The sequence below is a fragment of the Pseudomonas sp. genome, assembly GCF_028293835.1.
GTDB lineage: Bacteria > Pseudomonadota > Gammaproteobacteria > Pseudomonadales > Pseudomonadaceae > Aquipseudomonas.
Window position 1 is genome coordinate 57,412 of the sequence record NZ_JAQGNX010000179.1, and the last position, 56,278, is coordinate 113,689.

The window sequence follows — 56,278 nt, forward strand, 5'->3', positions numbered from 1 at the left end:
AAAAACCGGCTTACCGCAATGGGCAGTACGTGCTCTATGACTTGACCAAGGGTGTTTACTCCAATGGCTCGCTCATGGCTGCGCCGAAAATGACCGGCTTCTACAAGGTCGATGCCTACCCGGGCAGCTACTTCTCGCCGGGCTCGCTGGCCGGTTCCGGAGTACGTTGACCCCTAAGTCATTGAGCATTTGGGGGGTGTGATGCCCCCTGTTTCACGCTCACTGCGTCGAACTCCCATGAACCGTACTGCTGAGAGGATGAAATGACGACTGTGGGTTGTAGGTTACTGTTGGCCGCGCTCTGTGCCATGGCCCTGTCGGCTCGGGCTGATGCGCAAACGGGTTTCATGGACCCTCTGGATCGCCCCGCATCGTCTATCAGTCAGTTGACGAGGGCGCACCTGAACAGTGTGACCACGGCAGGCAAGCGGCTGGTCGCAGTGGGTGCCAGAGGCTTGATCATGTTCTCCGATGATGCGGGGGCCAACTGGTCCCAGGCGCCTTCTCCCGTTTCGTCGGACTTGCTCGGCGTAAATTTTCCGACACCGGAACAAGGTTGGGCTGTGGGTCACGAAGGCGTGATCCTGCACACCGCCGATGGCGGCCTAAGCTGGAGCAAACAACTGGATGGTCACGCCGCGAGCGCGTTGCTGACCGAACATTTTGACGCATTGGCGGCGGCCGGTGATCCCACCGCCGCAGTGTTCCAGGAGGCGGTCAAGCTCAATTATCAAGACGGCCCTGAACAAGCCCTGATGGATGTCTGGTTCTCCGATGAGAACAATGGGGTGGCGGTGGGCACCTTCGGTACGCTGTTCGCGACCCACGATGGCGGCCGGCATTGGGAGTCCTGGATGGAGCGGGCGGACAACCCGGATCTTCTGCATTACATGGCAATTTCCGGCAGCGGCAGTGAGATGTACATCGCCGCAGAGCGCGGTGTGGTGTTCAAACTTGATCCCCGCACCCAGCGCTTCATACGACTGGAAACTGGCTACCTGGGTAGTTTTTTCAGCATCAAGGCCACTTCACGGATGATTGTTGCCGCTGGCTTGCGGGGCAGCGCCTACAAATCCTCGGATGGGGGCGTCACTTGGCAAACCTTGCCTACCGGCATCAACGTCGCGATCAGTGATGTCCAGAGCTTGCCCGATGGTCGGTTTTTACTGGCGGGCGTCGATGGCAAGGTGGTGATCAGCGATGCCGCTGTACGCGGCTTCTCCCCCATGGCGGTTTCTCGCTTTGGACGATTTACCAGTCTGGTATGGCTCAATGACGGCAAAGCCGTCAGCGTCGGATTCTCCGGGGTGCGAGAAGTCTCTGCGCAATAGCTACCGGACGCTCCCGTCATTTTCAGAGGCAACTATGGTTTTATTGAAAGCGCTCGACATGCCGGTCATTGCGGACCCTGCCGACTTTGACAAAAACAGCGGCAACTGGCTCGAAAGGCTAGTGTTCAATCACCGCATCAGTGTGATCTTGCTCTGTGGGGTGTTGACGTTATTCTTCGGCTGGAACGCACTGAAGTTACCGGTCAATACCAGCTTCGAGAAAATGATTCCGCAGTCCCATCCCTATATAAAAAATTACCTCGAACACCGTGATGCGCTCCGTGGCATGGGTAACGCAACGCGAGTCGTGGTGGAAAATACTAAGGGTGACATCTTCGATAAAGACTATTTGCTGACGCTGCAAAAGGTCAACGACGCCGTTTACCTGCTACCCGGCATAGACCAGGGTTGGATGCGCGGGCTGTGGACCAGCAGCTTGCGTTGGACCGAAGTCACCGAGGAAGGTTATCGGGGCGGCCCCGTCATCCCGGATCGCTGGGACGGTAGCCCAACCTCCATGGACCGCCTGCGTGAAAACATCAATCGAGCAGGCATCGTTGGCAGTTACGTGGCCAACAATCTGAAGTCGTCGATGATTTTTGTGCCATTGCTCGATCTTAATCCTGAGACCAGGAAGCCACTGGATTACGCGGTTTTTTCGAGGCAATTAGAGGACAAGGTGCGGTCGCTGGAGACCGACACCATCAAGATCCACATCATTGGGTTTGCCAAGATCGTTGGCGATTTGATTGATGGCATGTATTCGGTGATGGCGTATTTCGGTTTCTCGGTGCTAATCGCCACTGCGCTGGTGCTGGCCTACACCCGCTGCCTGCGCAGTACGCTATTGCTGGTGTTCTGCGCCTTACTCGGCGTGGTCTGGTTGCTGGGCTTGCTCAGTGTGCTCGGCTACGTGCTTGATCCGTATTCAATCCTGGTACCTTTTCTGATTTTCGCCATCGGTCTGTCCCACGGTGCGCAGAAGATGAACGGGATCATGCAAGACGTGGGGCGAGGCACCCATAAATACGTGGCTGCTCGCTACACCTTCCGCCGATTGTTCATGGCGGGGCTGACTGCGCTGCTGGTGAATATCGTTGGTTTTGCAGTGCTGATGATCATTGATATCCCTGTGATTCGCGACATGGCCCTGACCACCAGCCTGGGCGTCGCTATCCTGATTTTCACCAAGCTGTTTTTGATACCGGTGCTGCTGTCCTATTTCGGCGTGAGCGCTGACGCGGCGCGGCGCAGTGTGCAAACGACGAATCAGATAACGGCCGGACGGAGTCCGATGCAGGCCATCCGCAGTGGCCTGATCCGACTTACTGAACGGCGTCGTGCCACGATTACCGTTGCGCTCGCCGCCGTGCTGGCCTGCGCAGGGCTTCTGATCGGTCACCACGTGCAGTTTGGGGACCTTAATCCGGGCGCGCCGGAGTTGCGGCCGGAATCGCGCTATAACCGCGACGTAGCCTTCGTGACCCAGAATTACGGGCTGTCAACGGACCAGTTTGTGGTCATGCTCAAAACACCGGCTGGGGAATGCACCCAGTTCTCATCGCTGACCGAAGCGGACCGTTTGAGTGCCCGCCTGCGCGAATTGCCCGGTGTACAGACCACCTTTTCGCCCGCGGACGGCATTCGTCTAGCCACATCGGGGATGTTTGAGGGCAACCCCAAATGGATGACAATCCCGGTCAATACCAGCACCCGCACCCAAGCCTTCAACATGTTCGCCACGGACCGGCCGGAACTGGTCGATAGGTTCTGCGTCATCACACCGGTGATTGCTTATCTGGCAGACCACAAGGCGGCGACGCTGGACCGCGTAGTGAAAGAGGTCGAAGCCTATGGTGCGGAGTTCAACACCGAATCACGCACGTTCCTGTTGGCCGCCGGCAGCGCTGGTATTGAAGCGACCACCAATATTGTGGTCAAACGCAGCTTCTGGACCTTGCATCTGGTGCTCTATGGCGCAGTGGCGTTGCTGTGTTTCATTACCTTCCGCAGCTGGCGTGCGGTGGTGGTAGCGATTATTCCGTTAATCATCACCTCGATCCTGTGTGAGGCGCTAATGGTGATGCTGAACATCGGGATTAAGGTCGCCACGTTGCCAGTCATCGCGGTGGGTGTTGGTGTCGGTGTCGATTACGCGCTGTATTTGCTCAGCGTGCAGTTAGGCATGCAGCGGCACGGCATGACCCTGGCCAAGTCTTATGAAGGCTCGCTTGATTTTGTCGGCCGAATCGTCGGTCTGGTCGGATTGACCATGGCCGCAGGGGTTATTCCGTGGATATGGTCACCCATCAAATTCCAGGCGGACATGGGCATTCTGCTGAGCTTCATGTTCCTGTGGAACATGGTCGGTGCGTTGGTACTAATCCCTGCGCTGTCTTACTTTCTGCTGCGTACACCGGCCGATGATGCACCGCCTGAGCAGCGGGACATGGACGCAACCTCAGCGACGAGCCCATCTGAGGAGCCGTTGGGCGAACCTGGCAAAGAAACCATCAAGCAACGAATTACTGCCTGAGGTCCTTGACGCCCGAGACAGAGAATTCTGTCTTGTGGCTTTCTGCACTCGTTTATTAACCTGACGCCGGAGACATCGTGTGGATAAGCGTGGAATTCTGGACGGACTGACGATCATTGACTTGGGCACCGGACACGCCGGTTGCGTAGCCGCACTGCTGCTTGCTGAGGCCGGTGCCGATGTGCTGCGTATTCAACCTCGGCAATGGCAGTGCCCTTTACAACCCGGCCAAGCGGCGCTGTGGAATCGTTCGAAGCGTTTGCTGGAATTGGATCTGGACCAGATTGAAGGGCGCGATCAGCTGAATAAACAGCTGGACAATGCACACCTGCTGATCAGCGATCTGTTACCCCTTCAAGCCAGCCAGCTTGGCCTGAGCAACGAATACCTGCGTCGGGGCCGCGAGCAGTTGGTGCTAGTAAACATCTGCGGAGCACCCGGATCGGACCTGCCGGTGGATGATCTTTTAGTGATGGCCCACGCCGGCATCCTTGATGAGCAAGCGGCCGTGGGCCGCGAGGGGCCGGTGTATTTACGTTTCCCACTGGGCAGTTGGCACGCGGCATTTCTCGCCGCCATAGGTGGGTTGTTGCGCCTGCGCCAGGGTCACGGCGGGGTGGTCCAGACCAGCTTGTTACAGGGGGCGTTGATCCCGCTGATGATGCATTGGCACGAGACTGAAAACACCTCGCCTGCCTTGCAACTGGGGATGCCAAAATCCGTGCCTCCAACCTTGTTTCAATGCGCTGACGGAAAATGGCTGCACGTCATGCCTGACCCTAATCGGGCTCCGGAAGTTCGCCAGGCACTGGATGCCCTTGACCCCCAACAGCGCAGTGCTGCAAACGCTGAATTTGCCCATCAGCCCATTACCTGGTTTAAGGATCGCGGCGCGATGGCGCTGGTATTTCGCACACGGCCACGGGATGAATGGTTGGCGTTGTTGCAAGTCGCCGACGTACCGGCGGACAAAGTGGCGGCCATGGGTGAGTTGTACCTGGATGAACAGGCCTGTGCCAATGGCTACGTAAAGGAAATCGATACTGCCCATGGTTTGACCTTGCAGCCAGCGATTCCGTTAGTGGCTGAAGCGTTGGACGCCATCTCGCGGTGGCATCCGCCAGCGAGGAGTGCACACCAGGACTTCTCGAAGCCGTTGCTCGGATTGAACGTGGTGGATTTAGGGGCGTTTGTTGCCGGACCACTGGCGCCAATGTTGCTGGCTGATCTTGGCGCTGAGGTCATTAAGGTTGAACCGCTCAATGGCGATCCGATGCGAGTGGCGGAGTGGCCGTTTAATGCCTGCCAGCGCGGTAAGCGCTCATTGGCATTGAACCTCAAGTCTCCCTCTGCACAGGTCATCACGCAGCGTTTGGTGGAATGGGCAGATGTCATTCATCACAATCAACGCATGCCGGCTATAGAACGCCTGGGCTTGGGGGGCGAGGCACTTCTGGCCTGCAAGCCGGACCTGATTTACTGCCATGTCAGTGCGTACGGCGCCAAAGGGCCACGGCGTGATTGGCCAGGTTACGATCAGCTGTTCCAGGCCGCCTCCGGTTGGGAAAGCGAGAGCGCAGGGCAGGGCAACGAACCGACCTGGCTGCGTTTTGGCATGATGGATCACCTGGCGGGGCTCGCTTCTGTTCTCGCAGTGACGCTGGCGCTGTTTGAACGCGACCGTTGCGGCAAGGGCCAAGCCGTGTCCAGCTCACTGCTTGCGGCCAGTCTGTTTACCATGGAAAGTCCCGCCGACCCCGAGGGGCGTTTGCAGGACTTCGCTCATCTGGACTCGGGTCAGTTAGGTGTGGCGCCCTTGCGTCGACTCTACCCGTGTCGGCACGGTTGGATTGCGGTGGCCCAGCGGCCTGGCGATGAACACGGATTGGCAAGGGTATTGACCCTCGCGGGTGTGAGCAACGTCCAGCAATTGACCGCCACAATGGCCGGCTTATCAGTACCTGAGGCCCTGTTGCTGTTCGACGATGCCGACGTTCCAGCGGTAGAAGCGCGGACCGATCAGAAGCAAGCGTTTCTCGATAATCCGGGCAATCGCCGAAGCGGTCTGGTGGTGGACTTCCCACACTCACGCTATGGCCGACTGACCCTGCCAGGGGGCTTCTGGCATTTCGATGACCAACCGTCGACCGTCGGGCCATTGCCACCGCCTCTTTTGGGGGAGCACTCACGGATTATTTTGGAAGAACTAGGGTTTGACGAATTGCAGATAAATCAGTGGGTCGCGCAAGCGTTAGTTTACGACCCCGGCTCGTTAGGTTCAGCGGAGTTAAACCGATGAATCTGGGATTGACTGGCAAAGTCGCCTTGGTCTCAGGTGGCAGTAAAGGTATCGGTCGTAGCTGTTGCGAATTACTGGCCGATGAAGGCTGCAAGGTCATGGTAGTTGCGCGCGGGGCCGATGCCGTAGAGCAGACCGTGGCCGAGCTGCGTGCGGCGGGCGGCATTGCCAGCGGTGTGTGTGCCGACCTGACTCAGCCTGCCGAGGTGCAACGCGCCGTTTCAGCGACCTGCCAGCTTTATGGATCGCCCGACATCGTGATCACCAATGTCCACGGCGGTGAGCCCAGTGACTTTTTCACAGGCGATACCGACGTGTTTTTACATGCATTCCAGGCGCAGGTGATGAGTGTGGTGCACTTGGCCAGAGCGACGGTGCCGCACATGCGCGAACGGCGTTGGGGGCGCCTGCTGACCATCGGCACTGCGGCGGCGAAGGAGCCAGTTTCTGGCCTGAAGTTGATGGCCGCAACCACCGCCCGCGCGGCAGTGGTGACCTTGAACAAGTCACTGGCGGATGAGTTTGCCAGCGACGGAATCACCGTCAACACCTTGGCGACGGGCTGGATAGCCACGGCAACCATGCTTGAAGAAGTAGCGCGCATGGGCGCTGCCCGTGGCCTGTCTGCTGAGGCAATGATGCAGCGATTGACTAAGGCAATTCCCGTGGGACATGCGGGCGATCCGCAGCAAATCGCATCAATGGCGGTCTACCTATGCTCTGATTTAGCCGGGTATATCACGGGCTGCTTGATTCCGGTCGATGGCGGCGCCCATCGCAGTGCCTGGTAATCGCCTGGGGTGGAAATGACGCACGCACTGATAAAAGCGACGACGCTCTGGCAACTGTTGTTACGTCGGGCTCTCCTGACGCCGACCGCGATCATGGTGATAGAAGGCCGAACACAGATGCGGATAACCTTTGCCCAGGCGCTGGACATCGCCGAACGCTTGGCTGCCGGATTCTACGAGCGTGGTATCAGGTCCGGAACGACGGTGACCTGGATGTTGCCCACCGGCTTGCGGGCTGTCATTACGTCGCTGGCCCTGGCGCGCCTCGGCGCACTGCAGAATCCGATTATCTCCTTGTATGGCGAGCGTGAAGTTCGGGCCATTCTGGAACGCAACCGGTCTGCTTATCTATTGATCGCCGACAATGACGGCCGTGATTATTCGGGCATGGCGAGGCTTCTCTGTGAGCAGTTGGCGCATCCCCCCCACGTGATCGTCATGGGCGAGGACCTGCCTCAGGGTCGGCCTTCCAGCTTGCCGCCGCCGCCCGTTGAAGGACAATCAGTGCGTTGGGTCTATTACACCTCCGGCACTACCTCGGAACCCAAGGGCGCGTGTCATACCGATGAAACCTTAATGATCGGTGGACGTAATCTCGCACGGGCCATGGGCGGCTGCGCTGCAGATATTGGCAGCATCGCGTTCCCTATCGCGCACATTGGCGGGGCCATGTACACCTGCATGGTGTTGGCCTCTGGCATGAGTATGGTCTTGCTTGATCGTTTTCAAGCCCAGGAGGCTGCCACGGTCTTTCGCCGTTATAACGTCACTTTGACCGGCGGAAGCACTGCGCACTATCAGGCACTGTTGGCCGAGCAACGCCGTTGCCCGCATAAGTCTCTGTTGCCAGCGCTACGCCTGCTTAGCGGCGGGGGGGCGCCAAAACCCCCAGAGCTCTATTACCAGATCCGTCGCGAAATGGGCTGCAGCCTGACCCACAATTACGGGATGACCGAGGTGCCGCTGATTTGTGCCGGGGTAGTTACTGACACCGACGAGCAGTTAGCGAACACCGAAGGCGTCCCCGTCGATGACGTCGAGTTGCGTATTGTGGGCGCTGATGGCCGTCTGGCCGGGGACGACGAATCGGGTGAGGTGCGCCTACGTGGCAAGGGCGTCTTCAAGGGCTATACCGACCCGGCCCTGACGACCGCCGCGTTCGATAACGAAGGATTTTTTCGCACCGGGGATTTGGCGTTGCGTCGCCCGGATGGCCGCATCGTGATCACCGGACGGCTCAAAGATGTGATTATTCGCAAAGGAGAGAATATTTCTGCAAAGGAAATAGAAGACCTGCTGTTCACCCATCCCAAAGTGGCCGGTGTTGCGGTCATCGGCTTGCCCGATGAGTTTCGCGGCGAACGCGTCTGTGCGGTGATTGAACTCAAGCGCGGGGTGTCTGCATTGCCGTTCGAAGAAATGGTTGCCTTCTTCGAGACAGCGCAGGTCATGCGACAAAAAATTCCGGAGCAACTGGAGATTGTCGAACAACTGCCGCGTAACGACACCCTGAACAAAGTTCTCAAACATGTGCTGCGTGAACGTTTCAGTCGTTGAGTGCTGCGATCACTGAGTCGCTGTCGCTCAACGTGCTGTAGAGCGGCAGCAGGTTAGTCACGATGAAGTCATGACTTTGCGCGGTAGCGCCAGCGATGCAGTCTTCGGGCACCACCACCTGATAGCCAAGGTCGGAGCCGCACAACGCCAGACCAGAAATTGCCACGTTGGTCGAGACGCCGACGGGCACGAGCGTATGGACGCCCATATGACGCAATAGCGTATCCAGGTCAGTGCCATGAAAACCCACCAGACTAAAGGTGCGGGCATGCACGATGTCCTGGCCCTGTGGCGCTACTTCAGGCACCGACAGAACCTCGTCAGAACCGGCAATCATTCGGTTTTCTTTGGTCGAGCGGGCAATGATTACGCTGGTCCGAGGCAGGTCGACATAACCGGGTCTATGTGCGACGTGCAGGTGCAACACCGGCAATCCAGCCTGGCGAAAGGCCGTTGCCAGACGGGCAATGCGTACCAGGATGTCCCGTCGGCCCACCTGCTCCGCGAGACCTGGAAAGCCCGATAACTCGGGATCGATCACGCCCCGTTGGCACTCACTGATCAGCAGTGCCGGACGTTGTCCCTTTTCGAATCCTCTCAGCATAAATCCTCCCGCATAGGTTCGCCGTGATACGGCATCGTTTAAATAGAGGTTGACGGGCGGCAGTATAAATTGAAAACTGACATATAGTTAGTTAATTTAATAAAAACTGCCTGGAGGGTTCGATGGGGGAAAATGCTGATGAGTCGCTATCGGTCATGCTTCGCAAGTCAGTCAATGATTTTCTGACAGGAACACACAGTCCCTCTCGATTGCGCGGTTGGATCGGTCAACCCCGTCCAGTGGATGCCTCTTTGTGGCGCGATATTGCTGCGCTGGGCTGGACAGGGTTGCTGCTCCCCGAGTCATTGGGAGGCAGCGGGCTGACGTTGGGCGAGGCCACGGTAATCTGCGAGGTTATGGGCGAACGTTTGTTTAGCGAACCCTTTGTGGCGTGTTGTGTCATGCCCTCCGTGTTGCTGGCCGCCGCTGAAAATAGCCCTGCCGTCGAACAGTTGGCCAACTGGCTCAGCAGCGGTGAGCGGCTACTGGCCGTGGCTTCTCAGGAACACGCAGGACAGTTGGAGCCGGGCATATACGGTTGCACCGTGGTGAATGGTCGGCTCAGCGGGCGCAAGGTCTTCGTGGTCGGTTGCGAAAGCCGTTCAGTGTTGCTGGTGTCAGCACTGGAGCATGGTCAGCCGGTTATTGTAGCCGTTGAGGCAACTGCCCGGGGTGTACACGTTGAGTCGTTCAGCGCTGGCAATGGTGCTCAATACCATGTCGATTTTGACCAGGCACCGTTGCTGTTTGCCGAACCCATCCTGAGGGGCTCAGCCGCGCTGGACGCCCTGCATCGAAGCGTGGCGGCTGGCCGTATTGCCTTGGCGGCCGAGTTGGCAGGCCAGGCTGCCGGTTGCTTGCAACAGACCCTCGACTTTGTGACCCAGCGCATTCAGTTCGAACGGCCACTGGGTTCATTTCAAACTGTCCAGCATCGCTGTGTCGACCTCAGTATCGAGCAAACGCTGGCCCAGGCGAGTTGGCAACACGCCTTGGCCTGCTACGAGCAGCAACCGCTGGCGCAAGTCAGTCTGGCTGCGATCAGTGCGTCCAAAGCCCGGTGCGCCCAAGCAGCAGTCACTACAGCAAGGCAGGCGGTGCAGTTGCATGGGGCGATGGGTTTCGCCGAGGAAGTCGACATTGGGCTGTATTTGCGTGCGGCGATGTTTGGTGCTGCCTGGCTCGGATCGATCTGGGACCATCGTCGGCACTTCGCTGCGCTCGACACTGGCGATCGAGACAGCCGAGTAAGTGTGGCTATCGAAGGACTGGAATCGAGCGATCCGCGTGACTGGACGGATGAAGTCTTCAGAACACGTTTGCGCGAATGGTTGACCGAGCATTATCCCGCCGAGCTTCGCCAGAATGACCGGCGGCCATTTCTGAGGCTGCGCGGCAGTGATCTGACCCATTGGCTTAGATTGCTTAATGACCATGGTTGGCGAGCGCCTGCCTGGCCCCGCGAACACGGGGGCATGGGCGTATCGTTTCGCAAGCAATTGATCTACCAGGAGGAGATGGAGCGCGCCGGCGTAGGCCGAATCATTGATAACGGCGAAACCCAACTGGGCCCGACCCTGATCAAGTGGGGCAGTGACGAGCAACGCGCTCGATATCTCCCGAGAATACTTTCCTGTGAGGACCTGTGGTGTCAGGGCTATTCCGAGCCCGGCGCCGGTTCCGACCTTGCCAGCCTGCGTACCCGCGCCGATCTGGACGCAGATGTGTTTATCGTCAACGGTCAAAAAATATGGACCACCCATGCCGCCGAATGCACGCATATCTACGCACTGGTGCGCACCGGAAAATTTGACAAAAAACAGCAGGGCATCAGTTTTTTGCTCATTGACCTGAGCTTGCCGGGCGTAAGCATCCGCCCCATTGCCAACATCGCGGGGGAGGACGAGTTCTGCGAAGTGTTTTTTGAGAACGTGCGGGTGCCTGTCGAGAATCTGCTCGGCGAGCTGCATCAGGGCTGGACCCTGGCCAAGGCGTTGTTGGGGCATGAGCGTATCTGGCTCGGCAACGCAGCCATGGCTGGCAGCGCATTGGCGTTGGCCAAAAAACTGGTCGCTGAGCTGGAATTGACTGATGACCGTGGCGTGCTGGATCGGCTGGCGGTCCTGCAAGCGGACCTGCACGACTATCGATTGTTCTATGCGCAGATTTGCGACCGGATTGCTAAAGGCGATGGAGAGCCCGGTCCGCAGGTATCGATGCTGAAAGTCTACGTTTCTGAGTTGCTGCAACGGATCACTGAGTTCTGTACCGACATCGCGGGCGATCATGCCGGAGTGGTGGGCGATGTGCGTATTGGCGAGCTGCTTACCGACTTGCATTGGCCTTTGATGATGGCGCGGCCGGTGTCGATTTATGCCGGTGCCAACGAAGTTCAGCGCGACATCCTGGCGAAAGCTGTCCTGAAACTTCCCGGTGCACCACGCACCTGACGAGTGAACAAGTCTATGAACATCCGGAGAATCCTATGAGAGAAGCGGTCATCGTTTCCACCGCTCGCACCCCGATCGGGAAAGCCCATCGCGGCGCTCTGAACGCGATCAAGTCACCCACGCTCACCGCTCATGCGCTGTTGCATAGTGTGTTGCGCGCCGGCATTGAACCGGCCGAGGTCGAAGACGTGATTATTGGCGCCGCGATGGGCGCCGGAACTGCAGGACGAAACCTTGCGCGGGCAGCCGCCTTGCGAGCGGGCTTTGGCGTTGGGGTGGCGGGCTCTACCGTAGATCGACAATGTGCTTCCGGCCTGATGGCGATTTCTATTGCGGCCAAACAAATCATTGTCGACGGCATGGACATTGTGATTGGCGGTGGGTCGGAAAACGTCAGTGCGTTGGCACCCGGTTATCTTGAATGGGCGGTCCGTGACAAGGACCCGGCGCTGGTCGAGCGCGTACCTGGCGCTTATATGCCGATGATCGAAACGGCGGAGTACGTCGCCAGGCACTACGGGATCTCTCGCCAGGCTCAGGATGACTACGCATTGTTGGCCATGCAGCGAGCGGTCGCGGCGCAGTCTCGAGGCGTGTTCGCTGAGGAAATAGCGCCGTTGGATGTGTCACAGAAAATCGTCGACAAACACACTGACAAGATCAGTTACAAGAACTACCTGTTTTCTGAAGACGAATGTTTGCGCGCCGGCACCACCGCCGAGGGGTTGGCTGCGCTCAAGCCCGTTATGGAGGGCGGTAGTATTACGGCGGGTAACGCCAGCCAGTTATCCGACGGAGCTTCGGCGTGCGTACTGATGGAGGCCAGGGCTGCAGAGCGACGCGGATTACAACCCTTGGGCGTATACCGGGGGTTTATTACCACGGGATGTGCCCCTGAGGAGATGGGCATAGGTCCGCTGTCAGCCGTACCGAAATTACTCGGTAAACACGGGCTGACCATTGATGATGTTGGCCTCTGGGAGCTGAATGAAGCCTTTGCCTGTCAGGCATTGTATTGTCGCGATCAGTTGGGCATTGACCCTGATCGATTCAACGTCAACGGTGGCGGCATTGGACTTGGCCACCCTTTTGGAATGACCGGCTCACGACTGGTAGGCAGTGCCTTGCTGGAAGGGAAGAGGCGCGGTGTACGGTACGTCGTGGTCACCATGTGTATTGGTGGCGGGATGGGCGCGGCGGGGTTGTTCGAGGTTTACGTGTGAAACTTCTTTGAGCAGCGAGCCCGGCAAAGACCGGGCTCAATCCTTTAACGCTGGCGGTTATGCAGCTCTTTCCGCGGCCGCCAGTTGTTCGTAGTGATGCATGCTGCTGCCTAATGCGACGTTGATCAATGTCATGCGTTTGAAGTAATGACCTATAACGTACTCCTCAGTGACGCCAATCCCGCCGTGCAACTGAATGGCTTGCCCGCAGACAAACTGTCCGCTTCTGCCGATATGCGCTTTGACCGCAGACAGCGCATGGTCACGCTCAGCCTCTCCCAGTTCAAGACTGGCCAGCCCCAGATGCAACAGGCTGCGGGACAGTTCCAGTTCAATCAACATTTCGCTCATGCGGTGTTGCAAACTCTGAAAGCTGCCCAGAACCTGACCAAATTGTTTACGAATCTTGAGGTAGTCCCGGGTAATCCACAGTGATTGCTCCATGATGCCGACCGCCTCTGCCACCAATCCCACAAGCGCGTGGGCATTGCCTTGGCTAAGGGCTGCAAACCCGTTGCCTACCACGCCCAAAACGTGCGTTGCGGTCACTTCAACATTGCACAGGGTCAAGTGGCTGCCCCAACGATTGTCGATCAGACGAACGTTACGCTTGCCGACTCCGTGGGTCTTGGCGTCGATAAGAAACAGCGTAATACCTTCGCGATCACTGGCCTCGCCAGAGGTACGTGCCGAAACGATGAATAACTCGGCGACGTTGCCGCCGACCACGGCGATTTTTTCCCCATTCAACCGCCAGCGGTTTTCTCCTGTCGACACGGCTGAAGTGCGGACCGACGCCAGATCTCCTCGGGCAGTGGCTTCGTCGTGGGCGAGTATGGGCAGTAACAAGCCTTCACCCAGCGATTGCAAAACCGTGCGCGCTTTGGGGTCATTGATAGCCAGTAGCGTTTGTGCTGCCAGCACCGCAACGGCCCAGTACGGCTCGACGCACAACACGCGGCCTATCTCTTCCATCACCAAAGCGCTCTCGACAGCCGAGCAATTCATTCCGCCCAGTTCTTCGGGTAACCCCAAGGCGAGCAACCCCAGTTCTGCCATGTGTTGCCAGTGGCCTGTGTCGAACGCGCCGTTATCAACGGTGGCGCCGCGCCGCTCGAAGGGACAGGTCTCTTGCATAAACCGACGGACACTGTCTTTGAGCATGGTTTGCTCTTCGTTTAATTGAAAATCCATGCTCAAAGCTCCAGAAACGAACGGGCAATAATGGTGCGTTGTACTTCGTTGGCTCCGCCGTAAATTGTCGTGGCCCGACGGTAGAAATAATCGGCCATGATCCCAGGTGCGGTGGCGGGGCCTGGCGGCCAATCCTGTTGCCGCCGAACGTTTCCCAGGGGATCGGTGAAGACGTAACAGGCATGGCTGCCAAGTGCTTCGACTTGTAATTCGCCTATTTTTTGTAATAACTCGGAACCACGGATCTTCAGCACGGACCCCACCGGCAGGCGCGATTGGCCGCCGGCTTTTTCATGCAAAGCGCGCAGGCTTAGCCAGCGCAAGGCCAGTAAATCGGTATCCAGTGTCGCGAGGCGGCTCGCAAAACCCGGTTGGTCAATCAGTCGTCGGCCATCGCTCTGCACTTTATTGAGCAATGTGCGCAGACGTGAAAGATGAGCGTTGTTACGCGGCCATTCGGCACTGAAGGCGCGCTCGTTTTCCAACAAGAATTTAGCGTAGGTCCAGCCCATGCCTTCCTCGCCAACCAGGTTAGAGACCGGCACCCGTACATTGTCGAAAAACACCTCATTGAGGCTGTGGCTTTCGCCAATGTCATAAATCGGGCGGATGGTGACGCCTGGTGCCTGACGGTCCACCAGAATCATCGATATACCGCGCTGGCGCGCTTGTGGGTCGGTTTTGGCGAGGATAAAAATCATGTCCGCGGTTTCGACGAATGAGGTCCATATCTTCTGCCCGTTGATTACATAGTCATCACCGTCGCGCTCGGCACGGGTGCTCAGTGAACCCAGGTCCGAGCCCGCATTTGGTTCGGAAAAACCCTGCCCCCAGAAAACGTCACCGCTGAGAATCCGCGGGCCGTACTGACGCTTCATGGTTTCACTGGCGAACGTCATGATCACCGGGCCGATCATCTTGAAACCCGCCGTGTCCACTGCTGGAGCACCCGCCAGAAATGTCTCTTCGTCGAAAATAAACTGGCGCACCGGCGACCATCCAGTACCGCCCCAGGACGCAGGCCAATTGGCGCCCGACCAGCCTTGGCTGTGAAGTATTTTGGTCCATTGACGGGTGTCTTCGCGCAAGGGATGGTAGCCGCGCCGGTTACGCTCAGCCAAGTCTTGTGGAAGTTTCGCCTTGAGAAAAGCACGGACTTCCTCACGGAAGTGCTCGTCCTCCTGATCGGGTTTGAAATGCATGAACGAGGTCCTTCGGTGATAAGTGGAGTCGGGCAGGGCCGCAGGGTTGATTAATTAGGTGGCGTATTGAAAGGTTGGCCCTTGTCCGGTCGATAGTCCTGAGGCAGCCCCAACACCCTCTCAGCCAGTGTGTTGAGAAGTAGCTCATCGGTGCCCCCCGCAATGCGCAAACTGGGGTCCAGCCACGCGCTGGCGAAGTCGCTTCTGGGGTGGGCGTCCGGCCCCAGGATTGCACCGCTGGCCCCCAACAAATTCAGAGCAGTCCGACTCAAGGACTGGCGCGTCCGGCCCAATAACAGTTTCCGAATCGCGCCCTCCGGGCCTGGCGCCTGGCCGTTGGCAAAGGCATCCAGCGCACGACGGTGTATCGCCCGAAGGCCTTGGCGTTCCACGAAAATATCGGCGATGGTGGCGCGAATTTCGCCGTCCTCCAGGGCCGAATGACCGTTAATGTTGGTGTGGGCTGCCAGCTCGACGAAACGCTCCAGCGTGGGTCCATAGCCTGATTCATCGGTTACCGCGTAACGCTCGATCATCAGCGTCTCAACGGCAACCTTGAAACCGCCGTTGACTTGCCCAAGGCGCTGGTCATCGGGGACAAAGACATCATCAAAAAAGACTTCATTGAGGTCTTTTTCCCCACCCAGTCGGCGGATCGGCACGACCGAAACGCCCGGCGACTTCATGTCGAGGAAGAAATAGGTCAAGCCGGCATGCTTGGGCAGGTTGGGATCGGTTCGCGCGACAATCACGCCCCAGTCGGCAATTTGCGCCCAACTGGTCCAGACTTTTTGTCCGCTCAGGCGCCAGCCGCCTTCAGTCGGAACAGCCTTTAGGCGCAACGACGCCAGGTCAGAACCCGCCGACGGCTCCGAGAACAATTGGCACCAGATCAACTCACCGCGAACGGTGGGACGGGCCAGACGCTCTGTCCAAAGCGGCGAGGCGTAGCGCAGAAAAATTGGCAATGGGTTGTTCAGGCTGATACTGAAATAGGCCAGCGGCAGGTCGTAGTGCATCTCCTCTTCACTGAAGACCACTTTTTCCAATTCACTGCCTCCGGCGCCTCCGACTTCGGTGGGCAAAGTAATGCAGGCATAGCCGTGATCGGCCTTAAGGGCTTGCCAGGCGCGGCCAAGGGCCAAATCGGCTTCCAAGCTCAACTGCTGCCGTGCTGTACCCGAGTACGGCGGTGCGTTTTCAGCCAGCCAGCATCTGGCGCACTCACGGTATTCTTTGAGAGCGTCGTTCATTATTGATCCGCCATTATTGTGAGTGTGCCGTTTTCAATCCGATGTCGCTTAACAGGCGCTCGCGCCAATAGGGAAGGCTGCCCAATTCCAGGGCCAGCGTCCGCGAGCGACGGTAATGGTGGTGAGGCATGGCCTCCCAGGTCACACCCATCCCGCCATGGATGTGCAGGCATTCTTGTGCGGCGTAGTCATAGGCTTTGGTTGCCGCGATCCGCGCTGCGGATGCCAGTTGTCGTTTTTCCGGCAGGTCTTGGTCCCAGGCATCCAAGGCATCGCTGACGCAACCTCGGGCAACCTCAAGCAGGCAATAGATCTCCGCGAGTTTGTGCTTGATCCCCTGGAAGCTGCCGATCAACTGGCCGAACGCGCGGCGTTCGCGAGCGTATTTGCACGCCAGATCAAGACTGGCCTGGGCGCCGCCGACCTGTTCGCAGGCGCATGCCAGGGCGGCGAGGCTGGTGACATTCAAGACCTCATTGACGCTGCCAAGCAGCCTCCCGGGGACGTGTTTAAAGCACAGCACTGCTGCCGCCCGGGCGTTATCGAAACTGTTGTGCGGCATACGCTGAACCCCCGGTTGGTGCAGATCGACCAGAAAGAGGGCAATACCCTGTTCGCTGTGAGCTTGAACCAGTGCCACATCAGCAACGTCGGCAAACGCCGCCAATGCTTTTTCGCCGTCTAGAAACCCGTGGGTACTGACCAGCGATGGGCTGGTGGACAGGCCTGAGTCAGTAGGGTCAGCAAGCGCCAGGCAGGCAATCTTGCTGCCAAGGGTGAGCGCTTCTATCAGCGGCAGCCATTGTTCTGTGGCGCTCTGTTGCAACGCATCCGCGACCACCGCGTTAGCCATCAGCGGCAAGGAAGCGGTGACACGCCCGGTTTCTTCGCAGAGCACCCCGAGGCCGCTCCACCCCAGACCCAAACCGCCGGCCTGTTCAGTCATGCCCACGCTGGGCCAGCCCTGCTCGACGGCATGTCCCCATAAAACATGATCAAAGCTGGCGGGCGCTTCAAGCAACGACTTCAGGTGCTCAGGCGTGGCTTGATCGTTAAGCAGGCGTTTGGCCTGATCACGAATCGAAGCAAGGATTTCGGCATGCTCTTCTTGCATTCAGGAGTTCTCAGGCAGGCGTGAATAGGGGGAGGTAGATCTCTTCAATCGCTTCGAACACCACACGAACTCGCTGTCCGATGTGAGTTGAATCGATCGGACAACCAACGATATTGGTGGTCAGGTGTAGGCCTTGTTGTTCATCGAGCGACACGACGGCAATGGCGTAAGGCACGGGCTGACCTGGCGCCCATGGCTGGTGATTAATGGTCAGTGCTTCGATGGTGCCCCGGCCCGAAACCACCTGTGGTGCAATATTTCGGCTCAGGCATTTCGGGCAAATGATCCCCGGCGGATGCAACCAGTGCTGGCAATCGGAGCACTGCAAAATCCGCAGTTGTCCGTCATGGCCACTGGTCCAGAAAAATGTGTTGAGGTCGTCCAGTGCAGGTAAAGCGCGTTGAAAATCGGTGCTCATAGGGGTCTCCAGCGATGACGGGCGTAACGAGCATGATGCTTCAGCTCATGAAGTGTGTTCCATCATTGTTCGTGCTCGGCAAATAACTAACATGTTGTTATTTTTAGAGCATCCTTGAGCAAGATGCAATACCCCTGTGTCGAGTTGACGTGAGGATTAACTTCAGCCAGTCATGGACGGTTGTCGATGTAGGTCATTTTGCTGTATAAGCTGACACAAGGTCAGTTATTAACCGCTATACAGGAGAATGTCGATGTCGAACTCACTGGTCGTTGTCACGGGGGCCGCTGGCGCGCTGGGTCGTGTCGTTGCTCAGGCTTTCTTGCAGCAGGGGCGCCCGGTTTTGTTAATCGATTGCAGTGAGCAGGCCCTGCATTCGGTTTATGAGGGGATTGCAGGCGATACGCATTTTCTGGCTGTCGATTTGACGGACGCGGCGGCGACGCAGGCTTCGCTGGCCAACGTATTTCAGGTTAAAGGGCCGGCAGGTGTGCTGTGCAACATCGCCGGTGGCTTTGCCATGGGCAGCGAGGTGCACGACCCCGATGGTTCGGTCTGGCAGCAAATGATGGACCTGAACGTGGCGACGGTCCTAAACACCTGCCGCGCCACGGTGCCGGGGATGTTGGCTGCGGGCACCGGTAAAATTATCAATGTTTCGGCCGCCTCGGCTATCAGTGGCAAGGGGACCATGGGCGCCTATTGCGCTTCGAAAAGTGCTGTGGCGCGACTCACTGAATCCATGGCTCAGGAGTTGCGAGGCCGCGGCATCAATGTCAATGCAGTAGCCCCTAGCATTATCGACAGCCCGGCAAATCGGGCAGCCATGCCTGAGGTGGATCCGGCACTCTGGGTCTCGCCTCAGCAACTGGCCGACGTCATCGGCTTCCTGGCCAGCGATGCGGCCAGCGCGTTGCAGGGTGCAGTTATTCCGGTGGTGGGGTTGTCCTGACATAGGTCCAGTCCCGTCAGGGCGCTTGGTAAAGCGCCCTGACCTCGGCGTTGAGCTTTCAATGTGGACCTGGAGCGATTATCGTCCTTTCCACTCCGGGGTACGCTTTTCTTGAAAGGCCCGTAGCCCAATGATTATGTCTTCTGAGGTCGCAAGGCGCTGACAGGCGACGTCTGTGGCCATGCGTAAATCATCCTCTCCCAACGCCAATGCCTGGCGGGCGATCAACAGGGTTTCCTGGACGGCAAGCGGTGCGTTAGCGGCGATCTGTCTGGCCAGTTGCAGCGCTGACGCCAGCACTTCGTCATCCTCTACTTGCCGATTGATCAGCCCCAGCGCCGCTGCACGTTCCGCATCTAGTCCGTTGCCAGTCAACAACAACTCCATGGCCAGGGCCGGAGATATCCGGCGCATCAGCCGATAGACACCGCCTGCACCGGCGATCAGCCCCCGCTTCACCTCGGGCAAGGTGAAGCGGGCGTTCTTCCCTGCGATGATCATGTCGCAGGCGAGCGCCAATTCGGTACCCCCTCCATGCGCAGCTCCACGTACCGCTGCGATCCAGGGTTTACGACGGCGGGCATGGATCAGCCCACCCATGCCAGCGCCATTGACCATGAGTTGTTCGCCGGCACCGGCCGCGATGTCATCCAAATCAGCCCCGGCACAGAAGGCTACCGGGCCTTCCCCCGTCAAAATCACGACGCGTATGTCGCGAGTCGCCTCGGTGCGTTCGACCAGCATGGCCAGCGTTCGTGACGCGCTCACATTGATGGCATTGCGTTTATCCGGCCGGTTCAAGGTAATCACGGCGATGCCGGGCTCTGGTTCCTGGTAAAGCACATCCTCGGTCATATCTACCTTCCGCGTTCAAGTCTGAATAACTGATGCTATGACAGTTACTGCATCCTTGGACAGCGATAGCTCGCCCGCTCCGACAGAGTAACAATGAATTTCAGGAAGGCTCTGCTCTGTAAAGCTTTGGCATCACCGACAGTCGGGTATTGGCGGACGTCACGAGCCCGTTGTTAAAAAGCGACGAGGTTTTGCTGGATGTACATGCGGCAGGCGCAGGCATGTCAGAAAGGGTAATTGGGTCATGGTCCTGACGGACTGGGGCGGTTTGCCGGCCGGGACTCTCAACGCGCTGAGAGTTGATGGTGCTCAAACCATCAGCAGAAGTTTGCCCGTGGTCGCCCGACTCTCCAAATCCGAATGCATGGAGCATTTGCCGATCCGATTTCCGGTGGTCGCGGACGTGTTCGCGAATGAAGCGATGCGGTACCCAGACAAACCGCAAATGAGTGGCAAAGAAGGTTGAGTCGTAGTTCTTAAACGCTACTGTTGACTCGCTCGGTCGCGACACGCTCTGGATGTTTTGCAAGTCACCTTTTCGGCGTCAGCCGAATAAGCCGTGCCTTACCCGCGTCTTCAATGAGCCAAAGGGCTCCATCCGGCGCGAGAGCGACATCGCGGATACGCTGCCCCATGTCCCAGCGATCTGCTTCACGTGCGTTTCCATTGGCGTCGATAACCACACGCACAAGTGCTTGTGATCGTAAGCTGCCGATAAACGCTGAACCTTTCCAGTCGGGAAAGAGTTTCCCGGTATAAAAGGTCAAACCTGCAGGTGCTATCACAGGTGTCCAATAAAGGACCGGAGGTTCAAATTCAGGGTGCGTGTCGTGGCGTGGGATTGGCGTGCCGTCATAGTTGTCGCCATTTGATACGACTGGCCAACCATAATTACGGCCAGGCTTCAGAAGATTGAGTTCATCTCCTCCCATTGGTCCCATTTCATCCAACCAAAGCTTTCCGTCCGGGGCGAACGCCAGTCCATAGGGATTGCGGTGTCCTGTCGTCCATGTTTGGGCTCTTACTCCGCCTTGACTCGCCATCGGATTGTCGTTGGGCGTCGTGCCATCGAGATTAAGCCGAAGTACCTTGCCGAGAGCCTGATCAGGATCCTGTGCGGTCTCGGGGCGCATTCTGTCTCCTGAGGTGAGAAACAGATGCTTACCGTCTGGCGAAAAAGCAACAATGCCCCCCGGTTGGCCACCGTGGCCTTTGGGCATCTGCCGCCAAATGACGTGCAGATTGCCAAGCGTCAGGTGGTTTTCAGTTCCGCTCAGTTGAGCGCGTGCCAATGCCAGACTGCTGCCGTTTGGACCGGGTTCGGAGTAGGTCAGGTAGATCGAATGATCACGGTCAAAGTGAGGCGAGATGGCGACGTCAAGCAAACCGTTTTGTCCGCTGTATTCGACTTTAGGCACACCGCCGATCTGCTGTTTGTTGCCGTCCTGAGTCACCAGAAACAGGCGGCCGGCCTTTTCGGTAACCAGCATTCTGCCGTCCTGGAAAAAAGCGAGCGCCCACGGAACGTCGAACGTGGTTACTGTGGTTTCCTGAAATGGCTTTGAGGGATTTGGTGTATTTAAACCTGCATTCACCTGCGCAGTTGCAGGCAGCACGATGCCGAGGCTCAGGAAAACGGCTAGAGCCAGTGCAGATATTCGGCGACTAAGAAAAAAGGGCGAACGCATGGTAATCCCCACGCTATTTAGGTTTTCCTATCATGCTGTCCATGCCCTTACATTGGCCAGCGCAAAATTACTGTACAGCCCGTACGTCATAAATCCTGTAGCACTCCAGCCAGGTGTTCCGATTCTCACTCCTGAAATTGCTCCGGGTAAGGAATACCTCGGTTTTTTTATCGACGTGGAGTTGCGGGATACGTCACCTCGGGAGCCTATTGCCCCTCCGGTAGTGCTGCATCGCAACCAGCCACTTGAGGGAGAAAATTCGAACTCAAGGGATTTTCATTGACCTGCTCATCCAGGGCTTGCTCCTGCCGCAGCTTGAGTCAGCCGTATGCTGGCCCAGTTCTGGCGTGGTGAAGTCAGGCCGGCTGGGGTCACGCAGGAAGCGGATCGGGCTGTGCAGGTGCTTGCCGCCTTCGGTATCGGTGCCAATCAGGCCGCGACTGGCAGTATGTGGATGGGCCAGGGCTTCAGCGTAGTTGAGCACGGGGGCGACGCCGCCTGCCAGTCCCAACCGATGCATCCAATCGGCCAGCGACGCCTCGGCAAAAATCGACGTCAGCGTGGCGGATAACGCAGCCTGTGCTGGTGGATCGGCGTCGAGCGCGCCAGGTAGCAGGTCCGGCCGCGACAAGGCTTCCAGTAATGTTGTGGCGGCGCGACGGTCGCGAGCATCCACACGCAGCCAGCGACCTTCAGCGGTACGGTAGCTGGCGTTCAATGCATAAACGGCTGGGCCGGCGAAGTGGCTCGGCGTTTCCAGCGTGGCCAGCGCCGCTGCGGTAGCGCCGCCGCGCACGGCCAGTGCGGCATCATGCATGGAGATGTCGATATGATCGCCGCCCTGGCCGGCGCGTGCCGCGAGCAGCGCCATAAGGGTCGCCGACAGCGCGAAGTGTGCGGCAGCAACGCCGGCCAGGGACACGGTTGGTTCCACCGGCCGCCCATCGGCGTCGATCGCGAGCGCGCCGGCCAGTGCTTGCACCATCGTGTCGTGGGCGGCGACGTCTTTCAGCAGGCCGATTTGCCCGAATGCCGAAATCGAGCAGTAGACAATGTTCGGGTTGAGGGCGTTGGCATCGGCGTAGCCAATGCCCAGCCGGTCGGCCACGCCGGGACGGAAGGATTCAAGCACCACATCGGCATCGCGGATCAAGGCGCGTGCGGTTTCTAGATGGGTGGGTTCTTTGAGATCGAGGACGAGGCTGTGCTTGCCTCGATTGAGCACGCGAAAAGTGTCACCGTCGTTTTGGCCGGCAAGGCTACGTGGGCCCTGTCGAGTGGGGTCGCCTTGGGGGGGCTCGACTTTGATGACGTTGGCGCCGTGGTCGGCCATGATCGCCGAGACCATCGGTCCGGTCATGAACTGAGTAAAATCCAGGACAGTGATGCCGGTGAGTTTCATGGGGAAGACCTGCGAATAAGAAATCTGGAATTAGAAAGAAGAAAGGAGAGCTTAGAAACAAGAGCGGCGGGCCGCTGAAGCCTGAGACGTGGCGCTCATAAAAAAAGCCTCCCTGACAGGTCTGTCGGGGAGGGCGTCGGTCGGTATTAATGCCCGGTGAAGTTTGGCTTGCGCTTCTCTAAAAACGATTTCACACCTTCGGTAGAATCGCTTGAGCCAACGAGCGAGGACTGAGCCAGACGCTCGAACACGCGTCCGGTTTCGGTGTCCATGTTCTGGCAGGCATTGGTGACGTGCTTGCCGATACCCACTGCCAGCGGCGCTCCCTTCATCAGCAGGCGCGCGTAGTCCATTACGTCGTTCATCAACTGGTCAGGCTCGCTGACTTTGCGCACGAAGCGCATGTCGCGGATTTCCTGGGCATCGACGGTGCGCCCGGTCATTACTAGATCCTTGACGTTCTCGATGCCGATCATCTGAATCATGCGCGAGCAGGCACCGGATGCCGGGATTACGCCGATGAAGATTTCCGGCAGCAGGAAGGTGGCGGTGCTAGAGGCGAAGCGGAAGTCGCAGGACGCTGCCAGCTCGATGCCACCGCCAGCGCAGATCCCGTTGACCGCAGCGATGACCGGCTTTTCGATGGACTCCAAGTCATTGAGCATGTCGTGGTTGGCGCGCACATAAGCGCGGTACTGTGGCAGCGGCATGCCGCGCTCGCCACGCAGTTCCTCGACGTCGCGACCGGCACAGAAGCCACGGCCAGTACCGGTGATCACGATCACTCGCACGCTGTCGTCGAAGCTCATTCGCCACATCGCGGCACGGATCTCACCGATCATTTCGGTGTTGAACGCGTTGAGCTTCTGTGGCCGATTCAGCGTAATGAGCGCCACGCCGTCTTCGGGCATGGTGATGTCCAGGGTCTTGAATCCATCAGGCTCAACCATGTATCCACGTGGCCCTTTCTTGTTATCGGGTATCCACTGCTGCATAAGTAACCTCTTTCCTGGCGTTTTTATCGAATGCTTCGTTTTATTCGAGCAATAAGGCGACAGCGATCAGGCCGTAGCCGGGGCGAAGCGTTTGCGCAGTTCGCGCTTGAGAATCTTGCCTGCGGCGTTCATCGGGAAGCTGTCGATGAACTTGATCGCTTTAGGTGTTTTGTAGCTGGCCAGGCGTAGGCGTGCGAAGCCGATCAGTTCAGCCTCGGCGACGGTGGCGCCGTCGCGCAGGACCACGGCGGCGGTAACCGCTTCACCCCAATCGTCGTCGGGCAGGCCGAAGACAGCGGCGAACTCAACTGCGGGGTGTTCTATCAGCACTGATTCCACTTCAGCGGAGGAGACGTTCATTCCCCCCGTGATCACCATGTCCTTGACCCGGTCGATCACGTGCAACAGGCCTTCCTCATCGATAAAACCGACGTCGCCGGTGTAGACCCACTCCCCGCGCAAGGTGTGTGCGGTTTCTTCTGGCAGGTTGTGATAACCGGCAAAATTGCTGGGCGAACGCACGCTGATTTCACCCGCCTCGCCGGTCGGTAGCGGGGTGCCGTCTTGCAGGCTACGGATGACCAGTTCGGCGTACTTGGCCGGTCGACCTGCAGTGCGCAGCCGTTCGTCAAGGCCATCGCCGGCGGTACTGCCACGGGGATGGTCTTCGGGTTTCAGATACGACACCAACCCGCCCATCTCGCCGCCGCCGAAGCCCTGATAGAAATCCCACGGCAGCAATGCCAACGCTTTGCGGATCATCGCTGCCGGCATTGGCGAGCCGGTGTAACCGAACAGCTTCAGCGAACTTATGTCGTATTTGGCTGGATCGTATTCCTCGCACATCCTGCTGAGCATGGTCGGCACGCCACACGCATGACCCACACCGTGTTCTGCAATAGCCTGCAAGGCATCGGCGGGCTTGAACGTTTCCGGTACGACATTGGCCACGCCATGATAGGCGGCGGCAAACGCCATCCAGATGCCAGCACCGGAAAAGAGCGGCAGCAGTTGCAGAAACGGAGCGTCAGTGGGTACGTCGAGTTCGCGGAAAAAGTTCTCGATACTCGACAGAATCTGTCGATGTGTTCCCAGGCAGCCTTTCGGTGCGGCGGTGGTGCCGCTGGTGTAGCGGATGGTGCGGATATCGTCGGGCGAGACTGCTGCCTCATCGAACGCTACGGCGGCAGTCTTGATTGCATCGTAATCATGCCAGCCGCTGTTCAACGTCGCGCCGCCATGCACGACAACGATGGCACCGGCCTGTTCGATCTGGGCACGGAAGGGCTCGACGAAATCGGCATCGGTCAGGATTGCCTTCGGTTCGGAGTCCTGAAAGATCACCTCAACCTCTGCAGCGGTCAGGCCGTAGTTGATTGGCACGCCTACAAACCCCGCACGGGCAAGGGCAAACAGCGCTTCGATTGCGTCTGGGCCGTTGCGCACGATGGTTGCGATGCGGTCGCCTCGTGTCAGGCCAAGGCTGGTCAATCCACCGGCCAGCGCGAGGGTGTGGGTGTCCAGTTCAGCCCAGGTATGGGTGAGTCCCTGTGGTCCGATCAAGGCCGGTGCAAGCGGTCTGGAGGCGACGTTGTGGGCCAACAGGTCACCTATCCGCAGCCTGCGGTTGTTATTGCTGGGATCAATAGACATCTGCGCTCTCTCCTGTTTTCTTGTTGTTGGGCGGTGCCGGAGCGGCAGACCGCATTGATTTCTCTTGCATCATGACGTAGATGCCTGGAGGCAGACCCTTGCCGGCGCGGTTCGGTTATGGGATCCGAACACGCTGGCAAGAGGATCATCAGTCCAGTAGCAGTCCCTTGCGGCGACTCCAGTCGATCACGGTGTCGATACAACGCGCCAGCAGTTCCGGCTGGCCCAAATAGTAATGGGTGGCGCCATGCAGGCTGACGAATTCCTTATCCGGCGTGGCCAATGCGGCATGGATCAACGGATTGTGCGTAGCCGGTACGGCATCGTCGGCCTGGTTTTCGATTTGCAGCACCGGTGTGGTGTGGATGCGCGCGGCGTTGGCCGGACCCTTGGCGTTGGACAGGTCATAGGACCATTGCGACAGCCACGAGCGCAGCGTAGAGAAGCGCGCGAGTCCTACTGGACCGACGTTTACCGTGCGCGGATTCCCCATGTAACACCAGTCCGGCTTACGTCCGCTCGGGTCGATACTCGGGTCCAGCCAACGTACATCGCACATGGTGCGGTGGGTGACGAAAGCCCGCTCGACTTCACCGTCGCTGCGGGTGCGCAGTTTTTCCAGCAGTTCCTGGGCCCATGCGGTGATACGACGGTTGCGCGCGCGCTGTTCCTCACGGAAGGCCAGCACGAAGTCGGCGGAGAACGGCGCCTGGTTGGGGCAGCGCGGATCGTAAATATCAAATTCGCGGTTGCGCTGGTCCGGGTCCAGTTCGTTGACGACTGATGGGTCCAGCCATTCAGTCAACGTTTCGGCGCGGCTTAGGTGAGCGGCAATGAACACCACGCCATCGGCGCGACTGAGTTTGGCTGCGGTCAGGTCGTAAGGGTCGCCGGCCGGAGTATGGGTGATCGTCGGGTTCTCGGCCTGAGCCTGATAGAAGAGCGACAGCGAACCACCGCCGGACCATCCCACCAGAACCACCTTTTCATAACCCAGCACTTCACGGGCGTGACGGATATAGGCACCCAGGTCGTAGACGACCTTCTCCATGATCAGCGCGCTGTCGTTACGCGCATAACGGCTGCCGGCGCATAACACGTGCATGCCGGCTTCGGCCATTGCCGCAGGCATTGGCAGCAGTTGCAGCGTCGAGGTCGGGTGCATGAACAGGAACACCGTGTTCGACGGTCGCCCGCGAGGCACCAGGCGTTGGCCTTCCAGGGACGTGATGCCCTGGCTGCCGTTGAAGCCATAGGTTTCGGTCAGCGCCAGGGATTCGGAAAACTGCAGCACGACCGGGATACGGTCCCATTCGGCTTTGGTAAAAGTAGTCAATGTGGTTTCCATCAAACGGTGACTCCGGTCAGTTGGTGCTTGCGCCGCGTCCACTCGGCCAAGGCGGCGTGCGCCTCGCGTTCGGCCTCCTCAATGAAACCGGGCGCTTCGGTGCGTGTGGTGATCTCCAGGCGCAGGCCGTTGGGATCGAAAAAATAAATTGATTTGATGAAGTCATGGTCGACGATACCGCGCACTTCCACGCCAGCGGCCTCCAGGCGCGCTTTGTGTGCAAGGACCTGGTCGATACTCCCCACCTCCATTGCGAAGTGCTGGACCCAGTCGGGGGTGTTGGGCGAGGGCAATGGTGCTTCGTTATTACCCAAATCGAAAAAGGCGATGTAGGAGTTGTCGCCCATGCGAAAGAACACATGGGCATACGGGCCTTTGCTGCCAGAGCTGGGCACCGCGTCGGCGGTCATGCAATGCACCAGCGGCAGACCCAGCAGATCTTCGTAAAACGCGCGAGTTTGCTCGGCGTCCCGGCAGGGGAAGGCGAAATGGTAGAGACCATTCACAGCGGATGGAACGGGCATCTTTGCGCTCCTTCAGGTGAGGGATAACACGGGAAGTGACGGTGCGACAGGCGCCCGACTGTTTGAGAATTCAATAAGGCAACGGTTCATGTCAGCTCTGCCTCTAGCGGAACGCGTGTGGCGTCGTAGCGGAACAACCAGTCGTAGCGCTCTTCGACACGACGCTCCTGCCACTCGGTCGTTACGTAGATTTCAGCTTCTTCGGCGTTGGAAAGCACGTTGCTGTGGAAGCGTCGGCCGTTCTCCGCCGAGCCATGCACTACGCGGCTGGTGCGTTCTATGCGGGCGGCTTCATAGCGTCTGAGCGCGGTGGGCACGTTATCGGCGTAGGTTTCCAGGCAGCGCGCAAGCACGTAGCCGTCCTCGATTGCCATGCCCGCCCCCTGAGCCAGGAACGGCAGGGTCGGATGGCAGGCGTCGCCCAATAGAGTGGCGCGTCCGATCGACCAACGCTGCATGGGTTCACGGCCCAGCAGTGCCCATTTGTATGGCGAATCCAGTTTGCTGATCATGCTTTGCACGTCTTCGTGCCAGCCAGCGAAGTCAGCGGCGCATTCTTTTGCCGAACCGCGCTCGGTCCACGATTCCACTTTCCAGTCACTGCGCTCGACGACTGCCACAAAGTTAAAAATCTCTCCGCGACGCAGGAAATAGTGAACGATATGGCCACCGGGGCCGACCCAGTTAGTCCCGACCGGATTGAGCAGATGCTCGGGCAGCTCTCGTGCCGGAACCAGTCCACGCCACGCCACGCAGCCGGTAAAGACCGGGACACTGGCGCCAAATAGGGCCTGACGCAATGCTGAATGCACGCCATCCGCGCCGACCAGCGCATCGCCCTGGGCGCTACTGCCGTCGGCGAAGCGCAGCGTCGCGCAATGCTCGTCCTGTTCGCAGCCTACCGCGCGTTTGCCCAAATGGATTGCATCGGGCTTCAGCGCGCGTATTGCGTCAACCAGAATCTGATGGATGTCGGCGCGATGGATCATGAAATAAGGAAAGCCGTAGCGCTCGACTGAGGTTTCGCCCAAGTCAAACAGTTTCCAGGTCTGTCCGGTGTTCCACAGCCGTACTTCCTTACCCGACGGAATCGAGTAGACCTCACGCAGTTTTGGCTCCAGGCCCAACGCGAACAATACCCGCGCACCATTGGCGCCGATCTGGAAGCCTGCGCCGATCTCGCCCAGTTCGGTGGATTGTTCGTAAACGTCCACATCAATTCCGCGCTGGAGAAGGCTGAGCGCAGCAGTCAGGCCGCCGATGCCGCCGCCGGCGATGAGTACGTGCAAGGGTTTCGCCATGAGTTGGTCGCTCCTCTGGGGTGATGCTTATGGTCGTACGTCTTGCCCGTGGCAACCGTCGGCCGTTTGTGTTTATGGTGTTATTTCTAAATAGTTGACTTAAGTTTGTCAATAACGAATTTGATTTTACGAAAATAAGACGGTTTTAGCGTCTGCTTGTTGTGTTGGATTTGCTTATTTCCGCTGACGAGGTATAGGTTTCGCTATTCAGAGCGCATCACCGGAAAGGAAAAACCATGGCAAGAAAAATAAGTGCCCAGGACATTGTTCAGGAAGAAGAGGGCACACCGGCACGCGAGGATTCGCAACGGTCGATACAATCAGTGGAACTCGGCTTTCGTCTGATCCGTTGCCTGGAAGAGGCGTCGGGCCCGTTAACGCTGAAGGAGCTCTCGGCGCGCGCGAGCATGACTGCGAGCAAGGCGCACCTCTATCTGGTCAGTTTTCGTCGCGTCGGGCTGGTGCAGCAGGAGGCTGACTCTGGCCGCTACACGCTAGGGACGTATGCGTTACTCCTGGGTCTGTCGGCTCTGCGCAAGCTTGACGTAGCGCGACTGGCCCGCGAGCCGCTGCGGCAGTTGAGCGAGGAGACCGGTGAGAGTGCGTACCTGGCGGTCTGGGGCAATCGCGGCCCGTGCATTGTTTTGTGCGTCAACGGTCCACGACCGATGCCGATGTCGCTGCAGGTCGGTTACGTCCTACCGACGATCACCTCGGCAACCGGGCGTATCTTTTTTTCCTACCTGCCCCGCGCGGATACCGCCGAGATCGTCAAGCTGGAGCAAGTCGAGTACCTGGCACGAGATGCCGATTACGGCGAGCCGGCACTGTTGCGTATTGCGGAGGAAACTCGCGCACGTTCGCTGTCGCGTACCGATAGTCTGCTCAACATTGGCTTCACTGCATTGTCGGCGCCGGTGTTCGCTTACGACGGCTCGCTGGCGGCCGCAATCACGGTGATCGGTCCAAGCTCAGGTATCGACGCTTCGCTGAGCGGGCGCGCGGCCAAGCGCCTGCTGGCCATTGCCCGGGGACTCAGCACGCAGATGGGTTGGAGTACCCCGGAGTGAATGTCAGCCCTAAGTCCATTGACAAGGTTAAAAAATGAGGCTAAAAATTAAATCGAATTTAACAATAACAAAATAAGGCCGCCAAGCGGCCAGTTCCCTGGAGGAAGTAATGGTCGCAGTTAGTGCTGCCCATGCGTGCAATGTCGAAGCCTACCGGCTTGGGCATTTCATTGATTCATTGGGTCCGGATGAGGTTGAAATCGTCGAGGAGCCGGTTGACCTGGCCGATATCGCGGCACGTCTGGAGGGTAATCCACGGGCCGTGCTGTTTCGCCAGGTCGGACCTGAGCGTGTGCCTCTGGTGGGTAACCTCACTGGCAGTCGGGCACGTCTGGCACGGGCATTCGATGTAGACCCGGCGCAGTTGCTGCCTGAGCTACTGAAGCGGCTGTCACGGCCGCCGCGGAGTGTCGAGCTGAGCCGCGAGGCAGCGCCCGTACAACAAGTGGTGCTGACAGGTGAAGACGCAGACTTCACTGCACTGCCAGTGCATTTGCAACACGGTCTGGATGGCGGTCCCTATCTTTCAGCTTCTATCGATTATGTACGGGATGCGCGTACCGGCCATACCAACGTGGGTGTGCGCCGGTTGATGCTGCGTGGTCGTCGCGAGGCGGGGATCGACCTGATTTCGCCCAGTGACCTGCGGGCCATTTATGAAGGTGCGTTGGCGCGCGGCGAACGCTTGCCGGTGAGTTTCGTGGTCGGTTGCCATCCGCTTGATCATGTTGCTGCGACGATGAGGCTGCCGGTCGATGAGCTTGGTCTGGTCGCTTCGCTGCGTAACGAGCCGCTGCCAGTTGTCAAGTGCATCACCAATGACATCATGGTGCCGGCCGACGCCGAATACGTGCTTGAAGGCTATCTGGACGAGCGTGGTTACAGCGAGGCAGAAGGTCCATACGGCGAGTTTCTTGGCTATTACGGCGGGGTCAAGCGCAACCCGGTATTTCATTTGACGGCCGTCACCCATCGCCGCGACCCGATATTCCAGACCATGACTATCAGTGGTCCGACAATGGGCTACACGGACAGCTCGCCGCTGATCGCGTTGCGTACCGAGGCGATGCTGTGGCGCGCGCTGCAAGGGGCGGTGCGTGAGCCGGTCGCGGTCTATGCGACGGGGGCCAGCGGCGGCATGTTCAACGTGCGTATCGCGATTCGTCAGCGTGTGCCGGGCGAGGCACGCAATGCAATTGCTGCGGCCTTCGCCAGCCTGGCCAACGTGAAGAACGTGTTCGTTGTCGATCCGGATGTGGATATCTTCTCCGATCAACAGATGGACTGGGCGCTGGCAACGCGCTTCCAGGCCGCGCGTGATCTGGTGATTGCCGAGGGGATGCGCGCATTGCCGCTGGATCCTTCGTTGGGGCCGGATCGACTGGGATCCAAGGCAGGTTTCGACTTGACCTGGCCATTTGGTACCGGCAACGCATTTGATCGTCAGGTGCCGGCACCGCCGCGACATGACGGCGCGCGCTTCGATTCGGTCGAGGCGGCGCTTGAGCATGGGCCGAAATACTTCGTTGAGCTGATGGATGCTGTCGGTAGCCGCGACGGCCGGGAAATTGTCCGCACGCTTGAAGCGCTGCGCGCTAACCCGGGGCTGGAACGCGATAACGACGGTCGCTATCTGTTTTCAGATCGCTGACGCCAGCCAGCAATGCCCGCCCAACAGCCATAGGCGCCTGTTGCAGGTTTTTAAAGGTGATCGAGCGACGGAATGAGTCCGTCTGTTCGTTCGTCCGCGGCGCGGTGCGCCGCTTTCAGTTAAACGGGATACTCATTTCATGAAAGGTGAATTCATCGATCTGACCATGATCGACGGGCAAACCCTCCACGCCTATCGCGCGTTGCCCCCGTCGGGCCACGGTCCTGCGGTTGTGGTGTTGCAGGAGATTTTCGGGGTCAACGAGGCGATGCGCTCGGTGGCGGATGATCTGGCCGAGCAGGGCTATGTTGCGCTGGTACCGGATGTGTTCTGGCGTTTGCAACCAGGCGTGGAGCTTGGTTACGGCGAAGAAGACAGTCGCACGGCGTTCGGGTTGTGGCAGCGTTTCGACCTGGCCCAGGGTGTGGATGATGTGGTGAAAGTGATTCAAGCCGTGCGCGCACGCGATGAGGTCCAAGGTGGGGTCGGGCTGCTCGGCTTTTGTTTGGGGGGCCAACTGACGGTCAAAGTCGCAGCGAAGGTCAAGGTGGACGCCGCGGTTTGTTTCTACGGCACCCGACTTGGGGATTCGCTGGAGGAGATTGCCGCCATTGATGCGCCGACGCTGTTCCATTTCGGCAGTGCCGATCCTCACGTACCGGCAGAAGTGCGTGAAGCTGTCTCCCGTGTCGCGCAGACACAGCCGCATATGCGGGTAAACGTATACCCGCAAGCGGTGCATGGTTTCTTCAATGCGTTCCGCGAATCTTCGTTCCATGTGGAAGCGCACCGGCAGGCATGGCTGGATAGTTTGAACTTGCTGCGCGAAGCGCTGTTCGATTTTCCGCAGACATCTGCTGTCGGCCACTAGCCGGCTCCGTTTTCGCATACCTGACGACGAGCCTGTAAGGGCTGAATCAACAAAGGGTGAACGTCATGCATACCAAGAACAAGAAAGTGCTGGATGTGACGAAATTGATTGAAGATCCGCGCATGGGAGCAAGGCGCTGGGGGTTGGTTGTTTTGTGTCTGATTGTCGTCATCTTTGACGGCTTTGATGCACAAGTCATCGGCTATGCCGCACCAGCGTTGATCCGTAGCTGGCATGTGGGCCGTGACGTGCTTGGGCCGGTTATCAGTGCCGGGCTGTTTGGCTTGATGCTGGGTGCGCTGGTATTGGGGACGTTAGGTGATCGCATCGGGCGCAAGTCGATCATATTGATTTCGGTAACGGTGTTTGGGATTGGCTCGTTGCTGACCGTGTTCGCCGAGAACGCCCAACAGATGATGATACTGCGCTTCCTTACAGGCATTGGCCTGGGTGGAGCAATGCCAGGTGCAATTGCGCTGGTGTCCGAATACGTACCCACTCGGCTACGTGTCAGCCTGGTGACAATAACCGTGTGTGGCTTTGCCATCGGCCCGGCGCTCGGCGGATTCGTTGCCGGGCCTCTGATTAATCTCTACGGGTGGCCGTCGCTCTTCGTGCTGGGCAGTGTCCTGCCATTGCTGCTGTTGCCGGTCTTGTGGCGGATGCTGCCGGAATCCTCGCGTTTTCTGATTGCTCGTGGGGATTCGCCGGAAAAGATTACTCGTAACCTCCAGCGGCTGTTCCCGGAGCATCGGTTGTCTGCAGACGAGGAATATGGACAGCCCGAAGGACGAGTGCCAAGGGCGTCGGTGCGTGAGGTTTTTGCCGAGGGCAGGGGGTTGGGCACGGTACTTCTTTGGAGCGCTATTTTCTTCAATCTGATTGGCATCAACCTGCAAACCAGCTGGCTGCCGACGATGATCAGTGAGCTTGGCTATCCCATCGAGCAGGCCGTCACCGCGACCGCAATGCTGCATGTCGGCGGTGCGCTCGGTGGGCTGGTATTGAGTCGACTGCTTGACCGCGTCGATCCTTTGCGTGCGGTGGCAGTCATTGGCATGATTTCGGGCCTGTTTGTGATATTGATTGGCTTCAGCGGCGGGTCATTAATGATGCTGCGCTTTTCGATATTCTTCGCCGGCTTGTTCGTGGTGGGGGGGCAGTCGGCACTGAATGCAATGAGCGGCATGTTCTACCCGAGCCACATTCGTTCGACCGGTGCCGGCTGGGCGCTGGGTATAGGGCGTCTGGGAGCCGCGGCAGGACCTATAGTCGGCTCTGCGCTTGCCGCCTTGCACATGGATATCCGCATGCTCTATTACGTGGAAGCTGTGCCGTTCTTTCTGATGGGCGCTGCGGTCTTCGGTATCGGCCTTACCCGTCGTCGGGGTCTGCGTTCCCAGGCCGTTGACACTGAAGAGGTCGGGTCAGCGTTACCGATGACGGCAATGGGAGGCTTTGCCGGGCGACCCGATGCCGGCAGCGCAGCGGAAGAGCAGCGATGAGCGTTGCGCGACGTATGGTGGTCGGCATCTCCGGTGCCTCCGGGGCCATATACGGTGTGCGGGCACTGATATTGCTGCGCTATGCGGGGGTGGAAACACATCTGGTGATGAGTCGGGCTGCCAAGCTTACCCTGACCTATGAGACTGACATGAAGGTTGCCGAGGTGGAGGCGCTTGCTGATGTTGTGCATCGCGCCGACAACATCGGCGCTTCAATCTCCAGCGGCTCGTTCTCTAATCTGGGCATGCTGATTGCGCCTTGTTCGATCCGTACCTTGTCCGAGATCGCCAGTGGTGTAACCAGCAGCTTGATGTCGCGTGCCGCCGACGTCGCACTGAAGGAGCGTCGACGTGTGGTGCTGATGGTGCGTGAGGCGCCATTACATGCCGGACATCTGCGCAGCATGCTGGCGGTCACCGAGATGGGGGCGATAGTTTCGCCGCCGGTCCCGGCATTCTATGCACGTCCGACTTCCATCGAAGCGTTGGTCGATCACAGCGTCGGGCGGGCACTGGACCTGTTTGGCCTGGACGTAGGTGTCGAGCAGCGTTGGGACGGGATCGGCTGATACGGTCTTCGTCTTGCCGATCCCTCATGTTCTGCGCGCTCAGAAGACGAGAACACCAAACCCGCCTCCGAGGCGGGTTTGGTGTTTGTTAACGCGCGGTGATGATTGCCGGAATTTGCCGGACGCGGGGCTAAAACAACACCCCGTAGCGCGACATGCGTACCACGGGGTGGTTGCTTAGTTACGTCCCGGTAGTTCGGACGGCAATCCGAACATGTCGCCCAGATTGAGCGACAGGCGTAAGCCAACTATCCATGAGTCATCCGGAGCGAAAGTGGCATCGGGGCGCTGGCTGGTATCAGGATGAATGATGTATTCAATATTCGGTGAGAGCGTGACGCCCGGCCACAATTGATAACCATAGTTTGCCTCGATCATGTCGCTGCGGTTGTCTACAAAGGAGGTACTGCCATTCTTGGCCAGTAACTGATTCATGTAACTGGTTTGTTTCTGACTGAACACTGCGTGGGTCTCCATCAGGCCAACGCTGTCGTTCGGCCGACTGGCAAACGGGCCGCTGAAGACTACGCCCAGCGTGCTCTGGGAATCGAAAATCTGGTTGTCGTCGTGCGGCGCTGCCCAGGACGCAAACACGGCGAGATTGCGCTTTGTCTCATCGGGCCGATACACCACTTGGTCGAATAGGGCGTAGACACCGGTGTGGTTGCCGTCATGGCTCAGTGGAGGGCCTGGAACCAGCGCGCGTGACTGACCGTTGGCATTGAGTTGAGGATCAATTTGGGGGGCGTCGTTGCGCCACCAGCCGATTTTATAGTGTCTCGGATATTTGTCATTGCTGAAGTTGGTTTCATATCCTGCTTCGACGGGGACCACATTGCCGGTACTTTCATGGAAGCTCATATTGAGGCCGTGGTTCAAACGCCGGTTTGGGTCGACCTGATAGATACCTGCTTGCATATAGAGTTTTGGGGTGGGATTGACCTTGATACGGCCTCCCCAGGTGACGTACGGGAAACCGCTGAAGCCGCCAGTAAACAGGGGCAGATAGTACGGACACTGCGAGCCGCTGATGAACTTGCAACCATAGGTCGGTCTTGCAAATGCCGCCGTTGCGTTGGTGCGTCCGGCGTAGATATTGACCTTGCCGTCAGCCAGCACCTGCTCCCAGGCAAATTGCGCCAGCTGGGTGGTCTGGTAAGGGTAGTACCAGCCCTGTGACTTGATGTAGTTACCAACCTTGTTCTGCACCGTTTCGCCATAGTTCTTGGCAAACAGTACATGCAGCTGTCCGCCTGGTACCCCGAGTAGCTTTTCGAAATTGAAATCGGCTCCCAGCGTCGTGGTGCCAGCATTTGCGCTGCCCCGTTCGAGGCCGCCGCTGACATTGCTTTGAAAGTCATTGTTCAGCGTTGCCCGTACCAGAACCCCCTCGTCATATAGCTGTTGAAGCACATTTTTCAATGCAGGGTCTACGGTTTGCTCCGCCTTGGCTGAGTTCAGCCAAGACATGCCGGTCAGCAAGGTCAATCCGGCTACGATCGTCGCACTCGAATAGAGTCGTGCCATATCCTTCTCCTCTCTTATTGTTGACGGCAACAGATGCGCCATCTTTATTGTTTGACACTATACAATAGCATTTTACATTGATGGTCAATCCCAAGGTTCGAATCTATAGCAACATTCATGAAATCGTTCTTGGCGAGAGGGGACGGGGCAGGGCAGGACCGGACCGGAACACCGCAATGGGCGCCAGCGATGGGGTTGTCTTGGAGACGTGTCTGGGTTGCGTCGATATGGTTTTTACAGTGGAAGCCGCTGCTATTCGCCCTGACCGGCGGGGTATGGTTCCTCTGGCTGCCGGGATTCAACCTCTCGGTCGCTACCGGAGTAGGCTTTATGGCACTGGCTGACCCTACCAACCGTAAAGGAAAGTCGTATGAAAATGACCTCTATTGCAGTTGCTCCCACCGCTCCTGCGTTGGGCCTTTCTGTCCGCGCAAAGGCGGGCGCAGCAGCAATGGTAGAGTGCAACCCTTCAGGTTTTGAGGAATACCCATGCCCCTTATAAAACTACCGTGTCTGGCGCTTGCCTTTGCCCTACCGTTTATGGCCTTGGTCGCGCCTTTCGCGCAGGCCGCGAGTTATGGCCAAGAGCTTCAAGGCTTCCGATACCCTTACCCCGTGCAGCTGTTCGAACTCGAATCCCAAGGGCAGACCTTGAAGATGGGCTATATGGACGTCGCACCCACAGGTGTCGCCAACGGTCGCACCGCCGTGCTGATGCACGGCAAGAATTTTTGCGGCGCGACGTGGGAGGACAGTATCAAGGCCCTCAGCGCTTCCGGTTATCGGGTTGTAGTACCGGACCAGATCGGTTTTTGCACCTCGACCAAGCCTGAGCACTACCAATACAGCTTTCAGCAATTATCGGCCAACACCCACGCACTGTTGGCCAGTCTCGATGTAACCAAAGCCACCGTCATTGGCCACTCCACGGGCGGCATGCTGGGTACTCGGTATGCTTTGTTGTATCCGGAGCAAACCGAGCAGTTGGTGCTGGTCAATCCGATTGGCCTGGAAGACTGGAAAGCCTTGGGCGTGCCGTGGCGCAGTGTCGATCAATGGTATGAACGAGAGCTTAAGCTAAGCGCGGAAGGCACTCGCCAGTACGAGCAAAGCACTTATTACGCTGGGCACTGGAAGCCCGAGTACGATCGTTGGGTGGACATGTTGGCCGGCCTGAACAGCGGACCAGGGCACAAGGTGGTGGCTTGGAACTCAGCATTGATTTACGACATGATTTTCACCCAGCCGGTATTTTACGAACTACCGAATCTCAAGGTGCCGACCTTGTTGATGATCGGTGACGCCGACACCACGGCCATCGGCAGTGACATTGCATCGCCGCAGGTGAAGGCCAGGATCGGCCATTACGATGTCCTCGGCAAGCAGGCCGCCAAGCTGATTCCGGGGGCCAGGCTGATCGAATTTCCCGGCAAAGGCCATGCGCCGCAGATGGAAGACCCTGCCGGGTTCAATAAGATACTGGTTGAAGCGTTGAGCCGGGGCTGAACGACCTGGCCATTTAATCGCCGTCTTTGGCAACGCCAGCACCAATGATGTGATGGCGTGCCAGAGATGCCGCGACGAACCCCGAGGTTTTCATCTCTTCCACAAAGCTCGACAGGTAGGCCGCAACCGCCTCGCCTTTGGCCTTCGGAACGCCCATTGCTTGGCGGATAACCATGAAGTGCGGCTCCACAATCCTCAGGCCGCCGACCCTTGTGGCGTCTTTTTCAAGTTGCTGGCGGATTCCGGAAGCCACGTCCAGGTGCTGATCCAGAAAGCCCTGAACGACCCCCTGAGAGGTGGCCACGCGCACGATCGTCGCGTTGTGCAGTTCACGGGTCAGGAACAAATCATAAGCACTGCCTTTGCTTGTTGCCACGGTAATGCCGGGCTGGTCGACCTGTTCCAGGGTGTTGATCGGTGAATCGGCCCGTACCGCATAAACACCTTCAATCAACACGTAGGGTTTGGTGAACTGGATGGCCTGTCCACGTTTGGGGTCGATAGCAAAAAACCCGACGTCGGCCTTGTCCTGCTCAACATTTTCGACTGATAGATTGGCAGAGGGGACCACCACCAGTTGTAAACCAACGCCGAGCCGTTTTGCCAATTCTGTCGCAAGGTCAATGGAGACACCCACTGGCTTGCCGGTTTCCGGGTCCTGATTGGCCAGAATAGCGTTACCCAGATTGATTGATACGCGGAGCGTCCCGCTCGGGGCGAAGGTTGATGCGAGGGCGGGCGACAGCTGATTAGACGCCGAGCCAGCCCCATGACTGGCATCGGCTGCAATGAACGTTGCGGCAGTGAGGAACACGCGGAGTAACCGGTTGCGGTTGAGCATGTGATGGGCCTTTTGCTGGGACGTAGACGGGGTTTCGCAGCATAACCGCGAAACACCGCGTTGCGGCACCGGATCGATTCCGTAAATCGCACAACCCACTGCGTAGAGCCGGCCCCAAGCGTGACTGATTATGCCAGACATATCTTGAGGCATTTCATCACATGTGAGCGATTGCGTCGTCCAGCACTCAAGCGTAGGGTGCTGACTTGTCACATGTGATGTCTCGGAGGGCACTCAATGGCTCGCAAAACTTCAACCGACTATATGCGTGAAATGCGCGCACGGCTGACGGCTGCGGGGTACGTCAAAAGGGAGCTTTACGTGCTTCCTGAAAACGCTGAGGCCTTGAGAAGTATCGAAAAATGTTTACGCCAGCCCTACTTGGGTAACCGAATAAAACTGGAGGAATTCATGACCGAAAATATCAATTGGACGATCGATTCGCTGCACTCGGCGTTGGTGGAACTGGACGCGGTGAAAAGCAGTGAAATCGAGTTGAGCCTTGTCCAGGGTACCGAGCAGAGCTTGAGTCTGGTGATGAATAACTTCGGCGGCTTGCCGATCATCATCGCTATTGCCGGTGACCAGATTTTGGTGGATTCCGTGCTGGTCTATGCGTCTCAGGTAAAGGACGTCGCAGGGTTCAACGATACGGTTCTGCGCAGCCGGGACATTTTCCCGCTGTCATCGATCGGTATCGAAACGTTGCCTAACGGCGAAACCGTTTACAACATGTTCGGCGCACTGAGCGCTGCCTCTTCGCTGACGGTCATCGTCCATGAAGTATTGACCTTGGCAGATAACGTGATTCGCGCCGCTGATGCCTACGAAGACTTTCTAACCGCTGATCCACAGTAACCGGGAGACACATTAATGAGCCTTTGGAAGAAAATGGTGACCGCTCTACGTGGTGGTGCCTCCGAGGTTGGCGAAGCAATCGTCGACGCTCAAGCATTACGAATTCTGGATCAGGAAATCCGTGACGCCGATGCCTCGATGCTCGCCGCGCGTAACCAGCTGATACAAATCAAGGCCAAGCACAAGTTGTCCGTTCAGCGTGTGGACGAGCACAACAAGAACATCGCCAACTGGGAACAAAAAGCAGTCGCCGCGATGAATAAAGGTGAGGAAGGCCTTGCGCTGGAATGTGCTGAAAAGGTTTCAGAACTCACAGCGTTGCGCGATCAGGAGAAGGCCGCTGCGGACCAGTTCGGCGCTCAGGTCACCAAGTTGACGGCTCAGGTTACTAAAGCCGAAAGTCAGATCAAAGGCCTGCGCCAGCAAGCGGACATGGCCAAAGCCCGTGACAGCGTGCAGCGAGCGCAGATCAACGCTGCTGCAGCGACTGGCGGCGCCAATGGTCGTCTGGAAACCGCTGTGGGTTCATTGGCGCGTATCAAGCAGCGTCAGGATGAGCAGGACGCCAAGCTTGAAGCCGCCGAAGAATTAGCCGATGCAGCCAACGGCGGCGATCTTGAACGTCGCCTGCAAGACGCGGGCATTGGTGCTAAAACCGGCGGGGCCGCTGACGTTCTTGCCAGATTGAAAGCGCAAAGCCAAGCGGGCAACTCGGGTCAATAAGCTGCGTCAGAAAGCGGCAGACGAGTTGCTCGTTCGCCGCTTTTTTTGCCCGGCTTCGATGGTGCAGACATGATCGCCGGAAATGGACTACGAATAATCCTTGGGCTGGCTGGGTTGATGGTCGTGGCACAGGTAATTAACTCGCTGACTGCCAACAGCCTGCTGCACTTGGGGTTGGTCCCCAGGACGTTGTACGGGCTGCAAGGCATTGTGTTTGCACCCTTCCTGCACGGCTCTGTCCGGCATTTGTTGGCCAACCTGCTGCCTTTTATCGTGTTGAGCTGGTTAGTGGCAACCGAAGGTGTTCAGCGTTACGCCCGGGTTGCGACGTTGGTGGCTTTGCTGGGTGGGCTGATGGTCTGGGTCATCGGTCGGCCTGTGATACACGTGGGAGCGAGCGGGGTAATCTTTGGTCTGTGGGCTTATCTTCTGGCCCGCGCCTGGTATCAACGCAGTCTGCCAAGTTTTGCAATCGCCTTGATCACGTTGCTGGGCTACAGCGGATTGATCTTCGGTTTCATTCCGGTGCCCGGGGTCTCGATTGAGTCACACCTCAGTGGCGCGCTTGCCGGTATCGTTGTGGCCTGGCTGATGCACTCCAGGCGGCTGGTGGAAAAAAGCAGTGGTTAGGCATTTGTCAGCGCAGCCTTTTCGAAAGGTTCGGCTGGAGAGGTATCGGCATGTTGTTGTGCGTACACTTTGCCCTGTCGTACGCAATGCTTGAGCTGGTAAAGGCGCCACGCAATACCGACATACCCTGCATCACGATTTAAATACAACCTGCGGCGAGCTGTATGTACGGTTACGACAAGCGTTCAGCGCAACCCTCATTGGATATTGCATTCCAGGTGCCGTCGGTTTTGAAATAAATCTGGCTAACACCACGCCGGTGAAGGGCGGCGATATTTTCTACATTGCTTCGGCACGGCTTGAAGGAACAGCATTATGAGTTGGATCAAACGGGCTTTAGGCCTGGCGCCGCCGAAGCCAGCGCCAGGGTCAACAGCGATCAATGCAGCGGGGTTGCCGGGGCCTTTTGGTTTAGCAACCGGCCGAATGATGGACCTTGATGACTCGCTCACGCTGTTGCTGGAGGGTCATTCTGAATTGATCGTCCCCAACGAAGAGGTGGTGTGGTCAGTGGGCCGGATCGACCTGGGGCAATCCATGCGGCTGGTGCGTTTTTACTTCGAAGACGAAGACTACTGGATGCAGGCCACCATGAACGGCCCGGCGGCGGAAGATGTTCAGGACATCATTCTGTTCGGCTACAGCAGTGTGGTGACCATTAACAGTGAAGCGGAATTGAAGCGCTTGGTGGGTCCCGACTCGAAAATCGGTTTGCCGGTGTTCGAACATGACGGCTGGGAATATGAGCGTCAATGGGGTACGGAACAAGGCCAGACCGAGCTGACGCCGATGACCGAACAGATCGCTAATCCCGACGGGGCCTACCGCATCGAGCACTTGAGCATGTTATACGCCCGGGATACCGGCTTGATAGACCGCCGCGAATTCCTGCTTCTTTCCGTCGAGGAAGACGAGCAGGGCGTTGTTTCCCTGAGTACCTCTCTCGGCGTAACGCTGCAATCCACTGACTTCACGGTCATCTAAAAGGAATTAAAATGCTCGACGCCCTAAGCACGTCCCTCAACGGTCAGTCGGTACTGGGTTTTCTGATCTACATCGCGGTGGCCGCAATCTTGTTCGGCCTGTTTCAGTTGGCCTACACGCGTCTGACGCCGCATAAGGAGTTTGCCCTCATCCGCGACGGTAACGTCGCCGCTGCTGTCGCACTGGGCGGTGCACTGATCGGTTTTGCATTGCCTGCCAGTAACGTCATCGCCTACAGCGTGAACGTGCTGGATGCCGTGGTCTGGGCCGTGATCGCCGCAGCCGTGCAATTGCTCGCGTTTACCGTGACCAGTCTGGTCTTGAAAGATTTGTCCGCACGCATCAGCCGAGGCGAGCTCGCCGCTGCCATCTACGCCGCCAGTGTCTCCATCAGTGTCGGTTTTCTTAACTCGGCCTGCATGACGCCCTCGACCTGATTGGCCTGTCTCGAAAGGAGTATTCGATGAGACGTAGTTCCCTGAAACTGGTCCTGGCCAGCACGCTTCCTCTTGCCATCAGCGCGTGCAGCAAAACCGAGGAAGTCACGGCGCGGCAGACTTACCCTACGGTCCAGGCCTGTGTCGATCAAAAGGTCCCGGTAGATGTTTGCTCGGACGCCTACATCAAAGCGTTGGCTGATTATCGCCGGACCGCGCCTACCTACGATAATGCGGCTGCTTGCGAAGCGGATTTCGTGCCCGATTATTGCCAGCAGAATTCCGATGGCAAGTTCATGCCCAAGCTGGGCGGTTTCGAACTAGCGCTTTCAGGTAACGTGCCCACGTCTCAGCTCGAGGCTGCCAAAGCCCAGGCGACTCAGTCTGGCGGCGATAGTGCCGGAGGCTTTAATGGCAGTGGGCTGCTCATGGGGATGCTGATCGGCAATATGCTGAGCGGCAACGGTGGGGGCGGTCGCTATTATTCGCAGCCGGTTTACCAGTCCCGTGATTCCCGTGGTGCTTATCAAACCTCGACGCTGTCCAGGCAAATTGAGCAGGGCAAGACCTTCGGTAATTCTACCCAGGCCCGTTCCAGTTCCACCGGCAGCTACACCCAAAGTACGTTGGGCCGCAGCCTGGGTAATTCCTCAGTCTCGTCTTCTGTGTCCCGTGGTGGTTTTGGTAGCCAGGCGACCGCGCGAAGCGGTTGGGGTGGGAAAAGCAGCGGTTCGAGCTTTGGCGGTTAACCGGGACGGTATCCATGAAAAAAATCAGTATCGACGAACGTCCTGATTGGCGCCAAACGGCCGAGCGCGAGGGTTTCGACTTTCACACCATTGACGGCGAGCGCTACTGGGACGAGCGCGCCTACTACCAATTCACCGAAGAACAGATCACCCGCGACATCGAAGCGCCGACCCAGGAGCTTCATGCAATGTGTCTGGATGTTGTGGAGCGGGTCGTGGAAAGCGAAGAACTGTTGACCCGGCTCGCCATCCCTCCACCATTTTTTGATCTGGTCCGCACCTCTTGGAAAGAAGGCCATCCGCATCTGTATGGACGCTTTGACTTCAGCTACGACGGCGTCAATCCGGCTAAATTGCTGGAAGGCAACATGGACACGCCGACCTCGGCTTACGAGGCTGGCGCTTTTCAACTGATCTGGCTGGAAGAGCAAGTCGCCTGCGGCGTCCTGCCAAGGCAGGCCAGCCAGTTCAATTCCCTGGCCGAGGACCTGGTTCGAGCGTTTACCGCCATCAAGCAAGGCGGGCCGTTTTACTTCTCCGCCATGTCGGGCTCCAGCGAAGACCGCGGTACCACCGACTTCCTCCGAAAAATGGCCGAGCACGCCGGCATCGAAACCCGGCACATCGACATCGAAGACATTGGACTTGATTCTCACGGAAGATTCGTCGACCTGGAGGGACGCTGGATTGAACGAATTTTCAAGCTGCATGCCTGGGAACATGTATTCCATGAGCCCCACGGGCAGGCGATTCCGGCGTGCGATACCCAGTTCATCGAACCGGCCTGGAAATCGATTATCTCCAACAAAGGTATTCTGCCGCTGTTATGGGAATACCACCAAGGCCACCCAAACCTACTGCCATCCTTCGTCGATCAAGACCCGCGAGCGCCGGTGCCCAAGGGCTGGGTGCGCAAACCCTACTTCTCCCGGGAAGGCGCCAACATAGAAATTCGGACCCCTGGCGATCAAGTCATTTTCGAAGATGGCCCCTACAACGACGCCCCCTACATCCTGCAAAAGTTCGCCCCACTGCCTCGATTTGGTGACAGCTACACCCTGATTGGTTCATGGGTAGTGGGGGACACCGCCTCAGGCATTGGCATTCGTGAAGATGACAGTTTGATCACCAAGGACAGCAGCCGGTTTTTGCCGCATGTGGTGATCGATTAAGGTTTACCCACACATGCCCATCGGGGGCAAAAAACCATTTGATAACAGCGCGATCAGTCCGCTAAAAGTTAGATGTATCAAGAAGTTACGATGCGGGACATTACAATCTACCTCGTTTATTCTCAGCGCCCGATAATTTCACCCGATAAGTGTCACCCAAGCAGCTGAAGCCAATGACTAACAAAAAGTCAGCGCAGGAGGGACATACATGTGAGGCCGATGACGTTAGTTGGCTTTGTATGGCATCTACCCAGGTATTAACTGCATGTTGAAGAAAGCAAATACGGCCCTGTTGGGCCTGGCCCTGTCCTTGGGGCTTATGACTGTCCAGACGGCTGAAGCAAAAACGGTTGATGTGCTGCTCATCGGTGGCGGCATCATGAGTGCAACCTTGGGCGTTTGGCTCAACGAACTTGAACCCGACTGGTCCATGGAGATGGTCGAGCGCCTTGACGGTGTCGCCGAAGAAAGCTCAAACGGCTGGAATAACGCCGGTACCGGTCACTCGGCTTTGGCGGAGTTGAACTACACGCCAGAAGACAAATATGGCAAGGTCGAGATCCCCAAGGCCATCGAGATCAATGAGGCGTTCCAGATCTCGCGTCAGTTCTGGTCGTGGCAGGTCAAAAATGGTGTCTTGAACAATCCTCGCTCCTTTATCAACTCCACGCCGCACATGAGTTTTGTGTGGGGCGATGACAACATCAAGTTCTTGAAGAAGCGCTACGAAGCGCTGCAGGCAAGCCCGCTGTTCAGTGGCATGCAGTACTCGGAAGACCCGGTACAGATCAAGAAATGGGTTCCATTGATGATGGAAGGACGTGATCCGAATCAAAAGATCGCGGCCACTTGGACGCCACTGGGTACCGACGTCAACTTTGGCGAGATCACCCGCCAGTTCGTCAGCAATCTACAAACCAAGCCCAATTTCGACCTGAAGCTGTCGAGCGAAGTGCGGGACATCGCGCGCAATGCGGATGGCACGTGGCGTGTTTCTTACAAGAATTTGAAAGACGGCACTGAAACTCAGACCGACGCCAAGTTCGTATTTATCGGCGCGGGCGGTGGTGCTTTACGCCTGCTACAGAAGTCCGGTATTCCAGAAGCCAAGGAATATGCAGGCTTCCCGGTGGGTGGCTCGTTCCTGGTGACCGAAAACCCGGCGATCACCGAACAGCATCTGGCCAAGGCCTATGGCAAAGCATCGGTCGGCGCACCACCGATGTCGGTTCCGCACCTGGATACCCGTGTGCTGGATGGCAAGCGCGTAATCCTGTTCGGTCCGTTCGCGACCTTCTCGACGAAGTTCCTGAAGCAAGGTTCTTACTTCGACCTGCTCAGCAGCACCACCACACACAACGTCTGGCCGATGGCCAAAGTCGGTGTCGAGCAGTACCCGCTGGTTGAATACCTGGCTGGTCAGTTGATGCTGTCAGACGATGACCGCATGAATGCGCTGAAAGAATACTTTCCTAACGCCAGGAAAGAAGACTGGCGCCTGTGGCAAGCCGGTCAGCGAGTACAAATCATCAAGCGCGATGACGAGAAGGGCGGCGTTCTGAAATTGGGCACCGAAGTCGTCAGCTCCAAAGACAACAGCATTGCCGGGCTGCTCGGCGCATCGCCTGGCGCCTCCACTGCCGCGCCGATCATGCTCAGCGTGCTTGAGAAGGTTTTCAAAGACAAAGTCGCGACCCCGGCCTGGCAAAAAAAGCTGCACCAGATTGTTCCGAGCTACGGCACCAAACTCAACGATGACCCGGCGCGGGCGTATCAAGAATGGACGTATACCGCGGGCGTGCTTCAGCTGGATACGCCGCCAGTGATTGACCAGGCCGTAACTCCACAAAGCACGGCTCCGACGCAAGCAAAGCCAGGGAAAAAGAGCAATCCTGAGGCCGATATAGCGCTGTAGAGCGACACAGCTTTCGCCAGGCAGTGGGTTCAGATTTGGGCCTGACCCTGACCCGGCCCTGGCTATGTGGCAATCGGGAATTCAGCAGGAACGAAGTTAATCCCGAAGAAAGCAGGCGCGGTGTTCCAGTAGACCGCGCCGACCGCTCCTTGAACACGTTCGCTTCCACAAGACCCTCGGCAAAGCGTCGAATTTGAATCAGCACAGCGGATTTCTATCCACGCCCGTCGCCCCCCAAGCTTTTTTGCAGGTTTCTCGTCGATCCCCCGTGCCGCTATCAAACGGCGCAGGCGCACGGCCAGCGGGTTGGTGCAAGGGTAAAAGCGCTTTATGATGGCGAACTTCGCGGTCTGGATTTAGGCAACTACATGAAGTGCGTGGTAACCGTTTTATCCGTACTCGCTATGGCAGTCGGGCTCAGTGGCTGTATCAGCGCTCCGATCGAAATGACCCCACAAACCGCACAGCGCTTGCAATCGCTGCCTCCGATTCGTTTTCTGCTGACCTTTGACGACGGCCCAAACGCCTCGAGCTTTTTTAACCCATCGCTGCAGGTCCTTGACGCTCTTGCCGTCAACCCGATTGAACCGGGCATCAAGGCAGTATTTTTCGTACAAACCCGCGCTCCGCGGGCGGGGGGCAGTGAGGTTGGCAAAACGGTGATGCGCCGTGAACATGCCGAAGGCCATATTTTGGGGTTCCATACCGCGACGCCTTGGCATAGCAACCATCGTTCGCTGAACGCGCAGGAATTGGAGCAGACGCTCGCCAACGGCAGTGCGGACATCGCTGCGATCACCGGAACCCCGCCGAATCTGGTTCGTCCGCCGTTCTGGAATTACGACAAGCGCACCTTCGCCGCGTATCAGCAGCACGGCATGCATGTAGTGCTGACCGACCTCAGCGCCAATGACGGCAAGATCTGGGGCTACAACCTCAGCCTGCGTCGACGTTCGCATATGGTCAGGGAATTATCAGTGCTGCGCGAGAAGATCGCCGCCGGTGAACTGCCAGCCGTTGAGGGCGCGATTCCGGTGGTGGTGACCTTTCATGACATCAACCGTTACACCGCTCGGCATGCTCAGGAATACCTGCAGATCCTGATCGACAGCGCACGCGAGACGGGCATGACCACTGCCGCCAAGCCGTTTTACGACGATCAGGCCGAGTTGCAGCGCGCGGTAATGGCTCGCACCGTCACCACTAGTTCGGAACCGGTGAATTTGCCAGGCTTCTGGAATTGGTGGTGGGACGGAGATTCACATTGATCTGGTGCGGCTACCGACAACCCGCTCCTGCTCTGATAAGCAATTTCAAGTGAGCGCCATACCAACGCAGTAGCACCACTCACTTGCCCATCACCGCCAAATGAATCTCCTGCAATGGCAGAATCCGCTTGGCGGCGCCGAGCTTGATCGCCTCCTTGGGCATGCCAAACACCACGCAGCTGGCTTCGTCCTGAGCCACGGTGGCAGCACCCGCGTCGAGCATCTCCTTCAGGCCACGGGCGCCATCGTCGCCCATGCCGGTCATGATAATCCCGCTGGCGTTCTTGCCAGCGAACTTGGCCACCGAGCGGAACAACACGTCCACCGACGGTCGATGCCGGTTGACCTGCGGTCCATCGACCACCTGAACGTGGTAATACGCACCGCTGCGGGTCAATAACATGTGCCTGCCGCCGGGGGCAATCAGCGCAAGGCCTGGCAATACGCGGTCGTTGTGGCGGGCTTCACGTACTTCAATCTGCGAGATGCTGTTGAGGCGCTCGGCAAATGCCGCGGTGAACTTTTCCGGCATGTGCTGGACGATGACAATGCCGGGGCAGACACGGGGCAAGGCGGTCAGAACGGCTTCCAGCGCTTGAGTGCCGCCGGTGGAGGTGCCTATTGCAACGATGCGCTCGGTGGTCTGCGGCATAGCGTGACCGTTGGCGGCAGGCAGGATCGCGTCGGCGTTTAGTTTGCCGGGCGGCTCAATACGTGGCGCAGCGACGCGTTTGCCAAGGTTCTTCACGTTAGCATTGGCCGCAGCGCGAATCGCTCCAATCAATTCAGCGGAGGACTCAAGCAAAAAGTTCTTTAGCCCGATTTTCGGTTTGGTGATGATCTCAACCGCGCCTGCCGCAAGGGCCTGCAAGGTGGTTTCGGCGCCTTTTTCGGTCAGCGATGAACAGATAACTACCGGCGTAGGCCGTTCAGCCATTATTTTTTTCAGAAACGTGATGCCGTCCATACGTGGCATTTCCACGTCCAGCACGATGACGTCGGGCCATTCCCGGGCGAGCTTGTCCATGGCAAAAATCGGGTCCGAAGCAGCGGCCATCAGTTGAATGTCTGGCGTGCTCTCAAGAATGGCCTGCAACACCTGCCGCACCACGGCAGAGTCATCAACGACCAGTACCCTTATCTTTCTCATCGTTGGTTTCAGCCGTTTTCAAAGAAGTGTGCCTAACCCAGACGTGACCGCTCCAGGTGTCGAAAATGATGTTGCGATGGCCGCTGCCGCCCACGTCCTGGCCGCTGACGACTAACCGCGACTGCACGGCAAATTGTTGCGCGGCGACGACGTTCATGCGCGCTACGTTGCCTCCCATGAGGTCGCGGCGTTGCTCGGTAAACATCGAACCACCGCCGAACAGTTTGAGCTGATACCCGTCAATGGAGCTATGGCGAGCCGATGCTTGCTGTTTGAACAGCGCCAACGCCTCGTCGATGTATCGACCGTCGGGCGCGGTGCCTCGGCGCTCCCTAGTTGGCAGCATGCAATGACACATGCCGCCCATCTTGCGCGTAGGGTGCCACAGCACAATCGCAATGCAGGAACCGAGCAACGTGCGCATCCGCGTTGGCTGGTCGCTGAAGTGAAATTCGCCTGGGGCCAGATACAGGTCAACGGCGTTGGCTGGCGCTTTCATGGTTTCCGATAAATAGACGGTGCGACCATCTTCAACGCATCGCTGACACCGTTGAGGCTTTCCGAGTGACTGATAATGAAATGCCCGCCGGGTTTAAGCAGTGGCAGCAGTCGGGCGACCACTTTGCGCTTAGTCTCTTGATCAAAATAAATCATTACGTTGCGCAAGAAGATCACATCGAACTCGCCCAGCGGCGGCAACGTGTCGTTGAGATTGACCTGAATGAAAGTAACCCGGCTGCGCAGGGCTTTTTCGATCAGGAACGTACCGGCCTGATTGCCGGTGCCTTTCAGGCAATATTTCACCAGCAGTGGCTGGGGCAGGGTGCGGGCACGCTCCATTGGATAGTGGCCGGTACGCGCCTTGGTCAATACCTGAGTGCTGATGTCAGAGCCAATGATTTCCCACGGTGTGGTACTTAGACCTTCGGCCAGGACCATGGCCAAGCTGTACGGTTCTTCGCCGGATGAACTGGCGGCGCTCCACACCCGAAAAAGTTTTCCGGGCAGTGCCTGGGGCAGCACCTGTTGCCGCAGAAAATCGAAATGCTTGGGCTCACGAAAGAAATACGTTTCGTTGGTGGTCAACAAGTCCAGAGCGAGTTGCAGTTCTCCAGCGCTTTCGTGGCCCATGATCAGCTTGAAATATTCGCCGTAGCTGTCCAGTTGGTAATGCTTGAGACGTTTGAACAACCGGCCCGCCACCAGCGCTTTTTTTGCCGGCGACAGGTTGATGCCCGCCGTGCGGTAGAGCCAGGATTGAAACTGATCGAACTCGCGATCATTCAGGTTAGCGGTGGTCAGCATGACAATCCTTGTCGGGCGCTCATTGGACGTCGCTGTACAGGCCGGTGCCTTCACCCGCGAGCCTGGACATCTCGTCGATGGACAGCACGTTATCCACCTCAAGCACGATCACAAACTTGCCCTCAACCTTGGCCATGCCGCTAATGAAGTCCGCACGTACTCGCGCGCCGAAGTCCGGTGGCGGTTCGATCTCAGACGCAGGAATCTCCAGCACTGCGCATACCGTGTCCACCAGCAGGCCGATATCCTGGGCATGGCCGTCGTCGGTGTTCGCTTCAATAATTACCACGCAACTGCGCCGAGTGGTGCCTGAGTTCTGCCGTCCGAAACGCGCCGAGAGATCGACCACCGGCACCACCGCGCCGCGCAGATTGATCACCCCGCGTACAAAGGCTGGCATCATCGGCACGACGGTGAGGTTGCCGTATTCGATGATTTCCTTGATGCCGAGAATGCCGATGGCAAACATCTCACCACCGAGCATGAAGGTCAGATACTGCGCCTCCTCTGCAAGGACAGCGGAGGATTGCCGAGTGGTTACGATTGAGCCCATGCCTTATCTCCAAAAAATCGAACCCGTCAGAACCGGGTGAATTCGGTTTCGTCAGGGCCGGCGGTTTGCTGGGCAAACGAGCGGCTGAGCTGGGCGGGACGAGGCTGTTTGCGGCTCGCGTTGGGATTGTTGTGGGCGGGCTTGCTGATCCCGTGAACCGGTTTGGCTGCATGGGTTGCGGCATCAAGAGTGAAAAAACTCATCGCTTGTTGCAGTTGCTCGGCCTGACTACTCATTTCTTCGGCGGTGGCCGCCAATTCTTCACTGCTTGAGGCATTTTGCTGGGTGACTTGATTGAGTTGAGTCATGGCAGTATTGATCTGCGCCACACCAGCAGCCTGTTCTTCTGAAGCCGCACTGATCTCTTGAACCAGGTCCGAAGTCTTGTTGATCGACGGGACCATTTCGTCCAACAGCTTGCCCGCGCGCTCCGCCAACTCGACACTGCTGCCGGATAACTCGCCAATTTCCTGTGCCGCCACTTGGCTACGCTCGGCCAGTTTTCGCACTTCTGCCGCCACTACCGCGAAGCCTTTGCCATGCTCGCCAGCCCGTGCCGCTTCGATAGCAGCGTTCAGCGCCAACAAGTTGGTTTGATAGGCAATGTCATCAATAATGCTGATGCGCTGAGCGATTTTTTTCATCGCTACAACGGTCTGTTGAACCGATTGCCCGCCGTCCGTAGCTTCCTTGGCCGCCTTGCTGGCCATGCCGTCAGTGACCTTGGCGTTTTCGGTGTTCTGATTGATGCTCGCGCTCATCTGTTCGATGGATGCACTGGTTTCTTCGACACTGGCGGCTTGTTCGCTGGTGGCCTGGCTCATGGATTGGGCCGTTGCGCTGACCTGCTCCGACGCGCTGGCCAGATTGTCGGCGGCGTTGCGTACTTCGCCGATAATGTGCGACAGCTTGCCAACCATGGTGTGCATGGCATTGAGCACCATGCCGGTTTCATCTTTCGAGCCGGGCTCAATGTGCACGCTGAGATTGCCGTCGGCCAATTGGTTGGCAATGGTAGCGGCCAGTTTCAATGGGCGGGAGATGATGCGTGAGATGAGCAGGGCGAGCAACAAGCCAACCACCAGCGCGGCAATCAATGCGGCGATGATGGACAGCCTCGAGCTGATATACAGATCACCGCCGCGCTGGCTGGCAGCCGCCGCGCCGGTATCATTCAAGGCCACCAGCTTTTCGAGGTCAACTATGACTTGGTCGAAAGCACGTTTGGACTCGCCGTTGAATAATGCTTTTGCATCGCCATCGACCGTTTCCCGTGAGGCGTGCAGCAGTTTTTTACTGATTTCGAGATAAGTCGCCCAGTCCGCAACAAATACGTCGAACAAACCACGCTCTTCCGGGTTTGAAATCAGCGGCTCATAGCTGGATTTGCGCGATTCCACCTCTTTTCTTGAATCCGCAGCTTCTTGCTCCAACTGAGCTTTCTCGGCGGCAGAATCGGCCAGAATGTATCGCGTCTCCTTGATCCGGTGGTTGGCAACGAAGAAACTCATGCTCGAGGCCGCTCGGATTGACGGCATCCAGTCATCACGCATCTCGACCGAGCTGCTGTTGACCTCGCCCAGCTGGAGGATTGAAAACACACCGATCAATGCAGTAAGCGCGAGCACTACGAGGAACGAGGCGATTAATTTGGTCGCTATCCTGAGATCGTAAAACCATGTCATTGGATGATTCCTCCATGCGCAGTGCGGGTGCCTGCTTGGCGAGTAAGGGCAAGATGTTGTGGGGGTGTTGAGGTCTGTCGGGTTTCAAGCTGGACGATGTGCGCCAGCAGCGCGGGCACGTCTAGAATCAATGCGACGGCTCCGCTGCCGAGAATGGTCGAGCCGCTGATACCCCGCAGTGCGCTGAAGAGTTTGCCGAGGGGCTTGATGACCGTCTGGAATTCACCCAGCAAGTCATCCACTACCAGTCCAGCCTTGTGTTCGGCACAGCGGACCACCACGACGTTTTCGCGGCGCACCGGTTGGCCGTCGTGGTTGAAATGATCGCGCAAATAAACCAGCGGCAGCACTTCACCGCGCAGGTCCAGGTAACTGCTTTCTCGGGCCTGCTGGCGTTTGTCTTCGCTGAGTTCTATGCATTCCTGGACCATGTCCAGCGGGATCACATAGCTTGCCGGACCGATACCGACCAAAAAGCCGTTGATGATTGCCAGGGTCAACGGCAGGCGAATTCTGATCAGCGTGCCTTGACCCGGCTGGCTGTCCAGGTCAACCGTGCCCCGCAGCAGGGTGATGTTACGCTTGACCACGTCCATGCCAACGCCGCGCCCCGACAGGTTGGTCACGGCCTCTGCGGTGGAAAATCCCGGCTCGAAAATCAGGTTGTAGATTTCATTATCTGTAGGCGTTGCCGAGGCCGCTACCAGGCCCCGCTCCTGAGCCTTTTGTAAGATCCGGTCGCGATTAAGCCCGGCGCCGTCGTCGGCAATTTCCAAAACAATGCTGCCCGAGTCGTGATAAGCATTCAGGTGCAGACGACCCTTGGCCGGCTTGCCCGCTGTCAGCCGCACCTCAGGTGATTCTATGCCGTGGTCCATGGCGTTACGCAGCAAGTGCATCAACGGGTCGCCGATTTTCTCAACCACGGTTTTATCCAATTCAGTGTCCGCACCGCTGATAACCAGATCGATGTCCTTGCCTAATTCCTGGCTGACATCACGTACCACCCGTCGAAACCGGTTGAAGGTGTCACCGATGGGAATCATCCGCAGGCGTAGCGCGCCATCGAGAATTTCTTCGACCAGTCCCGAGACCACCGAAGTGGATTCCTGCAACGGACTGCTATGGCTGCTGCGCGCAAGCAGGCTCGCCCCGGCGCTGGCAATGACCAGCTCACCGACCAGATTGATCAGTTCGTCGAGCTTGTCGGCGTTGACCCGGACGAAGTTACCTTCCTTGCCCTTGGTCTCTTGCAGCGCCGTTTGTTTGTCCGCAGGTGGCTGCACGATGACGGGCTCGACCGCGCAAGGTTCGCTGGAAATCTCAGATGGCGGCAACACGGTGTCGTGGGGGTGCGGGGCAAGGATATGGATCACACAATCGTCACGCACGAAGTCGAAAGCTTCGGTAATGGTGGTCAGGGTGGCGTCGGAGCGGAAGTCAATTTCGAAGCCCAGGTAGCAGCTCTCGGGGTCGAACGCTTCCAGGCTGGGAAACGTGTCAGTCAGGGTGCTGATGTAGACGATTTCACCCAAAGTATTGAGGTAGCGCAGGAACGACAGCGGGTCCATGCCGTTACGGAAAACGTCGTTGCCGAAGCGCAGGGAAATGTGCCAGAGCGCTGACCCGCCCGTGGCTTGGGTTTGGTCAGCCGATGTATCGACCGCAACTGCGCTCGATGCGCTGATTTGCGGGGATGCCTGGTACGCCTGCAGGCCCCCGCGTAGGAGGGCTTCACGGTCATTTGCAGCCTGGCTTAACGTGCCGCCTTGTCCTGCGACCACCTCAACCAACTCCAGCATATGGTCGGCACTTTTCAACATCAGAGCGATTAGCGTTGCGTCGGCAGTCACCGCGCCATCGCGCAGGCGGTCCAGCACGTCTTCGACGATATGGGTAAACCCGACAATTGGCATCAGGCCGAATAAACCGGCCGAGCCCTTAATGGTATGCGCCGCGCGGAAAATCGCGCCCAGGGTGTCGCTGTCGTCAGGCTGGTTTTCAAGACGCAGTAATGACGTTTCCATGTCCTGAAGCAGTTCGCGGGCTTCAACGATGAACGTTTGCTGCGCTTGATCGAGGTTAATCGTCACGATGAAGTCCTTTTTACTCCGAGCTTTCGGATTTACTGCTGAGGTGCCAAGCCGTTCAGTGACTGGTGGTAGACCGCACCGGTAGATCACCGAAATAACCTGATAGGTCACACAACTCAAAGGTTTCAAGCACGGCCTGACTGTGCTCGACCAAGCGCATGGGGCAGCCCGACTGCTGGGCTTCGCGCTTGGCGAGCATCAGCAGTTGCACGCCAGAACTGTCTATTTCAGTCACTTGCGACAGGTCGATTTCCAACTCGCTGGACGGTGCCAGGAACGGCATTAATTGGGTGGCCAGTTCGGCGGCGGTGTAGATGGTCATCTCACCTTCAATACGCAAATGCGCAATGCCAGCGTAGATGTCGCAAATGATCGGCATGGCCACTATTCCTTAGGGCATGATCAGTTTGGCGACAGCCGCCAGCATCTGCGCGGGCTGGAAAGGCTTGACCACCCAGGCACGTGCACCAGCGGCCTGGCCTTCGGCTTTCTTAGATTCCTGGGATTCGGTAGTCAGCATGATGATCGGCGTAAATTTATAGTGGGCCAGCTTCTTCACTTCTTTGACGAAGGTGATGCCGTCCATGTTTGGCATGTTCACGTCGCTGATAATCAAGTGAACTTTTTGTCCGGTGAGTTTGCTCAATGCATCCTTACCGTCGCTGGCCTCAGTCACGTCGTAGCCCGCGCTTTTCAACGTGATGCTGACGACTTGGCGGACGCTGCTGGAGTCGTCCACGACCATTATGTTTTTAGCCACGATTGAGTTCCTAGAAAAAAGTGATTTCAGCGCTCGCCGAAGCGTGCGTACCGATCGACGTATTACTGCCACGGTGGTTCTGGCGCTGTTCGTCGGTAGCGTAAGTGAGTTCCATCTCGGCCAACCAGGCGTCGGCGTCGATCTCCATCGGTTGGCCGGGATTCCTGCGTGAAGCCTGGAGCCGACCGTGCAGCGCCTGCATGTTATTGCGCACATGAGCCAGGATCTGACTGACCCGGTCCTGGAATTGCAAGCTGACCAGAACCTCAGTCACCTCGTTGTGGATACCGACGCTTTCCTGCTGGAGCAAAGCTGCCGAGTCTGACAGGCGCCCGGTGATGTTTTTGAAGCGTTCAAGCACCCGCTGGATGCTGACTTGGGAACTGGCGACAGAGTCGTTGTCATCGTCAGAGCTGCTGGAGGCGGCCTGCACCAGTTGGGTAATCGCGCCATTGATGATGTCGACCTTGGCCGACATTTTTTGCCCGGTCTCGCTGGACTGGCTCGACAGCGTACGGACCGCATCAGCTACCACCGCGAAGCCACGTCCCGCTTCCCCGGCACGCGCCGCCTCGATGGCGGCGTTCAGTGCCAGCAAGTTGGTTTGTTGCGCGATTGCCGCAACTTCAGCGGCCATGGTCCGCAATTCGCCAGTGTAGGCGGTGAGGTTGTGGACCTGAGCCAGCATTTGATCGCGGCTATATTGGCTGGCTTTCAGGGAATCGATAACCTTCACCAGTTCGCTGTCGCTCTGCGCCAACACTTCAAGGGCGCTGCCCTCGGATTTGCCAGACAAATTACCGGCCGCCGACTGCGAGGCGTTGACGGTTTCCTGCAACCGATTGGAAATAGCGTAGAAGCGGCTGCTTAACTCGACAATCGCGGTCTCGGTTTGCTGGCGTGAGCTTTCAACTTGCTTGGCCCAGATCGGCACCGCTTCCAGGCATACCGCTTCAAGGCCGCCGACCGCAGCAGTGGAATGCTGCAACTGCAAGGCGGCATGGTCAGCCCTCAATGCGTGAGCCACCGCTCGGGAAAGAAGCAGGCTTTGGCGATTGGCGCTCCAGAAACCTGCGATGATTCCAACCAGTAGCAGTCCAGCAGTCCATAGCAATGCCGACATCTGCAGGCCCGCCAGGGTTAACAGTCCCCCGCAGCCGATAATCGAGATCACTGAAGGCAGCCAGAAAAAGGCCGCGGAGCGGGGAGGGGTGGAATCGGACTCGCCGTACGATGGATGAGTGGGCATCTCTTTTCCCTAATCGTTGGGGTTAGCGCTTGATGGCTATCAGCTATATCTGCTGACTTGATCACAACTTTAGGCGTTTGTCAGACGAGTGGCGCCATTTTTTGCTAAGTCGCGTGAACTATAGGTAATCGGGTGAGTCTCTTTGCGGCAACCGGCTCGGTTGGGTCAACAGCGGAGTTATCGAGTCGGCATGAGCGCTGCCAATGGCCTGATACCGGTATCCGGAATTATTTCCCCTCGGTTCTTGACATGCCCGGCGAACAAGTCCAAAATTGCGTCCATTCCTGATGTGGGAATGCAGAAAAACCTATAGATTTCAAAGGGTTGAGAGACAGATTAACGTCTCTCGTTCAACTCGAAGTTGTATGCGTTTAGTGTCAGCGATTTTGGCATTGGACGTTTGGGGCCGAGTAGCAAAATGGTTATGCTGCGGATTGCAAATCCGCCTACGCCGGTTCGATTCCGACCTCGGCCTCCATCATAAACAAGCTCCGTAGATCCATGATTTACGGAGCTT

At 57.8% G+C, this 56,278-nt stretch carries 50 protein-coding genes, 1 tRNA gene and 1 pseudogene (1 of these 52 cut by a window edge); 27 read left to right on the top strand and 25 right to left on the bottom strand.

What is annotated here, in order from left to right:
- The 6 genes from JWR17_RS24675 to JWR17_RS24700 form a co-directional block, all read left to right on the top strand.
- Positions 1 to 170, top strand: partial view of a DUF1329 domain-containing protein gene (locus JWR17_RS24675; RefSeq protein ID WP_299835737.1) — the 3' portion only. 1,210 nt of this gene lie to the left of the window's left edge; the window shows 170 of its 1,380 coding nt (coding positions 1,211–1,380); its start codon lies beyond the left edge, outside the window; the stop codon is at positions 168 to 170.
- A gap of 93 nt (positions 171 to 263) precedes the next feature.
- Entirely contained in the window at positions 264 to 1,331 is a 1,068-nt protein-coding gene (locus JWR17_RS24680; RefSeq protein ID WP_299835738.1) for a YCF48-related protein, read from the top strand.
- Between the two features lie 34 nt (positions 1,332 to 1,365).
- Complete coding sequence (locus JWR17_RS24685; protein WP_299835740.1) at positions 1,366 to 3,867, top strand: MMPL family transporter; 2,502 nt, start codon at positions 1,366 to 1,368, stop codon at positions 3,865 to 3,867.
- A gap of 79 nt (positions 3,868 to 3,946) precedes the next feature.
- On the top strand, positions 3,947 to 6,166 hold the full coding sequence (locus JWR17_RS24690) for a CoA transferase (RefSeq protein WP_299835742.1): 2,220 nt from the start codon (positions 3,947 to 3,949) through the stop codon (positions 6,164 to 6,166).
- Entirely contained in the window at positions 6,163 to 6,957 is a 795-nt protein-coding gene (locus tag JWR17_RS24695) for an SDR family oxidoreductase (protein ID WP_299835744.1), read from the top strand. Before JWR17_RS24690 ends, JWR17_RS24695 begins: the two co-directional genes overlap by 4 nt.
- 15 nt (positions 6,958 to 6,972) lie before the next feature.
- Entirely contained in the window at positions 6,973 to 8,514 is a 1,542-nt protein-coding gene (locus JWR17_RS24700) for an AMP-binding protein (RefSeq protein ID WP_299835746.1), read from the top strand.
- On the opposite strand, the gene JWR17_RS24705 is transcribed toward JWR17_RS24700, so the two are convergent.
- Positions 8,504 to 9,118: an isochorismatase family cysteine hydrolase gene (locus tag JWR17_RS24705; protein ID WP_299835747.1), complete on the bottom strand. Its 615-nt coding sequence runs from the start codon at positions 9,116 to 9,118 to the stop codon at positions 8,504 to 8,506. The two genes, JWR17_RS24700 and JWR17_RS24705, sit on opposite strands and share 11 nt — an antisense overlap.
- Before the next feature lie 122 nt (positions 9,119 to 9,240).
- On the opposite strand from JWR17_RS24705, the gene JWR17_RS24710 reads away from it, so the two are divergent.
- The gene (locus JWR17_RS24710) at positions 9,241 to 11,568 is read left to right on the top strand and encodes an acyl-CoA dehydrogenase (protein ID WP_299835749.1); all 2,328 of its coding nucleotides are present in this window, start codon (positions 9,241 to 9,243) and stop codon (positions 11,566 to 11,568) included.
- 35 nt (positions 11,569 to 11,603) lie between these two features.
- Positions 11,604 to 12,791, top strand: coding sequence for an acetyl-CoA C-acyltransferase (locus tag JWR17_RS24715; RefSeq protein ID WP_299835751.1), 1,188 nt, complete (start codon positions 11,604 to 11,606; stop codon positions 12,789 to 12,791).
- Between the two features lie 57 nt (positions 12,792 to 12,848).
- On the opposite strand, the gene JWR17_RS24720 is transcribed toward JWR17_RS24715, so the two are convergent.
- The 5 genes from JWR17_RS24720 to JWR17_RS24740 are packed head-to-tail and all read right to left on the bottom strand — an operon-like array spanning position 12,849 to position 17,972.
- Positions 12,849 to 13,985, bottom strand: coding sequence for an acyl-CoA dehydrogenase family protein (locus JWR17_RS24720; RefSeq protein ID WP_299835753.1), 1,137 nt, complete (start codon positions 13,983 to 13,985; stop codon positions 12,849 to 12,851).
- Positions 13,986 to 13,987: 2 nt separating this feature from the next.
- Complete coding sequence (locus JWR17_RS24725; RefSeq protein WP_299835755.1) at positions 13,988 to 15,187, bottom strand: acyl-CoA dehydrogenase family protein; 1,200 nt, start codon at positions 15,185 to 15,187, stop codon at positions 13,988 to 13,990.
- A 50-nt stretch (positions 15,188 to 15,237) separates the two neighbouring features.
- On the bottom strand, positions 15,238 to 16,440 hold the full coding sequence (locus tag JWR17_RS24730; protein WP_299835757.1) for an acyl-CoA dehydrogenase family protein: 1,203 nt from the start codon (positions 16,438 to 16,440) through the stop codon (positions 15,238 to 15,240).
- A 13-nt stretch (positions 16,441 to 16,453) separates the two neighbouring features.
- Positions 16,454 to 17,554: an acyl-CoA dehydrogenase gene (locus JWR17_RS24735; protein WP_299835758.1), complete on the bottom strand. Its 1,101-nt coding sequence runs from the start codon at positions 17,552 to 17,554 to the stop codon at positions 16,454 to 16,456.
- Positions 17,555 to 17,564: 10 nt separating this feature from the next.
- The gene (locus JWR17_RS24740) at positions 17,565 to 17,972 is read right to left on the bottom strand and encodes an OB-fold domain-containing protein (RefSeq protein WP_299835760.1); all 408 of its coding nucleotides are present in this window, start codon (positions 17,970 to 17,972) and stop codon (positions 17,565 to 17,567) included.
- Between the two features lie 253 nt (positions 17,973 to 18,225).
- Here JWR17_RS24740 and JWR17_RS24745 point away from each other — a divergent pair, with 253 nt between their 5' ends.
- Complete coding sequence (locus tag JWR17_RS24745) at positions 18,226 to 18,924, top strand: SDR family NAD(P)-dependent oxidoreductase (RefSeq protein WP_299835762.1); 699 nt, start codon at positions 18,226 to 18,228, stop codon at positions 18,922 to 18,924.
- A gap of 78 nt (positions 18,925 to 19,002) precedes the next feature.
- On the opposite strand, the gene JWR17_RS24750 is transcribed toward JWR17_RS24745, so the two are convergent.
- A complete protein-coding gene (locus JWR17_RS24750; protein ID WP_299835763.1) occupies positions 19,003 to 19,779 on the bottom strand; it encodes an enoyl-CoA hydratase-related protein in 777 nt (258 codons plus the stop codon).
- 93 nt (positions 19,780 to 19,872) lie between these two features.
- Here JWR17_RS24750 and JWR17_RS24755 point away from each other — a divergent pair.
- Both JWR17_RS24755 and JWR17_RS24760 read left to right on the top strand, forming a co-directional pair.
- Positions 19,873 to 19,994 (top strand): annotated as a pseudogene (locus tag JWR17_RS24755) (NADPH:quinone oxidoreductase family protein); the annotation flags it as partial.
- Between the two features lie 29 nt (positions 19,995 to 20,023).
- Positions 20,024 to 20,245, top strand: a complete 222-nt coding sequence (locus tag JWR17_RS24760; RefSeq protein ID WP_299835765.1) for a hypothetical protein — start codon at positions 20,024 to 20,026, stop codon at positions 20,243 to 20,245.
- Between the two features lie 64 nt (positions 20,246 to 20,309).
- Here the strand turns inward: JWR17_RS24760 and JWR17_RS24765 are convergent, their stop codons facing one another.
- The 7 genes from JWR17_RS24765 to JWR17_RS24795 form a co-directional block, all read right to left on the bottom strand.
- Positions 20,310 to 21,467 carry a PQQ-dependent sugar dehydrogenase gene (locus tag JWR17_RS24765; protein ID WP_299835767.1) on the bottom strand — a complete coding sequence of 386 codons (1,158 nt, stop codon included), beginning with the start codon at positions 21,465 to 21,467 and terminating at the stop codon, positions 20,310 to 20,312.
- Positions 21,468 to 21,732: 265 nt separating this feature from the next.
- Positions 21,733 to 22,869, bottom strand: a complete 1,137-nt coding sequence (locus JWR17_RS24770) for a CoA transferase (RefSeq protein WP_299835768.1) — start codon at positions 22,867 to 22,869, stop codon at positions 21,733 to 21,735.
- A gap of 146 nt (positions 22,870 to 23,015) precedes the next feature.
- Positions 23,016 to 23,864, bottom strand: a complete 849-nt coding sequence (locus JWR17_RS24775) for an enoyl-CoA hydratase/isomerase family protein (protein WP_299835770.1) — start codon at positions 23,862 to 23,864, stop codon at positions 23,016 to 23,018.
- Between the two features lie 66 nt (positions 23,865 to 23,930).
- Positions 23,931 to 25,517 carry an AMP-binding protein gene (locus JWR17_RS24780; protein ID WP_299835772.1) on the bottom strand — a complete coding sequence of 529 codons (1,587 nt, stop codon included), beginning with the start codon at positions 25,515 to 25,517 and terminating at the stop codon, positions 23,931 to 23,933.
- Positions 25,518 to 25,665: 148 nt separating this feature from the next.
- Complete coding sequence (locus JWR17_RS24785) at positions 25,666 to 26,865, bottom strand: hypothetical protein (RefSeq protein WP_299835774.1); 1,200 nt, start codon at positions 26,863 to 26,865, stop codon at positions 25,666 to 25,668.
- Positions 26,865 to 27,389 (bottom strand): VOC family protein, encoded by a 525-nt coding sequence (locus JWR17_RS24790; protein ID WP_299835777.1) that lies wholly within the window; start codon positions 27,387 to 27,389, stop codon positions 26,865 to 26,867. Before JWR17_RS24790 ends, JWR17_RS24785 begins: the two co-directional genes overlap by 1 nt.
- Before the next feature lie 86 nt (positions 27,390 to 27,475).
- Positions 27,476 to 28,690, bottom strand: coding sequence for an FAD-dependent monooxygenase (locus JWR17_RS24795; RefSeq protein ID WP_299835778.1), 1,215 nt, complete (start codon positions 28,688 to 28,690; stop codon positions 27,476 to 27,478).
- 236 nt (positions 28,691 to 28,926) lie between these two features.
- On the opposite strand from JWR17_RS24795, the gene JWR17_RS24800 reads away from it, so the two are divergent.
- From JWR17_RS24800 to JWR17_RS24820, 5 genes are all read left to right on the top strand, one after another.
- Entirely contained in the window at positions 28,927 to 29,760 is an 834-nt protein-coding gene (locus tag JWR17_RS24800) for an IclR family transcriptional regulator (RefSeq protein ID WP_299835780.1), read from the top strand.
- 109 nt (positions 29,761 to 29,869) lie between these two features.
- On the top strand, positions 29,870 to 31,411 hold the full coding sequence (locus JWR17_RS24805) for a UbiD family decarboxylase (RefSeq protein ID WP_299835782.1): 1,542 nt from the start codon (positions 29,870 to 29,872) through the stop codon (positions 31,409 to 31,411).
- A 139-nt stretch (positions 31,412 to 31,550) separates the two neighbouring features.
- On the top strand, positions 31,551 to 32,282 hold the full coding sequence (locus JWR17_RS24810) for a dienelactone hydrolase family protein (RefSeq protein ID WP_299835783.1): 732 nt from the start codon (positions 31,551 to 31,553) through the stop codon (positions 32,280 to 32,282).
- Between the two features lie 65 nt (positions 32,283 to 32,347).
- The gene (locus JWR17_RS24815) at positions 32,348 to 33,787 is read left to right on the top strand and encodes an MFS transporter (RefSeq protein ID WP_299835784.1); all 1,440 of its coding nucleotides are present in this window, start codon (positions 32,348 to 32,350) and stop codon (positions 33,785 to 33,787) included.
- A complete protein-coding gene (locus JWR17_RS24820; protein ID WP_299835786.1) occupies positions 33,784 to 34,356 on the top strand; it encodes a UbiX family flavin prenyltransferase in 573 nt (190 codons plus the stop codon). The genes JWR17_RS24815 and JWR17_RS24820 overlap by 4 nt, the downstream gene beginning before the upstream one ends.
- A gap of 177 nt (positions 34,357 to 34,533) precedes the next feature.
- Here the strand turns inward: JWR17_RS24820 and JWR17_RS24825 are convergent, their stop codons facing one another.
- Positions 34,534 to 35,883, bottom strand: a complete 1,350-nt coding sequence (locus JWR17_RS24825; RefSeq protein ID WP_299835788.1) for a carbohydrate porin — start codon at positions 35,881 to 35,883, stop codon at positions 34,534 to 34,536.
- Positions 35,884 to 36,423: 540 nt separating this feature from the next.
- Between JWR17_RS24825 and JWR17_RS24830 the strand changes: the two genes are divergently transcribed.
- Positions 36,424 to 37,389: an alpha/beta hydrolase gene (locus JWR17_RS24830; RefSeq protein WP_299835824.1), complete on the top strand. Its 966-nt coding sequence runs from the start codon at positions 36,424 to 36,426 to the stop codon at positions 37,387 to 37,389.
- Between the two features lie 13 nt (positions 37,390 to 37,402).
- Here JWR17_RS24830 and JWR17_RS24835 read toward each other — a convergent pair whose 3' ends face one another.
- Positions 37,403 to 38,230 (bottom strand): ABC transporter substrate-binding protein, encoded by an 828-nt coding sequence (locus JWR17_RS24835; RefSeq protein WP_299835790.1) that lies wholly within the window; start codon positions 38,228 to 38,230, stop codon positions 37,403 to 37,405.
- Between the two features lie 237 nt (positions 38,231 to 38,467).
- Between JWR17_RS24835 and JWR17_RS24840 the strand changes: the two genes are divergently transcribed.
- From JWR17_RS24840 to JWR17_RS24880, 9 genes are all read left to right on the top strand, one after another.
- Entirely contained in the window at positions 38,468 to 39,088 is a 621-nt protein-coding gene (locus JWR17_RS24840; RefSeq protein ID WP_299835792.1) for a YjfI family protein, read from the top strand.
- Between the two features lie 15 nt (positions 39,089 to 39,103).
- Positions 39,104 to 39,811: a PspA/IM30 family protein gene (locus JWR17_RS24845; RefSeq protein ID WP_299835793.1), complete on the top strand. Its 708-nt coding sequence runs from the start codon at positions 39,104 to 39,106 to the stop codon at positions 39,809 to 39,811.
- A gap of 69 nt (positions 39,812 to 39,880) precedes the next feature.
- Positions 39,881 to 40,441 (top strand): rhomboid family intramembrane serine protease, encoded by a 561-nt coding sequence (locus JWR17_RS24850; RefSeq protein ID WP_299835795.1) that lies wholly within the window; start codon positions 39,881 to 39,883, stop codon positions 40,439 to 40,441.
- A 315-nt stretch (positions 40,442 to 40,756) separates the two neighbouring features.
- On the top strand, positions 40,757 to 41,425 hold the full coding sequence (locus JWR17_RS24855) for a DUF2491 family protein (protein ID WP_299835797.1): 669 nt from the start codon (positions 40,757 to 40,759) through the stop codon (positions 41,423 to 41,425).
- An 11-nt stretch (positions 41,426 to 41,436) separates the two neighbouring features.
- Entirely contained in the window at positions 41,437 to 41,862 is a 426-nt protein-coding gene (locus tag JWR17_RS24860) for a DUF350 domain-containing protein (protein ID WP_299835799.1), read from the top strand.
- Positions 41,863 to 41,888: 26 nt separating this feature from the next.
- On the top strand, positions 41,889 to 42,611 hold the full coding sequence (locus JWR17_RS24865; protein WP_299835801.1) for a DUF1190 domain-containing protein: 723 nt from the start codon (positions 41,889 to 41,891) through the stop codon (positions 42,609 to 42,611).
- Positions 42,612 to 42,625: 14 nt separating this feature from the next.
- Positions 42,626 to 43,783, top strand: a complete 1,158-nt coding sequence (locus tag JWR17_RS24870; protein ID WP_299835803.1) for a glutathionylspermidine synthase family protein — start codon at positions 42,626 to 42,628, stop codon at positions 43,781 to 43,783.
- A gap of 265 nt (positions 43,784 to 44,048) precedes the next feature.
- Positions 44,049 to 45,698, top strand: coding sequence for a malate dehydrogenase (quinone) (gene mqo / locus JWR17_RS24875; protein WP_299835805.1), 1,650 nt, complete (start codon positions 44,049 to 44,051; stop codon positions 45,696 to 45,698).
- Between the two features lie 368 nt (positions 45,699 to 46,066).
- Positions 46,067 to 46,966 carry a polysaccharide deacetylase family protein gene (locus tag JWR17_RS24880; protein ID WP_299835807.1) on the top strand — a complete coding sequence of 300 codons (900 nt, stop codon included), beginning with the start codon at positions 46,067 to 46,069 and terminating at the stop codon, positions 46,964 to 46,966.
- Between the two features lie 79 nt (positions 46,967 to 47,045).
- Here the strand turns inward: JWR17_RS24880 and JWR17_RS24885 are convergent, their stop codons facing one another.
- From JWR17_RS24885 to JWR17_RS24925, 9 genes are read right to left on the bottom strand one after another with little or no spacing between them, the layout of a single operon-like run.
- Positions 47,046 to 48,116 carry a chemotaxis response regulator protein-glutamate methylesterase gene (locus JWR17_RS24885; RefSeq protein WP_299835809.1) on the bottom strand — a complete coding sequence of 357 codons (1,071 nt, stop codon included), beginning with the start codon at positions 48,114 to 48,116 and terminating at the stop codon, positions 47,046 to 47,048.
- Complete coding sequence (locus JWR17_RS24890; protein ID WP_299835811.1) at positions 48,088 to 48,615, bottom strand: chemotaxis protein CheD; 528 nt, start codon at positions 48,613 to 48,615, stop codon at positions 48,088 to 48,090. Before JWR17_RS24890 ends, JWR17_RS24885 begins: the two co-directional genes overlap by 29 nt.
- Complete coding sequence (locus JWR17_RS24895) at positions 48,612 to 49,421, bottom strand: protein-glutamate O-methyltransferase CheR (RefSeq protein WP_299835813.1); 810 nt, start codon at positions 49,419 to 49,421, stop codon at positions 48,612 to 48,614. The genes JWR17_RS24890 and JWR17_RS24895 overlap by 4 nt, the downstream gene beginning before the upstream one ends.
- Before the next feature lie 19 nt (positions 49,422 to 49,440).
- On the bottom strand, positions 49,441 to 49,974 hold the full coding sequence (locus JWR17_RS24900) for a chemotaxis protein CheW (protein WP_299835815.1): 534 nt from the start codon (positions 49,972 to 49,974) through the stop codon (positions 49,441 to 49,443).
- A 26-nt stretch (positions 49,975 to 50,000) separates the two neighbouring features.
- A complete protein-coding gene (locus JWR17_RS24905; protein WP_299835817.1) occupies positions 50,001 to 51,659 on the bottom strand; it encodes a methyl-accepting chemotaxis protein in 1,659 nt (552 codons plus the stop codon).
- Positions 51,656 to 53,752: a chemotaxis protein CheA gene (locus JWR17_RS24910; RefSeq protein WP_299835819.1), complete on the bottom strand. Its 2,097-nt coding sequence runs from the start codon at positions 53,750 to 53,752 to the stop codon at positions 51,656 to 51,658. Before JWR17_RS24910 ends, JWR17_RS24905 begins: the two co-directional genes overlap by 4 nt.
- A gap of 55 nt (positions 53,753 to 53,807) precedes the next feature.
- Entirely contained in the window at positions 53,808 to 54,131 is a 324-nt protein-coding gene (locus JWR17_RS24915; protein WP_299835821.1) for an STAS domain-containing protein, read from the bottom strand.
- Between the two features lie 12 nt (positions 54,132 to 54,143).
- On the bottom strand, positions 54,144 to 54,512 hold the full coding sequence (locus JWR17_RS24920) for a response regulator (RefSeq protein ID WP_299835822.1): 369 nt from the start codon (positions 54,510 to 54,512) through the stop codon (positions 54,144 to 54,146).
- A 10-nt stretch (positions 54,513 to 54,522) separates the two neighbouring features.
- Complete coding sequence (locus JWR17_RS24925) at positions 54,523 to 55,635, bottom strand: methyl-accepting chemotaxis protein (RefSeq protein ID WP_299835826.1); 1,113 nt, start codon at positions 55,633 to 55,635, stop codon at positions 54,523 to 54,525.
- Positions 55,636 to 56,165: 530 nt separating this feature from the next.
- On the opposite strand from JWR17_RS24925, the gene JWR17_RS24930 reads away from it, so the two are divergent.
- A tRNA-Cys gene (locus JWR17_RS24930) sits at positions 56,166 to 56,239 on the top strand.
- The last annotated feature ends 39 nt before the right edge of the window (positions 56,240 to 56,278 follow it).

Excerpts from the sequence above, each read along its gene's own strand:
- JWR17_RS24845 (WP_299835793.1), top strand. The coding sequence starts at position 39,104 with ATGAGCCTTTGGAAGAAAATGGTGACCGCTCTACGTGGTGGTGCCTCC.
- JWR17_RS24820 (WP_299835786.1), top strand. The coding sequence starts at position 33,784 with ATGAGCGTTGCGCGACGTATGGTGGTCGGCATCTCCGGTGCCTCCGGG.
- JWR17_RS24760 (WP_299835765.1), top strand. The coding sequence starts at position 20,024 with ATGGTCCTGACGGACTGGGGCGGTTTGCCGGCCGGGACTCTCAACGCG.
- JWR17_RS24785 (WP_299835774.1), bottom strand. The coding sequence starts at position 26,865 with ATGGAAACCACATTGACTACTTTTACCAAAGCCGAATGGGACCGTATC.
- JWR17_RS24870 (WP_299835803.1), top strand. The coding sequence starts at position 42,626 with ATGAAAAAAATCAGTATCGACGAACGTCCTGATTGGCGCCAAACGGCC.
- JWR17_RS24925 (WP_299835826.1), bottom strand. The coding sequence starts at position 55,635 with ATGTCGGCATTGCTATGGACTGCTGGACTGCTACTGGTTGGAATCATC.
- JWR17_RS24900 (WP_299835815.1), bottom strand. The coding sequence starts at position 49,974 with ATGGGCTCAATCGTAACCACTCGGCAATCCTCCGCTGTCCTTGCAGAG.
- JWR17_RS24720 (WP_299835753.1), bottom strand. The coding sequence starts at position 13,985 with ATGGATTTTCAATTAAACGAAGAGCAAACCATGCTCAAAGACAGTGTC.
- JWR17_RS24765 (WP_299835767.1), bottom strand. The coding sequence starts at position 21,467 with ATGCGTTCGCCCTTTTTTCTTAGTCGCCGAATATCTGCACTGGCTCTA.
- JWR17_RS24850 (WP_299835795.1), top strand. The coding sequence starts at position 39,881 with ATGATCGCCGGAAATGGACTACGAATAATCCTTGGGCTGGCTGGGTTG.
- JWR17_RS24890 (WP_299835811.1), bottom strand. The coding sequence starts at position 48,615 with ATGAAAGCGCCAGCCAACGCCGTTGACCTGTATCTGGCCCCAGGCGAA.
- JWR17_RS24715 (WP_299835751.1), top strand. The coding sequence starts at position 11,604 with ATGAGAGAAGCGGTCATCGTTTCCACCGCTCGCACCCCGATCGGGAAA.
- JWR17_RS24680 (WP_299835738.1), top strand. The coding sequence starts at position 264 with ATGACGACTGTGGGTTGTAGGTTACTGTTGGCCGCGCTCTGTGCCATG.
- JWR17_RS24810 (WP_299835783.1), top strand. The coding sequence starts at position 31,551 with ATGAAAGGTGAATTCATCGATCTGACCATGATCGACGGGCAAACCCTC.
- JWR17_RS24740 (WP_299835760.1), bottom strand. The coding sequence starts at position 17,972 with ATGAGCACCGATTTTCAACGCGCTTTACCTGCACTGGACGACCTCAAC.
- JWR17_RS24800 (WP_299835780.1), top strand. The coding sequence starts at position 28,927 with ATGGCAAGAAAAATAAGTGCCCAGGACATTGTTCAGGAAGAAGAGGGC.
- JWR17_RS24905 (WP_299835817.1), bottom strand. The coding sequence starts at position 51,659 with ATGACATGGTTTTACGATCTCAGGATAGCGACCAAATTAATCGCCTCG.
- JWR17_RS24745 (WP_299835762.1), top strand. The coding sequence starts at position 18,226 with ATGTCGAACTCACTGGTCGTTGTCACGGGGGCCGCTGGCGCGCTGGGT.
- JWR17_RS24750 (WP_299835763.1), bottom strand. The coding sequence starts at position 19,779 with ATGACCGAGGATGTGCTTTACCAGGAACCAGAGCCCGGCATCGCCGTG.
- JWR17_RS24840 (WP_299835792.1), top strand. The coding sequence starts at position 38,468 with ATGGCTCGCAAAACTTCAACCGACTATATGCGTGAAATGCGCGCACGG.
- JWR17_RS24705 (WP_299835747.1), bottom strand. The coding sequence starts at position 9,118 with ATGCTGAGAGGATTCGAAAAGGGACAACGTCCGGCACTGCTGATCAGT.
- JWR17_RS24915 (WP_299835821.1), bottom strand. The coding sequence starts at position 54,131 with ATGCCGATCATTTGCGACATCTACGCTGGCATTGCGCATTTGCGTATT.
- JWR17_RS24700 (WP_299835746.1), top strand. The coding sequence starts at position 6,973 with ATGACGCACGCACTGATAAAAGCGACGACGCTCTGGCAACTGTTGTTA.
- JWR17_RS24885 (WP_299835809.1), bottom strand. The coding sequence starts at position 48,116 with ATGAGAAAGATAAGGGTACTGGTCGTTGATGACTCTGCCGTGGTGCGG.
- JWR17_RS24815 (WP_299835784.1), top strand. The coding sequence starts at position 32,348 with ATGCATACCAAGAACAAGAAAGTGCTGGATGTGACGAAATTGATTGAA.
- JWR17_RS24775 (WP_299835770.1), bottom strand. The coding sequence starts at position 23,864 with ATGCAGCAGTGGATACCCGATAACAAGAAAGGGCCACGTGGATACATG.
- JWR17_RS24825 (WP_299835788.1), bottom strand. The coding sequence starts at position 35,883 with ATGGCACGACTCTATTCGAGTGCGACGATCGTAGCCGGATTGACCTTG.
- JWR17_RS24835 (WP_299835790.1), bottom strand. The coding sequence starts at position 38,230 with ATGCTCAACCGCAACCGGTTACTCCGCGTGTTCCTCACTGCCGCAACG.
- JWR17_RS24895 (WP_299835813.1), bottom strand. The coding sequence starts at position 49,421 with ATGCTGACCACCGCTAACCTGAATGATCGCGAGTTCGATCAGTTTCAA.
- JWR17_RS24695 (WP_299835744.1), top strand. The coding sequence starts at position 6,163 with ATGAATCTGGGATTGACTGGCAAAGTCGCCTTGGTCTCAGGTGGCAGT.
- JWR17_RS24725 (WP_299835755.1), bottom strand. The coding sequence starts at position 15,187 with ATGCATTTCAAACCCGATCAGGAGGACGAGCACTTCCGTGAGGAAGTC.
- JWR17_RS24685 (WP_299835740.1), top strand. The coding sequence starts at position 1,366 with ATGGTTTTATTGAAAGCGCTCGACATGCCGGTCATTGCGGACCCTGCC.
- JWR17_RS24880 (WP_299835807.1), top strand. The coding sequence starts at position 46,067 with ATGAAGTGCGTGGTAACCGTTTTATCCGTACTCGCTATGGCAGTCGGG.
- JWR17_RS24790 (WP_299835777.1), bottom strand. The coding sequence starts at position 27,389 with ATGCCCGTTCCATCCGCTGTGAATGGTCTCTACCATTTCGCCTTCCCC.
- JWR17_RS24855 (WP_299835797.1), top strand. The coding sequence starts at position 40,757 with ATGAGTTGGATCAAACGGGCTTTAGGCCTGGCGCCGCCGAAGCCAGCG.
- JWR17_RS24805 (WP_299835782.1), top strand. The coding sequence starts at position 29,870 with ATGGTCGCAGTTAGTGCTGCCCATGCGTGCAATGTCGAAGCCTACCGG.
- JWR17_RS24830 (WP_299835824.1), top strand. The coding sequence starts at position 36,424 with ATGGCCTTGGTCGCGCCTTTCGCGCAGGCCGCGAGTTATGGCCAAGAG.
- JWR17_RS24865 (WP_299835801.1), top strand. The coding sequence starts at position 41,889 with ATGAGACGTAGTTCCCTGAAACTGGTCCTGGCCAGCACGCTTCCTCTT.
- JWR17_RS24735 (WP_299835758.1), bottom strand. The coding sequence starts at position 17,554 with ATGCAAGAAGAGCATGCCGAAATCCTTGCTTCGATTCGTGATCAGGCC.
- JWR17_RS24780 (WP_299835772.1), bottom strand. The coding sequence starts at position 25,517 with ATGTCTATTGATCCCAGCAATAACAACCGCAGGCTGCGGATAGGTGAC.
- JWR17_RS24795 (WP_299835778.1), bottom strand. The coding sequence starts at position 28,690 with ATGGCGAAACCCTTGCACGTACTCATCGCCGGCGGCGGCATCGGCGGC.
- mqo (WP_299835805.1), top strand. The coding sequence starts at position 44,049 with ATGTTGAAGAAAGCAAATACGGCCCTGTTGGGCCTGGCCCTGTCCTTG.
- JWR17_RS24770 (WP_299835768.1), bottom strand. The coding sequence starts at position 22,869 with ATGAAACTCACCGGCATCACTGTCCTGGATTTTACTCAGTTCATGACC.
- JWR17_RS24710 (WP_299835749.1), top strand. The coding sequence starts at position 9,241 with ATGGGGGAAAATGCTGATGAGTCGCTATCGGTCATGCTTCGCAAGTCA.
- JWR17_RS24730 (WP_299835757.1), bottom strand. The coding sequence starts at position 16,440 with ATGAACGACGCTCTCAAAGAATACCGTGAGTGCGCCAGATGCTGGCTG.
- JWR17_RS24860 (WP_299835799.1), top strand. The coding sequence starts at position 41,437 with ATGCTCGACGCCCTAAGCACGTCCCTCAACGGTCAGTCGGTACTGGGT.